Source organism: Candidatus Margulisiibacteriota bacterium (assembly GCA_003242895.1).
Taxonomy (GTDB): Bacteria; Margulisbacteria; Riflemargulisbacteria; order GWF2-39-127; family GWF2-39-127; genus GWF2-39-127.
In genome coordinates this window covers 57672-115342 of sequence record QKMY01000045.1, presented here as the reverse complement: position 1 = coordinate 115342, position 57671 = coordinate 57672, and the positions used below count along the sequence as shown (strand labels likewise).

General features: G+C 40.1%; 52 protein-coding genes (2 of these 52 cut by a window edge). 25 read left to right on the top strand and 27 right to left on the bottom strand.

Annotated features, from left to right (window positions below):
* The 15 genes from DKM50_06750 to DKM50_06680 form a co-directional block, all read left to right on the top strand.
* Positions 1–869, top strand: partial view of a hypothetical protein gene (locus DKM50_06750; GenBank protein PZM79873.1) — the 3' portion only. Its footprint begins 115 nt before the window's first position; only the last 869 of its 984 coding nucleotides appear in the window; its start codon lies off the left edge, out of view; the stop codon is at positions 867–869.
* Between the two features lie 137 nt (positions 870–1006).
* Complete coding sequence (locus DKM50_06745; GenBank protein PZM79872.1) at positions 1007–1432, top strand: hypothetical protein; 426 nt, start codon at positions 1007–1009, stop codon at positions 1430–1432.
* A gap of 5 nt (positions 1433–1437) precedes the next feature.
* Positions 1438–2556 carry an aminotransferase DegT gene (locus DKM50_06740; protein ID PZM80024.1) on the top strand — a complete coding sequence of 373 codons (1119 nt, stop codon included), beginning with the start codon at positions 1438–1440 and terminating at the stop codon, positions 2554–2556.
* Entirely contained in the window at positions 2553–3308 is a 756-nt protein-coding gene (locus tag DKM50_06735; protein ID PZM79871.1) for an SAM-dependent methyltransferase, read from the top strand. Before DKM50_06740 ends, DKM50_06735 begins: the two co-directional genes overlap by 4 nt.
* Positions 3309–3328: 20 nt before the next feature.
* Entirely contained in the window at positions 3329–4024 is a 696-nt protein-coding gene (locus DKM50_06730) for an FkbM family methyltransferase (GenBank protein PZM79870.1), read from the top strand.
* A 3-nt stretch (positions 4025–4027) separates the two neighbouring features.
* Complete coding sequence (locus DKM50_06725) at positions 4028–5155, top strand: hypothetical protein (GenBank protein PZM79869.1); 1128 nt, start codon at positions 4028–4030, stop codon at positions 5153–5155.
* Between the two features lie 9 nt (positions 5156–5164).
* Entirely contained in the window at positions 5165–6388 is a 1224-nt protein-coding gene (locus tag DKM50_06720; protein PZM79868.1) for a hypothetical protein, read from the top strand.
* A gap of 17 nt (positions 6389–6405) precedes the next feature.
* Entirely contained in the window at positions 6406–8055 is a 1650-nt protein-coding gene (locus tag DKM50_06715) for a hypothetical protein (protein PZM79867.1), read from the top strand.
* A gap of 15 nt (positions 8056–8070) precedes the next feature.
* Entirely contained in the window at positions 8071–9096 is a 1026-nt protein-coding gene (locus DKM50_06710; GenBank protein ID PZM79866.1) for a hypothetical protein, read from the top strand.
* A gap of 18 nt (positions 9097–9114) precedes the next feature.
* Positions 9115–10320 (top strand): hypothetical protein, encoded by a 1206-nt coding sequence (locus DKM50_06705; GenBank protein ID PZM79865.1) that lies wholly within the window; start codon positions 9115–9117, stop codon positions 10318–10320.
* A 45-nt stretch (positions 10321–10365) separates the two neighbouring features.
* Positions 10366–11571 (top strand): hypothetical protein, encoded by a 1206-nt coding sequence (locus DKM50_06700; protein PZM79864.1) that lies wholly within the window; start codon positions 10366–10368, stop codon positions 11569–11571.
* A gap of 106 nt (positions 11572–11677) precedes the next feature.
* Positions 11678–12502, top strand: coding sequence for a transketolase (locus tag DKM50_06695; GenBank protein ID PZM80023.1), 825 nt, complete (start codon positions 11678–11680; stop codon positions 12500–12502).
* Positions 12502–13455, top strand: coding sequence for a transketolase family protein (locus DKM50_06690; GenBank protein ID PZM79863.1), 954 nt, complete (start codon positions 12502–12504; stop codon positions 13453–13455). Before DKM50_06695 ends, DKM50_06690 begins: the two co-directional genes overlap by 1 nt.
* 33 nt (positions 13456–13488) lie before the next feature.
* Entirely contained in the window at positions 13489–14217 is a 729-nt protein-coding gene (locus tag DKM50_06685; GenBank protein PZM79862.1) for a short-chain dehydrogenase, read from the top strand.
* A complete protein-coding gene (locus tag DKM50_06680) occupies positions 14217–15428 on the top strand; it encodes a hypothetical protein (protein PZM79861.1) in 1212 nt (403 codons plus the stop codon). Before DKM50_06685 ends, DKM50_06680 begins: the two co-directional genes overlap by 1 nt.
* A 140-nt stretch (positions 15429–15568) precedes the next feature.
* On the opposite strand, the gene DKM50_06675 is transcribed toward DKM50_06680, so the two are convergent.
* Positions 15569–16459 (bottom strand): gfo/Idh/MocA family oxidoreductase, encoded by an 891-nt coding sequence (locus DKM50_06675; protein ID PZM79860.1) that lies wholly within the window; start codon positions 16457–16459, stop codon positions 15569–15571.
* Positions 16456–17580: an aminotransferase DegT gene (locus tag DKM50_06670; protein PZM79859.1), complete on the bottom strand. Its 1125-nt coding sequence runs from the start codon at positions 17578–17580 to the stop codon at positions 16456–16458. Before DKM50_06670 ends, DKM50_06675 begins: the two co-directional genes overlap by 4 nt.
* A gap of 401 nt (positions 17581–17981) precedes the next feature.
* Between DKM50_06670 and DKM50_06665 the strand changes: the two genes are divergently transcribed.
* The 5 genes from DKM50_06665 (at position 17982) to DKM50_06645 (ending at position 27850) form a co-directional block, all read left to right on the top strand.
* Positions 17982–21152: a hypothetical protein gene (locus DKM50_06665; protein ID PZM79858.1), complete on the top strand. Its 3171-nt coding sequence runs from the start codon at positions 17982–17984 to the stop codon at positions 21150–21152.
* 254 nt (positions 21153–21406) lie between these two features.
* Positions 21407–22714 carry a hypothetical protein gene (locus tag DKM50_06660; protein PZM79857.1) on the top strand — a complete coding sequence of 436 codons (1308 nt, stop codon included), beginning with the start codon at positions 21407–21409 and terminating at the stop codon, positions 22712–22714.
* Positions 22714–24825: a type I secretion system permease/ATPase gene (locus DKM50_06655; protein ID PZM79856.1), complete on the top strand. Its 2112-nt coding sequence runs from the start codon at positions 22714–22716 to the stop codon at positions 24823–24825. Before DKM50_06660 ends, DKM50_06655 begins: the two co-directional genes overlap by 1 nt.
* Positions 24818–26200, top strand: a complete 1383-nt coding sequence (locus DKM50_06650) for an HlyD family type I secretion periplasmic adaptor subunit (protein PZM79855.1) — start codon at positions 24818–24820, stop codon at positions 26198–26200. The genes DKM50_06655 and DKM50_06650 overlap by 8 nt, the downstream gene beginning before the upstream one ends.
* 36 nt (positions 26201–26236) lie before the next feature.
* On the top strand, positions 26237–27850 hold the full coding sequence (locus DKM50_06645; GenBank protein PZM79854.1) for a hypothetical protein: 1614 nt from the start codon (positions 26237–26239) through the stop codon (positions 27848–27850).
* Here DKM50_06645 and DKM50_06640 read toward each other — a convergent pair.
* The 6 genes from DKM50_06640 to DKM50_06615 form a co-directional block, all read right to left on the bottom strand.
* Complete coding sequence (locus DKM50_06640) at positions 27824–29458, bottom strand: hypothetical protein (GenBank protein PZM79853.1); 1635 nt, start codon at positions 29456–29458, stop codon at positions 27824–27826. The two genes, DKM50_06645 and DKM50_06640, sit on opposite strands and share 27 nt — an antisense overlap.
* Entirely contained in the window at positions 29406–31046 is a 1641-nt protein-coding gene (locus DKM50_06635; protein ID PZM79852.1) for a hypothetical protein, read from the bottom strand. Before DKM50_06635 ends, DKM50_06640 begins: the two co-directional genes overlap by 53 nt.
* A 171-nt stretch (positions 31047–31217) precedes the next feature.
* Positions 31218–32363 carry a hypothetical protein gene (locus DKM50_06630; GenBank protein PZM80022.1) on the bottom strand — a complete coding sequence of 382 codons (1146 nt, stop codon included), beginning with the start codon at positions 32361–32363 and terminating at the stop codon, positions 31218–31220.
* 578 nt (positions 32364–32941) lie between these two features.
* The gene (locus DKM50_06625; GenBank protein ID PZM79851.1) at positions 32942–33325 is read right to left on the bottom strand and encodes a hypothetical protein; all 384 of its coding nucleotides are present in this window, start codon (positions 33323–33325) and stop codon (positions 32942–32944) included.
* Positions 33306–33620, bottom strand: a complete 315-nt coding sequence (locus tag DKM50_06620) for a hypothetical protein (GenBank protein PZM79850.1) — start codon at positions 33618–33620, stop codon at positions 33306–33308. The genes DKM50_06625 and DKM50_06620 overlap by 20 nt, the downstream gene beginning before the upstream one ends.
* A 141-nt stretch (positions 33621–33761) precedes the next feature.
* Entirely contained in the window at positions 33762–34070 is a 309-nt protein-coding gene (locus DKM50_06615) for a hypothetical protein (GenBank protein PZM79849.1), read from the bottom strand.
* Here DKM50_06615 and DKM50_06610 point away from each other — a divergent pair.
* The 3 genes from DKM50_06610 to DKM50_06600 are packed head-to-tail and all read left to right on the top strand — an operon-like array spanning position 34069 to position 37324.
* The gene (locus DKM50_06610) at positions 34069–35154 is read left to right on the top strand and encodes a hypothetical protein (GenBank protein PZM79848.1); all 1086 of its coding nucleotides are present in this window, start codon (positions 34069–34071) and stop codon (positions 35152–35154) included. The two genes, DKM50_06615 and DKM50_06610, sit on opposite strands and share 2 nt — an antisense overlap.
* A 54-nt stretch (positions 35155–35208) precedes the next feature.
* Positions 35209–36288: a hypothetical protein gene (locus DKM50_06605; GenBank protein PZM79847.1), complete on the top strand. Its 1080-nt coding sequence runs from the start codon at positions 35209–35211 to the stop codon at positions 36286–36288.
* Positions 36289–36313: 25 nt separating this feature from the next.
* Positions 36314–37324, top strand: coding sequence for a polysaccharide biosynthesis protein (locus DKM50_06600; protein PZM79846.1), 1011 nt, complete (start codon positions 36314–36316; stop codon positions 37322–37324).
* 34 nt (positions 37325–37358) lie between these two features.
* Here the strand turns inward: DKM50_06600 and DKM50_06595 are convergent, their stop codons facing one another.
* From DKM50_06595 to DKM50_06570, 6 genes are all read right to left on the bottom strand, one after another.
* Entirely contained in the window at positions 37359–38372 is a 1014-nt protein-coding gene (locus DKM50_06595) for a hypothetical protein (protein PZM79845.1), read from the bottom strand.
* A 113-nt stretch (positions 38373–38485) separates the two neighbouring features.
* Positions 38486–38992, bottom strand: a complete 507-nt coding sequence (locus DKM50_06590) for a hypothetical protein (protein PZM79844.1) — start codon at positions 38990–38992, stop codon at positions 38486–38488.
* 20 nt (positions 38993–39012) lie between these two features.
* Positions 39013–39945 carry a hypothetical protein gene (locus DKM50_06585; protein PZM79843.1) on the bottom strand — a complete coding sequence of 311 codons (933 nt, stop codon included), beginning with the start codon at positions 39943–39945 and terminating at the stop codon, positions 39013–39015.
* Entirely contained in the window at positions 39911–40726 is an 816-nt protein-coding gene (locus DKM50_06580) for a metal ABC transporter permease (GenBank protein PZM79842.1), read from the bottom strand. Before DKM50_06580 ends, DKM50_06585 begins: the two co-directional genes overlap by 35 nt.
* Before the next feature lies 1 nt (position 40727).
* Entirely contained in the window at positions 40728–41498 is a 771-nt protein-coding gene (locus DKM50_06575) for a metal ABC transporter ATP-binding protein (GenBank protein PZM79841.1), read from the bottom strand.
* Positions 41499–41538: 40 nt separating this feature from the next.
* On the bottom strand, positions 41539–42642 hold the full coding sequence (locus DKM50_06570; protein PZM79840.1) for a hypothetical protein: 1104 nt from the start codon (positions 42640–42642) through the stop codon (positions 41539–41541).
* A gap of 170 nt (positions 42643–42812) precedes the next feature.
* Here DKM50_06570 and DKM50_06565 point away from each other — a divergent pair, with 170 nt between their 5' ends.
* A complete protein-coding gene (locus tag DKM50_06565; protein PZM79839.1) occupies positions 42813–43919 on the top strand; it encodes a deoxyhypusine synthase in 1107 nt (368 codons plus the stop codon).
* 146 nt (positions 43920–44065) lie between these two features.
* Here DKM50_06565 and folE read toward each other — a convergent pair whose 3' ends face one another.
* The 8 genes from folE to DKM50_06525 all read right to left on the bottom strand — a co-directional run bounded on the left by folE (position 44066) and on the right by DKM50_06525 (position 52152).
* Positions 44066–44626, bottom strand: a complete 561-nt coding sequence (folE, locus tag DKM50_06560; GenBank protein ID PZM79838.1) for a GTP cyclohydrolase I FolE — start codon at positions 44624–44626, stop codon at positions 44066–44068.
* Between the two features lie 56 nt (positions 44627–44682).
* Positions 44683–45531: a formyltetrahydrofolate deformylase gene (purU, locus tag DKM50_06555; protein PZM79837.1), complete on the bottom strand. Its 849-nt coding sequence runs from the start codon at positions 45529–45531 to the stop codon at positions 44683–44685.
* Between the two features lie 51 nt (positions 45532–45582).
* Entirely contained in the window at positions 45583–46923 is a 1341-nt protein-coding gene (locus tag DKM50_06550) for a cysteine--tRNA ligase (GenBank protein ID PZM80021.1), read from the bottom strand.
* Positions 46895–47554, bottom strand: coding sequence for a serine O-acetyltransferase (cysE, locus tag DKM50_06545; GenBank protein PZM79836.1), 660 nt, complete (start codon positions 47552–47554; stop codon positions 46895–46897). The genes DKM50_06550 and cysE overlap by 29 nt, the downstream gene beginning before the upstream one ends.
* A 69-nt stretch (positions 47555–47623) precedes the next feature.
* Complete coding sequence (panB, locus tag DKM50_06540; GenBank protein PZM79835.1) at positions 47624–48415, bottom strand: 3-methyl-2-oxobutanoate hydroxymethyltransferase; 792 nt, start codon at positions 48413–48415, stop codon at positions 47624–47626.
* 16 nt (positions 48416–48431) lie between these two features.
* Positions 48432–49271, bottom strand: a complete 840-nt coding sequence (locus DKM50_06535; protein PZM79834.1) for a TIGR00159 family protein — start codon at positions 49269–49271, stop codon at positions 48432–48434.
* 3 nt (positions 49272–49274) lie between these two features.
* A complete protein-coding gene (lysA, locus tag DKM50_06530) occupies positions 49275–50582 on the bottom strand; it encodes a diaminopimelate decarboxylase (protein PZM79833.1) in 1308 nt (435 codons plus the stop codon).
* Entirely contained in the window at positions 50557–52152 is a 1596-nt protein-coding gene (locus DKM50_06525) for a citramalate synthase (protein ID PZM79832.1), read from the bottom strand. Before DKM50_06525 ends, lysA begins: the two co-directional genes overlap by 26 nt.
* A 325-nt stretch (positions 52153–52477) precedes the next feature.
* Between DKM50_06525 and DKM50_06520 the strand changes: the two genes are divergently transcribed.
* On the top strand, positions 52478–52870 hold the full coding sequence (locus tag DKM50_06520) for a hypothetical protein (protein ID PZM79831.1): 393 nt from the start codon (positions 52478–52480) through the stop codon (positions 52868–52870).
* Between the two features lie 202 nt (positions 52871–53072).
* Here DKM50_06520 and leuB read toward each other — a convergent pair whose 3' ends face one another.
* From leuB to DKM50_06495, 5 genes are all read right to left on the bottom strand, one after another.
* The gene (gene leuB / locus DKM50_06515) at positions 53073–54146 is read right to left on the bottom strand and encodes a 3-isopropylmalate dehydrogenase (protein ID PZM79830.1); all 1074 of its coding nucleotides are present in this window, start codon (positions 54144–54146) and stop codon (positions 53073–53075) included.
* 27 nt (positions 54147–54173) lie between these two features.
* Entirely contained in the window at positions 54174–54725 is a 552-nt protein-coding gene (locus DKM50_06510) for a 3-isopropylmalate dehydratase (protein ID PZM79829.1), read from the bottom strand.
* Between the two features lie 68 nt (positions 54726–54793).
* Positions 54794–56089, bottom strand: a complete 1296-nt coding sequence (locus DKM50_06505; protein ID PZM79828.1) for a 3-isopropylmalate dehydratase — start codon at positions 56087–56089, stop codon at positions 54794–54796.
* Positions 56090–56308: 219 nt separating this feature from the next.
* Positions 56309–56674, bottom strand: coding sequence for a hypothetical protein (locus tag DKM50_06500; GenBank protein ID PZM79827.1), 366 nt, complete (start codon positions 56672–56674; stop codon positions 56309–56311).
* Between the two features lie 445 nt (positions 56675–57119).
* On the bottom strand, positions 57120–57671 hold the 3' portion of the coding sequence (locus tag DKM50_06495; protein PZM80020.1) for a ketol-acid reductoisomerase. The gene runs 432 nt beyond the window's last position; only the last 552 of its 984 coding nucleotides appear in the window; its start codon lies beyond the right edge, outside the window — the gene reads right to left on this strand; the stop codon is at positions 57120–57122.

Genomic DNA, 57671 nt, shown 5'->3' with positions numbered 1-57671 from the left:
GGAGATTAATAGGTATGTTCAGGTTAGTTAAGTCTATCATTTTTCCGATTCGTCCTGTAAGGCGTTTATTTTCAAGGATGAGTGATCTAAAACTGAGGGTGCTATGGCCCTTTCGTGATTTTTGGCTATATCCACCATCAACGAGGGTTGTTATTAAGCGATATGCGCAATTCTACAAGGATTTGCGGAGCTATTTTAAGATGCCGGGTGCAGAAAGTTTTGACATCCGGTGGATGATTCCGCTTATTAACGATAAATATTCTTCTGCAGGGGATGTAGGCCAGTATTTCTACCAAGATATTTGGGCATTAAAGCGGATTAAGGAAACAATGGTCGGTTCCCATGTAGACGTTGGCTCCAGAATGATTTTTGTGGGAATGCTGAGTACGCTAACCCGGGTTACTTTTGTTGATGTCAGGCCAATACAATGTAATCTAGCAAACTTTGAGACTAAAATTGGTGATATTACTAGCCTGCCTTATCCAGACAATTCTGTCCCTTCGATTTCATGCTTGCATGTCGCTGAGCATACTGGTCTAGGAAGATATGGAGACAAGTTAGATCCAAAAGGAACCGAGAAAGCTGCGGCAGAACTCATTCGAGTGTTAGCACCAGCTGGGAACCTTTTTTTCGCTATACCTGTAGGCAAATTTGAGCGGGTATATTTCAACTCTCACAGAATGTATTCTATATCTTCGATTATAAAAATGTTTTCATCGCTTGAGCTAGTGGAATTATCGGGAATTGATGGAAGCAATAATTATATAGAGAACATAGATCCGGGATTGTTTGATGAAGTGACACACCCCTGGGGCGGAGTATGTCTGTTGTGGCTCAAGAAAGCTGCAACGGTAGATCAATCAGAATAGGCACTACTATGATTTTCGGTAATGAAATCCCTTTGCTAGAAATAATTATAACTTCCGGGCTAATCATTATAAGAAATTAATGATTCTATTATGCTACTATATAAACAAGCATCTTTGCTAATAGTGAGAGAGTATATATGATCGAAAATATTTGTGATAAAGAAGTGCTTTTAGCGATAATTATTCATAATAATTATAACGAACCAGGTGTCAACTTTTTTACGCCCACTGACTTTTCGCAGCAACTAGCTTTTATGAAACATCCTCAAGGGAAGCTCATAGAACCTCATGTGCACAATCCGGTTACCCGGGAAGTTCATTATACAAAGGAAGTCCTTTTTATCAGAAAAGGCAGCCTCAGAGTAGATTTTTTTGATGACGATCAGAATTATATTGAGAGCAGGATTCTAAGTGCTGGAGATATAATACTTTTATCTACTGGTGGACATGGGTTCGAGGTGCTGGAAGATCTGGAGATGTTTGAGGTTAAACAAGGCCCTTTTGCCGGTGATTGCGATAAAACAAGATTCTCTTGCGAAAATCTTAATATCAAACTGAAATGATAAAAATGACTGATTTTATTCCAGTTAACGACCCATTGCTTGACGGTAACGAGAAAAAATATTTAAACGAATGCATCGAAACCGGCTGGATATCTTCCGAAGGTCCGTTTGTCAGCCAGTTCGAGGAAAAATTTGCAGCTCGTATTGGCCGCAAATACGGAGTAGCAGTGTGTAATGGGAGTGCAGCTCTTGATGTGGCTGTTGCCGCACTGGAGATTGGCTCCGGCGATGAAGTGATCCTTCCGACGTTTACTATTATTTCGTGCGCTGCAGCAATTGTTAGGGCAGGCGCGACCCCAGTCCTTGTGGATTCTGACCTAGTTACCTGGAATATGGATGTAACCCAAATCGAAGCTAAAATAACTTCTCGTACGAAAGCAATTATGGTCGTACATATTTATGGCTTACCAGTGGATATAGATCCTGTTTTAGCTATTGCGGATAAATATAACCTTAAGATTATTGAAGATGCAGCTCAGATGCATGGTCAAACCTATAAAGGGAAACCATGTGGAAGTTTTGGCGATATCAGTACTTTTAGTTTTTATCCGAACAAGCACATTACTACCGGAGAAGGCGGGATGGTGCTGGCTGATGATCCCAGATTAGTAGCGCGGTGCCGATCTTTGCGTAATCTTTGCTTCCAGGCAAAAAAACGGTTCGTGCATGAAGAGCTCGGCTGGAATTACCGTATGAGCAATCTTCAGGCAGCTCTGGGCCTCGCACAGCTTGAGCGACTTGAACAATTTATAGAGAATAAGCGCCTAATGGGTAATCGGTATACCTCAATGCTTGGTAGCATTACAGGGTTGCAGCTTCCAGTGACACATACAGATTACGCTGATAATATATATTGGGTTTATGGCGTGGTCATTAGCCCTGATATTGATATGGACGCTGACCAGGCTATAAAAGTGCTGGCAGAAAAAAATATTGGTGCAAGGCCATTCTTTTTTCCTATGCACGAACAGCCGGTTTTTCGTAAAAGGAAGCTATTTGTAAATGAAAAATATCCTGTAGCTGAGAGCCTGGCCAGGAAAGGATTCTATATCCCAAGCGGGGTGGCGCTGTCAGATGAGCAGATAGAAATAGTGGTTAGAGTTGTGAAAGGTATCTTTTCATGAAAGTATTCCATGATTACGCCCGCTATTACAATCTACTTTATAAAGATAAAGATTACTATGCAGAAGTGGATTATGTGGATTCGCTTATTAAGAAATACAAGCCAGATTGTCGGCAGATCCTGGATTTAGGGTGCGGAACAGGAATTCACGCAAAGTTACTGACGAGCAAGGGATATCGTGTTCATGGAATAGATCAGAGTGAGCAAATGATCTCGCTGGCGAAAAAAAATAATGCCGGGACTTGTTCAGATTTTTCTAAGGGAGATATTCGCAGTTTAGAATTGGATAATACCTTTGATGTCATTACTGCTTTGTTTCATGTGATCAGTTATCAGGTTTCTAATAATGATCTAATCAATACATTTGCTGGAATTAGCAATCATTTAGTTCCTGAGGGAGTATTCATTTTTGACGTGTGGTATGGCACGGCAGTATTGACTGAAAGGCCGGAATCAAGGACAAAGATATTTGAAGATGACCTTCTGCACATTACAAGAATTGCTAATCCTGTCATATATCCAAACGATAATATAGTAGATGTTAATTACGAAATAATAGCCTTGGATAAATCGACCCAGGAATCTGAAAGAACGTTTGAAACCCATCGAATGCGATATCTGTTTAAACCGGAATTAGAAATATTATTGAGATTAAATAATCTGAAAATCCTTGCTGTTGAAGAATGGCTTACAGGCAAGGAGCCTGGCTTTGATACCTGGGGTGTCAGTTTTGTAGCACAAAAGCAAAAATAAAAGTTTCTTTGGAGTAAAATATGATAAAAAGAGATACCTTGAATGGTCTGGTATCGCATATAAGCAAGTTAGGGTTCGTGCCGGGTACAGTTATCGATATTGGTGCAGCTAATGGGACGTATTGTTTATATGACACATTTACTTCGTCGCGCCATTTGTTGATTGAGCCATTAATTGAAAGAGAAAATAATTTAGTCAATCTCAAGAAAAAATACAAGAATCTTGATTACATAATAGGTGGAGTGGGTGCAAAAGAGGATGAAAGAAAAATTAATGTACATTTAGATCATCTGGATGGATCTTCGCTTTTTAAAGAACAAATTGCTGATTTTGATGGAATAGAGCGAAAAGTTAATATAACTACGTTGGATAAATTATATATGGATCTAAAGTTAGAAAGCCCGTTTCTGCTGAAGATTGATACACAAGGCAGTGAACTTGAGATTCTCAATGGCGCGAGTAAAGTGCTTGAGCTAACAGAATGTGTAGTGCTGGAAGCATCTTTTTTTGAGTTTTATAAAGGCGCCCCATTAATTGGTGAAATTGTGATATTTATGAAAGAACGAGGGTTTGTTTTATACGATATTGCTGACATCACCTATCGAATGCTGGATGGTGCCTGCGCACAAATTGATCTGGCATTTGTAAAACAAAATGGCTTTTTTAGGGAATCAAATTTATATGCAACCATTGAACAGTGGAATGAAAGGTCATAATCATTGAAAAGTAAGAGAATTCTGCTTATTCATCCTGAGGGAAATATTAGCTTTAATCCCAATTTAAACGATATCGTAAAGGTATTATGTGGGAATGGCTATGAAGTAGATATTATTTCGCTTAAACGAAATCACCATCAGATTGCTCCCTGTCCCGGAGCTAGATTTATCTTTAATGACGTTGACATCAATAAAAAAAATTGTGTATCTGATGTAGCTTGCATTCCTGAACAGTTAGCGTATGATTTGCTTATCGGAGTTGATCGTGCCGGTATCGTTGATGCGTTTGTTTTGTCACAAGTGCTCAATATTCCTTATGGCCTTATTTCCTATGAAATATTTTTTGAGTCCGAAACAAATAAAATATTTAAATCTATAGAGAGAGAAGCTTGTAAGAGGATTGCTTTTGCTGTCTGCCAGGATGAGGTTCGCGCTGCTTTATTGTCAAAAGAAAATCAAATAACCGATGCGAAAATAATAAGAATACCTGTCGCCGGTAAAAGTGTTCGGAGAGGGATGAGGCAACAGTACCTACATCAAAAGCTGGGAATTTCATTAGATAAAAAAATAGCTTTTTTTGCAGGATCTATTGATTCCTGGACGATGATGGATGAGATTATCAAAACAGTTCCATCTTGGCCAGAAAACTGGGTGCTCGTTTTGCATGAACGTTATGGGAAAACAAAAGAAAGAGTTCAAAAACTCTTGAATAATCAGAAACTCGATCATGTATACTTTTCGGAAGATTCGATTGAGCAATATGACGGACTGAAGGATATGTTGTTTTCTATTGATTTAGGTATTGCTTTTTACCAAGCTGACAATGCCACAATATATACTGGTAAAAACATAGAATATATTGGTCTGGCATCAGGAAAAATTTCGACGTATTTGCAGCATGGAGTGCCTGTAATAACTAATGAGATCGGATTATTCAGCGATTACATAAGAGATTATAACCTAGGGCTTGTAGTAAAAGAGGTTAACGATGTTCCCGATAAACTGGCTTCTATGAACCAAGTTAATTATACCGATAGATGTTATAATTTTTTTGAAGATAAATTAGATTTAACAAAAACAATTAGTCCCTTTTTGAAAGTTATTGATTCGTTGTTAACGAAACCTACCTGAGAGTGTTATATGAGATCAGACAAACCTTTATTCTCAATAATATGCTTTGTTAAGAACAGGCAGCAGACTATCAGTCGATGTATTGACAGCTTGCTAGCGCAGGATTATCCAAATATCGAGATCATTGTCCAGGATGGTGCATCAACCGATGGCACAAAGGAAATCCTCGAAGGCTACGGGAATAAGATCAATCTTGTATCTGAGCCGGATAAAGGTTGGGGCGATGCCTGGATCAAGGCATTAAACAGAATAAATGGAGACTTTTTTTGTCATTGTCATTCGGATGAAGAACTGCTTCCTCATGCTGTTTCCTGGGCTATTAATCAGTTTGAAAAGCATCCTGATGCCGGGGCGATTTATGGTGATGTATATTTTACTGATATCGACGGTAATATTACTGGGATATACAACGCTAGTCCCTGGAATTTGGAACAGGTATTGTGTTCCATTACCAATCCACCTTTTGCTTCAACTTTTTATAAAAGAGAATGTTTTAACTCGGATCAGTGGTCGTATTATCTGGATAATTGTGGTAGTTGGGAATACGAATTTAATATCAATTTAGGAGTCCATTATCCATTCTATTACATCAATGAGATCGTTTCAAAAAGTGCTGATCATCCCGCCCAGATTAGTAAACAGGTTATTCCGCATTTAGAAAATATGGAGCATAAAATTCTTACGCTTGATAGATTTTTTGCAAGAGATGATCTCTCAGAGAAATTGCTTGCATGCAAACCGAAAGCTTTTGCTTTCGCTTGTTTGAATGCGGCTGTACAATGTTATTGTAATCATGTCCCGGAACAAAGTAGGCTCGTGACAAAAAAAGCTCTCGACTATTATCCTGACCTAATAAAAATAACAGATGCTTTTTTTTCTGTTTTACAAACAAAATTGACTGGGAAAAATATTTATATATATGGCGCCGGACAGCATACGGAGTGCCTCTTGGCTGCTATAGATTTTACACAGATTAACACAAAGATTATTGGCTTGATTGATAACAATCCGGACAAATGGGGTAGTTCCTTTAGAGGATACCAGGTATTAAACCCGGACGTATTAATGATCGATAACAATCATGAAGTATTGATCTCGTCAGTCCATGCACGCAAGACAATGACGGAAAAGGTAATTAATTACGGGCGCAAGCCAATCGAAATATATGACTCAAGCACTACGAATGATTTTTATAATCTCACATTTTTGGCAATGATTAATATTTTATTATAATATCGAGGTAATGTTGATTGATTAATGGTAAGACAGTAACCGCGCTTATACAGGCTCGCGTTTCCTCGGCTAGGATGCCGAAGAAGCATTTTCGTAAAATAGGTGACAGATCCGTTATCGAATGGATTCTATGGAGGTTGTCACATATCCCGGGAATTGATCAGATAGTTATTTCTACCACTTTGGAACCTGGCTCTGACCTTTATGCTCAATACCAAAGTCGTCATCAATACGAAGTATTTCAGCATAATGGGGATGTAAATGACGTGGTCGGAAGACACATCCAGGCCGTTACCAGATACCCTGGCGATTACTATTTGTATATTTCTGGTGATTGTCCTCTCGTTGATGAGGGGTTTATTCAAGACCTATTCACAGCTTTATTGGAACAATCTCCTTCCCTTGTAATCGGGGAACAAAGTATACATGAAGGAACGTCTTTATTATCCCGTGAATGTATGAAATATATAGACTGCAACAGTATAACCCCTGATCAGAGAGAAAATTTTGGATATATGATCGATTATAAGGGACATGACGTGGTAGTGGTAAAAGTCCCTGCTAAGCTAAGCACAAAATTGTGCAGGATTTCTGTTGATAATATGGCAGATCTAAGGTTTATGAATCACCTAGAGTCTATTTGTCGTCATAAAAATATTGAGTTTAATCTGGAAAACTCAGTAGATATAATAATAGAAAACCAAGCTATTCTGCGCTTGCATGAGCATGTTAAGCAGAAAGATGTAAGCCACGTTACCAAAAGGTTTGTTTTTTTAACTGAAGCTTCTCAAGATGTTGGACTTGGTCATTTATCCAGAATGATAGCATTAGCCCAAGAGCTTAATGAAGCTTATCATCATAATATTAACTTTTTAGTTAATGACGATGCTCTTGCTAAAGAAAAGTTGGTTAATGAAGGTTATATCTTCGATTATCATACCTATCAGCCTGATAATCTAAGCGCCATTCTTACCTCTTTTAATTGTACTGCTGTCATAGTTGATCTAAAGGATCATAATAAATTCAATGATATTCTGCATGCCTTAAATAAAGAAGTCATATATTATGACAGAATTGAAGTCCCTTCTTTTCAGAATGTATTGATATTGCAGGGAATCCACCCATTATTGGTCCCTTCACCGGAGTGTCGCTTATACTCAGGGCTTGGAACGGTCTTTATAAACAAAAAATTAGAATTCGAGATTAAGGCAAAACATAAAAAACATGGAATCTATATAAGCTTCGGCGCTTCTGATCCCGACCAATGGTTAGCAAAGGCTTTGGCGGTATTACCTGATGATCAGCCGATTTTTGTAAAAAAAGGAATTTATTCTAATTATACGATAGAGAATATCAGAAATAATATAATGGTTTCAGAAGAAGATAATTACAAATATGTGTCATCTTGTGCGTATGGCATCTGTGCTTATGGTGTGACATTCTATGAGCTTTTACTGTCGGGCGCAAAAGTGTTTTGTACCGCCCGGACACAGGCTGATAATGATTTGTTAGGATACCTTGAGACGCAGAATTATTGTAGACGGTTCTCATTAATAGAAGAGATCGCTGATTTGTATGACATCGAAAGATTGCCTGCGTTGGACCTGTATGATCTGTATGTACAGGAACGGGAAGCTTTTATTAAATCTTTGTTATCTTTAGTTTGATTGGAAGAAATTATTATGAATATTAATGACTTTTTGACCACTTCAGATTTTATTGGATTTCGTGAGTTCATCCCGAGAAATAGAGATGAATATTTGCAATATGCTCAGATATCATATAATTTAAAGCTTAATACCTCAGTACCCACAACTGTTCATATTGAACCAACAAATATTTGTAATCAGCAATGCTGCATGTGTTCTTATCCCGATATGAAACGCGACAAAAAAAATATTGACGATATACTTGCATATAAAGCAATTGATGAATGTGCAGCTTTAGGAGTTTATGCAGTTCATTTCTTTTTTTTCGGTGAACCGTTTGCGAATAAGAAGACACTGGGTTTTATGAAGTATGCCAAGCAAAAAAATATTCCTATCGTGTCTGTTACAACAAATGGGGCCTTACTTACAGATGAGGATCTTATCAGTTTGATAGATGCCGGAATAGATTCTATTCATTTTTCTTTTGAGGGGATATCAAGGGAAAAGTATCAGCAGATCAGAGGTAAGGATGACTTTGATACAGTTAAAGAGAATATACATAAATTATTACAGTATAAAAAGCAATTTATCAGCTCAAAGCCTTGGGTCGCGCTTACCTATGCCAGAACAAATGAGAGCAATGAGGAGATTGAAGCATTTATAGAAAGCTGGAAAAACCTGGTTAATGATATCCATATTAGTCCACAGTTAGATAATTATGGCAGGACAGCGATAGGCAGGGAAAAAAGCAAGATCAATTCAGGCGGACTTCTGGATAGAAATATACAAAACAGGTTGCCTTGTCGTCAGCTTTGGATGCGTTTGTGTGTATTGTCTAATGGAGAACTTGTACCTTGCGCGCAGAATATCGATGGGGAATTGTCCTTAGGGAATCTAAAGGATATGACTATAGCTGAAGCCTGGAAAAGCCAGAAACTCCGCAGATTAAGGGCCCGGCATATAATGAATACGTTAGATGAAGAGCTTGTTTGTAAGAATTGTATTGATTGGGACTGGAGCGGTAAAGTGGATAATCGCCCATCCTTAAAAAAAGATTAATATTTCGGGAGATTCCGTGTGGTAAAAATAGGTGTTTTTGTACAAGCTCAATATTCAGACGAAAACTGTTTCATTCCAATAAAGAATAAACCATCAATTGAAGTTGTATTGGAAAAAGCCAAAAAGATTACTGAAAATGTTATATTAACCGTTGCAGACGAGCCTGGTAATCAGGTTTTTGATGAGATAGCTTCTAAATGGCAGGTGGAAGTTTTTAAAGGTAACAAAGACAATATTGCTCAAAGGTTTTTAGAAGCGGCGAAAAAGTATCAGATTGATGTCATAATTAGAATCCCTGCGGTAAAACCCTGTTTCAATGAACTGTTACTTCGGGAAATGTTAAATAGATATCTATGTGATTATCCAGGATTAGACCTTATAAGAGCCCCTTATAGCTATTATCAGAATTTTGCCATGGAGATATATTCTACAAAGGCCTTGATCAGAGTGTGTGAACTATTACCTGGAATTGATCCTATTTACAGGTATAAACCCCATTACTTTGTGGATCAGCAAAGAGATCTTTTCAATGTTTCTGAATATACATCGATCCAAACTTACACTGAAGAAGACAAAAATAACATCGAAGACCTGTTTTCAGGTATGAGATCGAATGAAACCGCTGTTGATATGGAGCGTCCTGGGCAAGGCAAGGATGACTTTTTCCCGGCAATTTTTGAAGTCCGGCAACGGTATGGTTTTTTTGAGGACAGAGTGATGTCAGATGATGTAATCCTTGATATAGCCTGTGGTAATGGGTATGGTACGATAACTTATAAAAATGCCGGAGAGATTATCGGCGTTGATTATGATATCAGTGCGATTGAAAATGCTAGAAATAATGCCTCCCGATTTAGCCATATAAGTTATATTCAGGATGATGCCAATACCTTTATTCGACCAGGCTTTTTTACAAAAATATTTATTTTTGAAACTATAGAACATCTTTCTGAAAGAAGCCGGTTTTTGCAAAATATGTTCATTTCTTTAAAAGACTGTGGCTATTTGTTTATTTCTACACCGGTAAGAAAGTATCAAGGGTTGCTGGTGCATCCTCATCATTTGTATGAATATACTCCTGATGAGTTTAAAGATTTTTTAATGGAGAATGGTTTTGTAGTTATTGAAAAATATAGCCAGGATTTCCGTGGAATGATAAATCCGGAATTAAATCAAAATAGCAGGGGAATGTTATTTGTCTGCATGAAACGTCAGGAATCTTAATTTTTAAAAAAAAGGCAGTAACCCCTAAGAGAAGGAACCATAATAATGGAAGAAAACATTATATTAAATAAATGTCCGGTTTGTGATGATCCAACGGATAATTCCGAAAGACTGCTCGATAACTTTATTGAACTCAACAATAAACAGCTCCACTATAGTGTTGATGTCTGTGATAATTGTGGCGCAATGTATACTGTACAGCGTACGAGATACAATGAATTATATACGCCTAAAGCAAATATTGAAAAAAAACACGGACATCAGAACCAGACCCAAGCTTTTGCTTTAGAGAATATCTGGAATTATGCCAACAAAATGCTTCAGGTTGAAGAACTTTTATCAGCTTTAAGTGGCAATGATTGTAATTATTTAGAAATAGGCGCTTCTGATGGCTCATTATTCTACCTCTTTCAATTAAAAGCTAAACAAAAAGGGATCGAAGTAACTGGAACTCTAATCGAGAGTACCGGGGCCGCTCAGATATGTGAAGAACTTGGGAACTGTAAAGTAATAAGCAAATCATTTATGGATCAAAACATTGTTTTTGATAGGAAATACGATGTAGCTGTTTTATCCAATTGTCTTGAACATTTTGATAATCCCAGGCAGATAATTGCGAAGGTAAGGTCGTTATTGAAAGAAGGCGGTCTATTATATATAGAAGTTCCGGATGCTACCCGGTATGATACTAGCATATCTTATCCTCTGGGATATTATCATGTTGTTAACTACAATATTATTAATTTAGATTATATGATTCACAATGCCGGATTTGAGGTTTTTGATATGGATATAAGAGATCAGTACCCGGGAATGAGAATTGCGGCCATCAAAAAGGATATCAATAAGAAAACAATAGATAATTTATCATATCGGTTAACAAAAAGTATTTTTAACCGGTGGAAGATTCGCCGGGAACGAATTTTTACTTCGCTCGAAAAAATAAAAGAAAAAATAGCTGGGAAGATTTTGATATATGGTGCAGGAGTGCATACCAAAGCACTTATTGATAGATTTTCAGGATGGTTAAGCGATGATAATGTTGTTTTCTATGACAGTAACGAAGAAATAAAATTATTTATGGGGAGATCTCTGCTTTCTCATGATCAGCTTAACCTGGATGATTATGAAGCTATTATCATTTCCTCATACGGTTATCAGGAACAGATATTCAGGCACTTAGTCCAACTCGGATACCCCGAAAAGAAGATTATTAGGTTGTATGATAGGGTATTGGCTTATACAATGTAATAAGGCATAAATATCCTGTAAGAGAATACAAGAAACCTTGAAAAGCGCTAATTTTCAGGCTATTCTAGGATATATGAATAATTAATTCCAAGGATAAATTCTATTGATTAATGTATCAGAAATTACCAATTTAACTAAAATCGCCAACCAACTTCGTAAAGACATCCTCCAGATGCTCTATTTCGGGGGTTCAGGCCATGCCGGAGGTGCATTATCCTCGGCTGATCTTGTTGCTGCACTATATTTCCATGAACTGAAATTAGATCCTAGTAATCCGGAATGGCGTGACCGGGATATTTTTGTGCTTTCAAAAGGGCATTCCTGCCCGGTCCTGTATGCAGCTTTGGCAGAAAAAGGATTTTTCCCGAAGGAATGGTTCACGAGACTCCGCCAGATTAACGGCGAGCTGCAAGGCCATCCCGACAGGAAGAAGACTCCAGGAGTCGAGTTCAATAGCGGGTCCCTGGCCCAAGGATTTTCCTTTTCAATTGGCGCTGCTTTAGGGATGAAATATCAGAAGCGTTCGAATAGGGTCTATGCACTTCTTGGTTGCGGTGAGATGGACGAAGGCCAGATTTGGGAAGGTGCGCTTTTTGCCAGCCATAATAAGTTGGATAACCTGCTGGCGATCGTCGATTACAACAAGTTGCAGAGTGATAATTACAATAAAGAAATTTTAGGCTTAGAACCCATCGCAGACAAATGGACGGCTTTCGGCTGGAATGTTCTAGAGATCGACGGCCATAATTTTGGTGAGATAATCAGCGCCTTCAATACTGCTCGAGGTATGAAGAATATCCCCACGATCATCATCGCCCATACAATTAAGGGAAAAGGCGTGTCATTCATGGAGAATAATCCGAAATGGCACGGAAGCCTTGCACCGACGAAGGAAGAACTCGCACTGGCATTAGGAGAACTTGAAAAATAATGACGCAATCAGAATCACTAAGAACCGCTTTCGGTAAATCACTTGTCCGGCTAGCTGACAAATACAGCAATTTTGTTTTATTTGATGCTGACGTTGCGGGTGGGACATTTACTGTTTTTTTTAGGGACAAGTACCCAGAACGATTTTTCCAGTTCGGGATTGCTGAACAGAATATGATGTCGGCAGCCGCTGGATTTTCTATAACGGGAATAGTGCCGATTGTGGCATGTTACGGTGTTTTTGCTTCCATGCGGGCAGTTGAGCAAGCGCGTAACTCCATAGCGTACCCTGATTTTAATGTCAAAGTTGTGGCCTCTCATGTCGGTATCGATGCCGGGCCGGATGGGGTCTCTCACCAGGCCTTAGAAGATCTGGCAATTTATCGTTCAATTCCTAACTTTACCGTGATATCTCCAGCCGACCCCTGTGAAATGCTCAAGGCAACCGAAGCAATTATTAACTTCAAAGGGCCTGTTTATATGAGGACCGGCAGGAGTCCGATTCCAAAGATCAATCCTGATGATTATAAATTCGAAATCGGCAAAGGGACTGTTCTCAGGTCTGGTAGTGCTGTCACGATAATCGCTACGGGCATCATGGTCTCTCGCGCACTAGAAGCGGCTCGCATTTTGCATGCTCAAGGTATTGATGCCGCAGTAATCAATATATCGACCATTAAGCCAATCGACAAAGAATTATTAAAAGAATATGCATACAAAACAGGGGCATTCGTTACCTGTGAGGACCATAATATTCATGGCGGGCTGTTTAGTGCAGTGCTTGAAGCAATCAGTGAACGGCCTTGTCCGACGTTACCTGTCGCGGTCCGTGATACGTTCGCCGAATCAGGTGATCCCGAAGACCTGGCAAAAAAATATCATATCCATACTGTGGATATCATCGAAGCTGCTAATAACGCTATTACTTTGAAATCTGTCACTTCCGGTGGATGAGGCGGGGTAAAAGACCTAAGGAAAGGAGAATCCATGCGTCTAAAAAACAAACTTGCTTTGATCACCGGGGCCAGTCGTGGCATCGGAAAGGCAATTGCACTGGAACTGGCCTCAGAAGGCGCGGCAGTCATTATCACCTATAAAGATAATAAAGATCTCGCGCAGCAACTGGTAACAGAGATTATTGACCGTGGACAAAGCGCTTATAGCTTTCAGTTAGATGTTTGTTCCCGAACGGGCATAAAAGACCTGGCAAAAACTGTAACTGAAAAACATGACGCTATAGATATTCTTGTGAATAACGCTGGTATTAACATTCCCAATGATTTTAGCAAAATTACGGATGAAGATTGGGATAGCGTTCTCAACACGAATCTCTCTTCCGTATTTAAAGTTGGTCAGGAGTTTGAGCGGATCATAAAAGACGGTGGCTCTATCGTCAATATCAGCTCGGTATCAGGTCAGTACGGCGGTCCTCGTTCGAGTCATTATGCAGCTTCAAAGGCGGGACTAATCAGTCTTACCCAGAACATGGCAATCTTTTTTTCTAAAAGAAGTATTCGCGTCAACGCTGTTTCCCCAGGCCTTATTGAATCAGAAATGGCCAGTGCCGCCAACAAATTAGGGCTCGATGAAAAGATCCTGTTAGGTCGGAGAGGTACCGTACAAGAGGTCGCAAAGGCGGTCTGTTTTCTGGTCTCCGAAGAGGCTTCGTATGTGACTGCCCAGGTACTGAATGTTAACGGGGGATTATATTTTTAGTGGACAAATTGTTAGCTATTTTAGGTGCCGGTCCTGACCAACTCCCTGCCTTTATCGAGGCGAAAAAGCTTGGCATAAAAACCTTAGCAATTGACATGAACCCTAATTCTCAGGCTTTTGACATCGCCGATTACCGGATGGTCGAAAGTACCAGGAATATTCCCGGGATTATCAGCAAACTAAAAGAATTTCACAATAATAATCGAAATATCGACGGGGTTATGACCATAGCGGCAGAAGTCTCTCCCAGTGTTGCTGCAATTGCAAATGTGTTCGGGTTGCCTGGGGTGTCTGAAGAGGTTGCCTATTTAACAACGAATAAGTGCGCCAGAGCGGAGCGGTTTAAACAGAATCAGACCAATTTCCCGAACTATTGGATTGGAAATATCCTGGAAGATTTTATCGATGTAAAATTCCCGGTAGTGATTAAGCCCAGCGATAATTCGGCATCAAGAGGTGTTCAACTTGTCGAGAATTATGAACATTTACAATCATGTTTTTCATCTGCATTAGGCTACTCAAGTGACAAACAAGTTATCCTGGAACAGTACCTCAAAGGATTTGAAGTAAGCATCGAAGGCGTCGTTATTGAAGGCAAGCTGCGTGTAACTGGGTTTGCTGATAGAAATTACTCCAGGAATGAAGCTTTTTATCCGTTTTTCGTGGAAGACGGAGGTGATATCCCCACAGTGCTATCGCAAGAACTAGTCCGCAAGGTTGTTGCCGAGTTTGAGAAAGCTGTGTCTGCAATTGGTATAAAACTGGGACCGACTAAAGGTGACGTCATAATAACTCCGGACGGTACGGTGTATGTTATTGAGGTAACCTCTCGATTGAGCGGCGGAGGGTTTTGTTCAAGGACCGTGCCCTTAACCTCAGGGGTCAATATTGTTAAGACTACTATCCAGCTAGCCTTGGGAATAACTCCCGATATTTCTGACTTGGAACAAAAATTCCGGAAAGCCATGTCCCATCGTTTTTATTTCCACAAACCAGGAAAAATAAAAGCTATCATAGGATTAGATCAGATTGCTTCCATGCCTGGTATTGCAGATTGTATATTCCAGCGCCCTTTTAAGGTTGGAGATACCCTCGAACCTGTCACCTACGCTAACCGGCTTTTCTACGTGATCGCTGTAGCCGGCGACCGCGAAACTGCGATTAAATATGCTGAAAATGCAATAAAAAGCGTAGACATTATAGTGGAATAGAAAACCTGGCAATCATGGTCAAAACTAAAGAAGTTCTTCTACTTCGGGTTCAAATCTTAAATAAACTCGGCAGGTAGTTTTAACCGTGGTCCCAGCGCTTCTTTTTCCTGGGCTGCTGATTTTTTCATCCGACTGACTTATTATTCGTTAATTACTTTTAGTGTACAAAGCCCATCATCAACTGTAGCTAAGTCCGATACCTGTCCATATTTGATATAGTTGATAAATGCTTGCAACTCTTTAACGAGCGGTTCGCCTTTAATAACCGGGCAGCTGCGGACTACGTAAGAATTGTTTAACTGGAATGAAGAATATTCTAATAGTTCTTGAGTCATCAGATTAGCTTCGTAGTATGCTTCACTTGTTGCTACTTCCACCATTCTTTTTTTGAAGGGAGTTAGCCAGTTTGTTGTGATAGTTGCAATTATATCATTTTCAAGTTTTAAAGATATTATTGCATTATCTTCACACCTGCTGTGATTTGTGATGGATTTGAATATATTTACCTTTTCAATTCTTTTCTGAGTTAAGTGCCTGATGAGATCAATGTCATGAACAGCAAGGTCTGTGAGAACTCCAACATCAGCGATCCGAGGCGGGAATGGCCCAACCCTCGTTATATTAATACTAAAAATATCTTTTCCCTGAATCTCTTTTTTTAGCTGGACGATAACCGGGTTAAACCTCTCAATATGACCAACAATCACTTTGGCATTATGCGAACTCATAGCTTCTTTTATCGCGGTTCCCTGTGAAGGATTCGAGGCGAGCGGTTTTTCAATGAGGATATGGATGTTTCTTTTTATGAGCTTAACGGCAATTTCTTTGTGAAGGTACGTTGGGACACTGATAATTGCCGCATCGATTGTTTCTTTTGTTAGAAGATCATCGATATCGCAGTAAGTATTCTCTTCCAGATTCTCGGTAATAATCGGATCACATACGGCAATTAAGGTGATTTCGGGCATACTTTTTAGTACCCGGTAGTGATGTTTTCCCATAATTCCGTAACCAATGAGAGCAATGTTCATAGACTGCCTTTCCTGAGAATATTAGTGAGAGTAGCAATAATATAATCTTGCTGATCAAGGGATAAATATGGGCTTATAGGTAAACTCAGAATTTCTTGCGAAACTGTTTCAGAAATTGGGAAATCATAACAATCGATTGCAAGATATGAAAGCGCGGCTTGTCTGTAGAGTGGAATCGGATAATGTATCGCAACCGGTATCTGAGCTTCTTGCAGTTGTTTGACAACTTCATTGCGATTTTTGAGCCGAATAGAGTATTGAGCATAGGTGCTGGACCTGTCCTCTTTTATAAAGGGGATAACGATATCTGTCTTGTTAGAAAAACCGGCAGTATATCGTAATGCGATATCTTTTCTTTTTTTCAGTTCTTGATCATAATATTTTAGCTTTACTCGTAATATCGCTGCCTGGATTGTGTCGAGGCGTCCGTTGATCCCGACATGTTTATGCTCATACCTTTCAGCTTGTCCATGGTTCATGAGGCATCTGAGTTTGCCGGCTAATTCGTCGTTATCCGTGAAGAGAGCCCCGCCGTCGCCATAGCAGCCAAGGGGTTTTGCCGGGAAAAAGCTGGTACAGCCAATTTCGGACAGGCAGCAGCTTTTTTTATTCTTATAACGGGCTCCGAAGCTTTGGGCGCCGTCTTCGATTACTATAAGCTTATGTTTCGTGGCAATCTTGTTTATTTCGTCGATATCGGCAGGTTGACCGAATATATTTACGGGAATGATAGCTTTTGTATTGGAGGTTATTTTAGCCTCAATCTGTGTCGCGTCGATGTTATAGGTTTTCTCATCGATATCAACGAATACCGGAGTAGCTCCAAGAAGTGCGATAGCTTCAGCAGTAGCAAAAAAAGAGAACGCAGTTGTTATCACTTCGTCCCCCGGCTTTATTCCAATTGCAAGGAGTGCGAGCAATAAGGCATCGGTTCCACTGGAGCAAGTAATACAGTGTTTTGTCTGAAGGTAACGAGCAAGGGATTCTTCGAGCTCTCGAACTTCGTGTCCCTGGATAAATGACGCGCTATCAAGTATCGAGTGGATAGCGGTGTCTATCTCCTCTTTGTAGTCGAGATATTGCGCTTTTAAATTAACAAAATCTATTTTTTGGTTATCCATAAATTAGGTGTTTGTAAAGTTATTTAATATAATTATATCATAGAGCTTACAGCTCATATTCCTTGCTGACGGGTCTAATCTATTAAAATGTATTTTATCCGGGTTAAACATATAGATATGAAAATGAATAAGAAAGACAAGAAAGATTTGTCAGACCTGAGACAATGTTTCAATACATCAAAAAATGGGAATAATACAATATAGGTGTGTGTATTTATTTGTATGAATAATTAGTTGTAGGTATAAAAAAAAATAAATACAAAACATGAAATTTAGATACAAGTTTTGACAGATAGAGTTCGATATCTGTAAAAAACTTATGTAACTATAGTTACAAGTCAATGAATGTCTTGCGCATCAGTAAAAAGCGCATTCACAATAATTAAAAAAAGGAGTTATTTATGGCTTCAAATGTAAAACAAACAATCAAAGGTACTTCCACTAATGACCTGATGAACGGGAGTGATAAAAACGATCGAATATATGGCAGGGATGGAAATGATGTAATCAATGGCGGCGCCGGTGACGATCTGTTGTATGGAGAAGCCGGCGATGACACATTGTTCGGGGGCGAAGGGAATGATCGACTTTACGGAGGTATAGGCAATGATGTTCTTTCGGGGGGCGCTGGAAATGATATTCTCGATGGCGGTGCCGGAAACGATATTCTTGATGGCGGCGAAGGCAATGACAAACTTTACGGAGGAGATGGGGATGATGTTTTAAATGGTGAAGATGGCGATGATATCCTCTATGGCCAAGGTGGAAATGATACCCTCAATGGTGGAGCCGGAGACGACAAACTATATGGTAGTGATGGCGACGATGTCTTAAATGGTGGGGAGGGCAATGATATTCTCTATGGCCAAGGCGGAAATGATGTAATCAATGGAGAAGCCGGAGATGATAAGTTGTACGGTAGCGATGGGGCTGAAGTCCTGAGCGGCGGAATAGGGACTGACTATTTAAGCGGTGGAGCTGGAAACGATATTCTTGATGGCGGCGAAGGCAATGACCGGCTATCCGGTGGTTTGGATAACGATGTCTTGAATGCCGGAGCTGGGGATGACACGCTCTATGGCGGTGCTGGGGATGATATCTTAAATGGTGGAGAAGGTAACGATATCCTATACGGCGAAACTGGAAACGACACGCTTAATGGAGAAGCCGGAGACGACAAATTATATGGTAGTGCTGGGGATGAGATTCTTAATGGAGGAGAAGGTAATGACAGATTATCAGGCGGCGCTGGAAATGATGTTCTAAATGCAGGTACCGGTGATGACCTGCTTTATGGTAGTTCTGGAGATGATATATTAAATGGCGGCGCTGGAAATGATGTTCTCTACGGAGAAGCGGGCAATGACACCCTCAATGGAGAAGCCGGAGATGATAAGCTATACGGCAGCTCAGGTAATGAGACGATTAATGGGGGGACCGGTAATGACATATTAAGTGGTCACGCTGGGGATGATGTCTATCTATTTAATAAAGGAGATGGCCAAGATGTTGTTGTTGATATTGCGGGAAAAGATTCAATAAAATTCGGAGAAGGAATAACTAAAGATGATGTTCAGTTTGAAAAATCAGGAAATGATCTCAAGCTACAATTGAAAGATTCAACGGATTCGATAATGATAACAAACTTCTTTAAAAATAATAGTGGTTCCGTTGAATCCCTGATTTTTGAAAATAACGAAGTGGTGACCAAAGATGCGATTCTGAGCGGCACAAGGAAGAATGATGTTTTAACTGGGAATGACAGTACGAAACTTTTCCTTGCGGGGGATGGGAACGATACTATTTCTGCCGGAACAGGCAATAACACGATAGAGGGAGGAAAAGGGAATGACACGACGCTAGATATTGGTGGAGACGATACCTATATCTTTAATAAAGGCGATGGAAATGATGTCCTTTCAGATCAAGCTGGTAACGATACCATCAAGTTCGGTGAGGGAATAGCTTCAGGAGATGCTGTCTACACAAAAACCAATAATGATTTGGTTATTACGATTAAGGATACGACTGATTCTATAACTATCAGTGATTTTTTTACGAAAAATGATTCGCGTATTGAAAAAGTAGTATTCGGGGACAAAGAAGTGTCTATGGCGGAGATGTTTCCTAGCGACAGTATAACAGGGACGAATGATATGGATTCTCTTGTTGGCCAGAATAGAAACGAAACGATTGAGGCTCTTGCTGGTAATGATAAGATTCTTGATTACGGTGGCGATGATAAGATATATGGCGGAGCTGGCGATGACAATATCCGTGATTTAGCCGGGAATGATAAACTATACGGCGGAACTGGAAATGACACGATTATTGATGATAGCGGTATAGATGAGATCTATGGCGGGGACGGGAATGACTATCTCGAAGATAAAGGCGGGAATAGCAAGATCGATGCAGGTGCCGGGGATGACAGGATAACGGTTGTGGGCACCAGGGATCCGGGTGATGCATTAACTGCGAATGAGATAATTGCCGGACAGGGGAATGATACTATTTATAACACCCGAGGTGCAGATGACGGATATCTTTTTAACAAAGGCGATGGGCAGGATACCCTCTATGATAACGGCGGGGTGGATGCTATCACCTTCGGTGCCGGGATATCTTCATCGGATGTAACGTATTCATTAACTGCAAATGATTTGACGATAAGCGTCAAGGATAGCAGTGACTCGATTACCATCAGCAATTTCTTTTCAGAGCAGGAGTCGAGGATAGAAACCGTAGTGTTTGGAGACAAAGAAGTTTCGCTGACCGAGATGTTTCCAAAAGACAGGATAAGTGGAACTGACGGAGCTGATAAGCTTACCGGAAAAACCACTGACGAAGTTATCGATGGCCGCGGAGGAATTGATGCTATTTCTGATTATGGCGGAAACGATGTGATATATGGCGGAGCTGGCGATGACAATATCCGTGATATAGCTGGGAACGATAAACTATATGGCGATGCCGGGAATGACAAAATTATTGATGATGGCGGCAATGACGAGATTTCCGGTGGAGCCGGTAACGATTACATCGAAGATAAAGGCGGCAATGGGAAGATCGATGGCGGTGCCGGAGATGATATGCTTCGAGTGGTAGGAACGAATAATCTGACTGATTCGGTGAATTCGAACGTGGTAATCGGGGGGCAGGGCAATGATACAATCTATAATGCACGTGGATCAGATGATACCTATCTCTTCAATAAAGGGGATGGACAGGATACCTTGTTAGATAAATACGGAACTGATGTAATTAAGTTTGGCGAGAACGTTAATCAGGAAGATATAGCGATTTTTAAAAATACCAAGAGCGAAATCGTTATTAAGTTTGGTGATACTGATACCATAGCCATTCAGTCCCAGTGGGATAAAAATAATACCATAGAAAGAGTCGAATTGCAGGATGGGTCCTTCCTGGAGAGTTCTGATATCAATAAAATAATCCAGGATATGAGTGCTTTTGCTTCAGAAAAGGGTATACAATTATCAGCTGTTGATGATGTAAAGAATAATCAGGAATTAATGAATATCATCTCGAATTCTTGGCATTCACAGACTTAGAGGCCTGCATTTGCAATTATTTCCCGAAGGCGCCTGTTAACGTAGGCGCCTTTTTTGTTCGTTTTTTCAGATTAATCGATATCAACTCAGCATAATTTTATGTTACAATAATGAAATGGATACACGCGGTTATGAGTTTATTTTGCATCTGGTGAGTTGCCGGATAAGCTAATGATTGCGTTTATATTCTGTTAACTTTCCGAGTGTTCGTTTGTTGACATCGTAACTATTACTAATCGTTTTGAAAAACAATTATGAACTATACAAAATTCTTAGCGGCTTGTCTTCTAGTTTTATTATTTTCTCCGGCTCATTCAATGACAATCAGCTTGGACGAAGTCTTAAGCCAAGCTATTAGTTATTCATATGATCTACAGCAGTCAGCTATTGATATTGATATTAGCCGGGCTAATGAACGAAGCCGGAACTCTTTGTATTTGCCTGCCTTGAAACTGCGGTTTAATAGTGAATATACCAAAGACCTTCTTTCAAATAAATCAAATGTCGTATCGATTGGCGATTCATTGCTTGGAAATAGCACAAAATACCAGGATTCCATTTCCATTATTCTGACAAGTCCTCTGTTCTATTATGATATTCTACAGAAACGCTCTTATATTGACCGGCAGGATGTTTCGATGAAAAGCCTAATTCACCGGAAGAATCAGGTAGACCTTAAGGTCCACATACTGGAAATGTATAAGAAAATATTGTTGTTATCGAAGGAATTATTCGTGAAAAAGGAGCTCTTCCTTTGTTATAAAGAGCTTTTTAATCTGAAAGACCGTCTTAACAATGCCGGGTCAGTCTCAAAGGTTGAAGTTGCAGACCAGGCACTTGAGATAGCTTATATAGTGAACGGTATCGACAGCTTGAAACTCAAGCTGCGGGACGCCTTGCTCGATCTCTCGTTCTATACCGGAATAAGCTATGATGAGGAAGCCCTTATTATAAAAAATATCGATTCGGATTGGATAGCGGGTAAGGAAATTACAGTATCCGCAAATAATTCGTTGGAATATCGGATATGCCAATTAGAACTTGAGAAAAAAAAGGCGGAGCTGGACATCGCGCTCAAGGAAAATTGGCCGAAGATTGACCTGTACGTTCAATATGCTCTCTATGGTTCCGATAAAGAAAGCCTTAAAACTGCCTTAAGAGATATGAAGGGAACCAGTCTCACTGCCGGGATCTCGTCATCTCTGGGACTGTTTGATGGCTTTAGGAATGCCGCTAATATTGAGCGCTTGACCCTGGAACTGAAGCGTCTGGAAATTGAAAGTAATAAGATAATTGTTCAAACAAAGCAAAATCAGTTAAAATTAGTAATGTTGCTTAATCAGCATAGTACGGGCCTTCAGAATAATAAAGAAATAGTAACGAAAATCAATAGCAAGTCAGCCATGATCGGTAAATTAGTTCAGCAGCAAATTACCGATAGGGAAAGTGTTCTGGTTAACAGGATCAATGAAACTAATCAAAAATTCGAGCTGGAAAGAAATAACATTACAATGGTATCAGAAATAAAAAAGATGGTCTTATTGTCTGAGGTTGATAACTGATGCATACCGGTCTTATATCATTCGAAGTCGTAGCCAGGATAAATCAGCTGGATATCGATCTTAGATCTATTGTCAGGCAATATGGAATTACGAACAATGATATTACCAGAGAAGAACTGTTGCTTATTGCAAAGAATCTGGAATTCAGGGCAAGAATAAAACAGTTTGTGGTGTATAAATTAGCCCGGTCATATCCTCTTCCGGCAATTGCCATCCTTAATGATAATAGTTATTGCGTAATTCTTAAAGTAAATCAGCAAGAAAAAAAGATACTTGTTTTTCTCCCGAAAGATAAAGAAACGAGAGAAATATCGATCAGCGAATTTGAAAGCATCGCAACGAATGAGTTCGTAGTTTTGCGGCATAGGGCCTTTAGCTCAAGTATTAAGTTCGGGCTTCTCTGGTTTTATCAGGAAATTCTGAAATTCAAGCAGGTTATCTTTGAGGTAATGCTGGGGTCTTTTGTTGTTCAGTTATTTGGACTGGTAACACCGCTTTTTACTCAGGTTATCCTGGACAAAGTGATTGTCCACCGTAGTGTAACCACATTAGATGTGCTGGCATTTGCTTTTATTGCAATTATTGTATTTGAGTTCTTGCTTAATATTACCAGAAACTATATTTTTCTTCATACTGCGAATAAGATCGATTCTAAGCTAAGCGCAAAGTTATTCCGGCATCTTTTTTCTCTGCCGTTTGTCTATTTCGAAGTGAGGAAAGTTGGGAATATTATCTCAAGAATTCGAGAACTGGATAGCATCCGTGAATTCCTGACGAACAAATCGGTTTCCGTTATCATCGATCTATTTTTCTCAATAGTTTTTCTGGCCGTAATGTTTGCCTATAGTTCGACCCTTACCTTTATGGTCCTTGTATTCATAACTTCGATTGCTTTGCTGTACCTTGTTATTACGCCGGAGGTCCGTAAACGGCTTGAAGCGAAGTTCCAGATGGCAGCTCAATCGAATTCATATCTCATCGAGGCGGTTACCGGTATACAAACAGTGAAATCGCTGGCAATTGAAGGGTCTATGCAGAAGAAGTGGGAAGAGCATTTGGGCGGTTATATTCATTCGAGTTTCAAACTGTCGAACATAATGAATATTACCGGGTCACTGTCAAAAGTATTACAGAAACTTATGACGATTGCGATACTCTATTTGGGTGTCAAATTAGTAATTAACAACAAGCTTACTATCGGACAATTGATTGCCTTTAACATGTTTGCCGGGCAGCTTACTGCTCCTATTATACGGCTGGTTAATTTATGGAATGAGTTCCAGCAGGCGCTCATGGGGATCAAGCGGCTCGGCGATATCCTCAACCAACCTGCCGAACAACAGTCCAGCAAAGCAATTACCTTGCCCAGCGTGAATGGTGCAGTAAAGCTTGATAATGTATCGTTCAAATATACTCCGAATGGCCCCAAGATACTTGACGATATAAGCCTCTCGATTAGTCCCGGGTTATGTATTGGAATCATCGGAAGAAGCGGAAGCGGGAAAAGCACCGTAACCAAACTTATTCAGAGGCTCTATCTTACCAATGAAGGAGCTATTTATCTCGATGATATTGATATTCGCCATATGAATCCCTATTGGCTGAGAAATAATATCGGGGTAGTGCTGCAAGAAAGTTTTCTTTTCAGCGGGTCGATTCGCGAGAATATCGCTTTGCCCAGGCCGGATGCTCCGATAGAGATGATTATTGAAGCTGCTAAGGTCGCCGGGGCTCATGAATTCATCGCGCAGCTTTCGGAAGGCTACGATACTTTTGTCGGAGAGCGCGGATCGAGTCTTTCCGGAGGGCAAAAGCAACGGATTGCAATTGCCAGGGCAATCATTACTAATCCACGAATTTTGATTTTTGATGAGGCGACCTCTGCTCTTGATTATGAGTCCGAAAAAATTATTTCTACGAACCTCAATAAAATTAAAAAGGGAAGAACAACGTTTATTATAGCGCATAGGTTATCCACAGTAAGAAGGTGTGACATGATCATTGCCTTGGATAAAGGAAAGATCATCGAGAAGGGGACCCACGATCAGCTTATTGCGAATAAAGGCTACTATCATCATCTTTTCACTCAACAGGAGAGTAGCAGTGATTAAACGTTTATTGTCGTATTCTAAAAAAGGAAACTCTCTCATGGTAGGGTTCCGCGCCTGGGTAAAAGAACTATTTGTGCGTGATGACAGCCATGAGTTCAAACCAATTTTGGTTGAGATAGAAGATAGCCCGCTTAATCCACTGGGCAGGGTTATTTTCTGGCTTATTATTCTGTTATTGCTCAGCTGCACAGTCTGGATGTTTTTTGGTAAGGTCGATGTGGTGATTACTGCCCGGGGTAAAGTTATTCCCGATGGCGAGGTTAAAGTGCTCCAGGCACTCACGCCTGGGGTAGTGAAAAAGATATCGGTGAGAGAATGTGAATATGTAACTACGGGGCAAGTGTTAATGGAGATAGATCCAGCTTCAATTGAACCGGAAATTGATTCTATAAAAATGAGAGTTAGCGAATTGAATTTGGAGCTGGAGAGATTAGATGCTCTATTACATAAGTCCTCCTTTGTCCCTGCTACCCAAGGCTCTTCTCAAGAGTCGGTAAATGTGCAACAGGATGTTTATCAAGCTATTCATGAAGCTCAGGCCAAGAAGATACAAGCAAAAGGGTCGGAGCTCGATCGGATTGATGAGCAGATTGCTGCTTTGAAACTGGAACAAGAGTATGTAAATTCTTTGAGAGAAGCCAGTAAAGCGAAAGAGCAGCGATTACAGGCTGTTATAGATATCATTTCCAGAAACGATTATGAAAAAGCTAAGAACGAATTACTGTCATATCAGAATACCTTAGCAGAGAATATTCACAAACTCCAGGAATTGCAGCAGACAAAGAATCAGATATTGCAAGAAATAGTGAATATTAAAGAGAACTTTCGGGCTGAGCTTTTGTATGAATATACTGAAAAACAGAAGCAATTATCGGACCTTAATGCTCAGATACAGGTAAAAACATTTCTTAATAGTAAAAATACAATGGTATCTCCTGTTGAAGGCTATGTTCATAAGATATTTTCTGCAACCGTAGGTGGTGTTGTGAGTCCAGCCCAGCCGCTCATAACGATCGTGCCATCCCAGGTCCCATTGGTGATCAAGGCTGTATTGCTGAATAAGGACCGCGGGCTCATTCGGAAAGGTATGCCGGTCTCTCTGAAAATGGATGCTTATAATTTTCAGAAGTATGGGTTGCTCAATGGAATGATCTCGAATATTTCCAGAGATAGTAACGAGAGTGAGACACTTGGCTCTGTGTACGACATTTATATTGTCCCGTTCAATAAGATCTTGATCGTTGAAGGTACCAGAGAACAGATCATGGCAGGGATGACCTTAACTGCGGAGATAAATATCGGCAAGCGAAGGATTATCGAATTTTTTATTTATCCGCTGATCAAATATCTCGATGAAGGGATTAGTGTTCAATAATCAGCATATTCCGGTGACTGGACCAAAGGCAACACAATGAGCGAAAAACAAGACTTTCTTTATAGTATCTTATCAAATATCAGCTGTAACATTGAGGGCTCTTTAAACGCTATTCTTGGGTTTGCTGATATTCTTTTTGAAGAGGAATTTGACCCGGAGAAGAAAGAGAAGATGAGCATTATTCATAAGGAAAGCAAGAAGCTCCTTGATATCATTAAAGATGACCATGAATATTCCAATATAAAGGTTGGTAAGATTTATCCTCAGCACTTCTATTTTTCTATTAAAGGACTATTAAAGTACATCCATACTAAATATTCCCGTCTTAGTATAAAGCTTGATAATTCGATGCCAGACCTCGTCGCCGGCGATGGATATGCGGTTCAGAAGATCATAGAAAATACATTAAGCAATCTTTTTCATTTTGTAACTGACAAAGAAGTTATTATGGAAGCAACGTACAATAACGGGGTAATGAGGGTCTCTATATTAGCGCACGAATTGTCTCAGGTGCTCTCTATAAGTAACATACTTGAAAGCAGCGAAAGCGAAGCAGTTGCCGGGTATGATCAGAACTTTTTGAAATTTGTAATCGCTAAAGATCTTGTGGAATATCACGGAGGGAGGGAATATCTCGACACGCTGCAAGGACTTTTTATTATTGAATTGCCGATTGCAGCTACCTTCTGTGCTAACCGGGCAGCAATTCCGGAGTTCTGGAAACGGGAACAGCTGATTTCGAATAAGGAGACGTTATTCACCAAAAAAATAGCGATTATTGATGATGATAAATATAGCCGTAGGATCGAGACCTGGATTCTGGTAAATAATAATTATTTCCCGATAGTTATGAAGAATGAAAGCGATATTGTGGAGAGAATAATTGATAATGAAATCGATCTCATTATTCTTGAACTTAATATGGAAGGGTTTGATGGCTATTCTATTAATGAAATGCTTAAGCAGGATATCCGTACATCTCATATCCCTGTTATTCTTTGCTCAATGGATGACGATATCGAATCAATGATCGATTATGGTATCTTCGATTATATTAAAAAGCCTATAGAGTCCAGGAAGTTTCTTAATTGCGTTACTTCCGCGCTTAATATGTCGGATATTATTAAAAATATTTACATTGTTGATCCGAATGAAAACGATCGTTCAATATACAGAAATCATTTACACTGGGAACAGTACAATGTGTATACGTTTTCTAGTGCAGGGACCGTGCTTGATTCTATCAAAAATAATATTGTGGCTGATCTGATAATCATCGATAATGATGTCGATGATATTACGGTAACGGAATTCTTATCGATTGTAGCAGAGAAGTCCACCAAAATTCCTGTTGTGCTTGTTAGTTCAGAAAGGTTGCCGTTGCAACAGTATAATGATTATTGTTCACGGTTTGCAGCTGTTTTTCATAAGACGCCCGATGACTGTATCGGTCTCGTTAATTATGTAAATAGTATGTTCAAACAGCACATAACCAAAGAAGTTTTGCCACCGAGCTTAAAAATGAATGTGGACAATGAAGAGGATGGGCAGATGTTGAGTATTATCAACAATGTGAACGAATCAATGTGGATTATCGATGATGCATTGGGGAGCAGTAACCGGTCAGATTTTCAAAATACCTTTTTTTAAGAGCCATTGAACATTAAAAACAATAATCGCTTTTTGGTAGGTCTTTTCAATTTCTTCCAACAATAGTTTCGGACGCTGATTTTCATTTAGACCTAGCACTATTTTGTTGATGATATCCGGCTTCAAGTAGTTACGTAACGGAGGCGAGATAATCAGGTCATGGCTTTTGGTCAGAGCTTCCAGCGCGTAAGGCGTTAATGAAATTTCCTCGTAATCGCTGTAATCAAGATTTCGGGTAGAATAATGAGAAAAAACTTCAGTTACCGGATACCCGATAAAAAAATGGTCTTTATCGTCATTGTGGTATTGTATCGCTTCTTCTTTGAGTGATGACCAGAGTTCTTCATGCTGTTGTATAATATTCTGCCAGTTGTACTTTTGCGCTGCGGTTGTTTTCCCTTTATTTCCCATGCGCCTGACCTCGTCAGGATTATTGAGCAGATACAGCAATTTTTGTTCAAAAATGTCCAGATCAATAACCAACTGTTGGTTGAGCTGATAAGAAAAAGCATCGGTCAGAGGCATTGCTTTGCAGAACTCATAATCTTCCTGTGTCCAATAGGTAGGAATACGAAATCCGGTTTCTCCCTCGACTATGAGATCTTTATAGCCATTCCAGTCAGTAGCGACGACCGGGAGTCCCGCTGCCATCGCTTCAATAATGGTGACCCCGAAGGTTTCCTGGGTGTGATCACTGGGGCTTACGTAGATGTCGGACGCACTGTAGAGTAATTGTTTTTCATCATCGGATACATTTGTTTTTACTATGATGTTGTTCTCGATACCATATTGGAGTGACAGTATTTTAAGGTAATCAAGACAACCCTCATCGCCTTTGGCAATTCCTCCGGCTATAATCAAGAGGGTCTCAGGAAGAAGCCTGGCAATTTTTGAGAACACCAGCAGTAACGGCTGGAGGTCCATTTTCGTGAGGAAAGATATTCTCCCCAGACAAAGGATTACTTTAGTCTGTTCCGGTAGCCCCAATTGCATCTTTGCATCAGGTATTCTTGGTAGGGAAGTAGCAACTCCGATTGGGATAATTCGTGTTTTGCCTTCATACGGGATAGCCTGTCCAAAACTTTTTCCAAACTGGTTCGAAAGATGATTGAAGGCTTTTTGTATGACTTGTTCTCCCGCAGTACTGCTGCATATAATACAATCAAAGGGTTTGGGCCGGTAGATGAGATTATGGAATAGATTGATCGATTGTTGGTAGTTGATCAGCGTGTGCGTGAATCCGGTGATTGGGAATAAGGGTTTCGGGTGCAGGTTATTGCGAAGAGCAAAAATACTGTCCATTTGGAGATGGTTGCAATGAAATACTGTATAATTGCAGGTCTTAATGCAGGTAACGAGATCATAAATATCAAAGAACTTGAGCTTGTTCTCAAGCCCGAATTCTTTGACTATTGTGCGTGTATGGTCTATGAAATATTGTTTGCGGGAAGGCTCAAGCAAGAAAATATGGAATTCATCGAAGCTACTGTAGCTGAGAAGTGAATATAGGAAATTTTTGTCGGCTTCTTTTCTCCCGAGAATAACGCCGTCAAATTCATATGTCGAAATTGTTCCGAAAATCTTTTTCATAATAAGCGACTGCTCCATATTTAATAAGCCACAAAATATGGCTTTCTACCAAGTCTTGCGTATAGTTCCTATGCCTTGCCTTAAGATCGGCATTTGTAAGCGGTTTTTCCTTTAAGTTTGATAATAATGATCCGAGAAGATGGAAATCAAGGAAGTTTTTGATGATCAGGTTAATCGAGAGTTCTTGCCGGTTAGCGAGTATATTTTCTCCCGCGTCAGTTATTGAAAGAACGGTGGTATCTTCCAGATGATAGGTCGGATAATGTGAAAAAAGTTTGTAAAAAGAAAAATGTAAAGAGAATGATGACGGTGTGTACTGTAGGAGTGCCTCGGTTTTTAGTGAGGACCAGAGCGATTCATACTGGGGGATTAATTGCGACCAATCGTAGCAAACTATTGATCTCTTTGCATTTTCTGCCATTTCTGTAAGTAGCCTGTCATTGCTCATCAATGAGAGTAATCTTTCTGTCATGATGTCCTGGTTAACGGCGGTATACTGTGCAATGATAAACGAAGGATTGAGTGAGAAAAGTGAGAGATTATCGATGGCGTCATAACTTTTTTGCATGATCGTCGGGACTCTATATCCGGTCACTCCGTCAGTCACCAGTTCTTTGTAACCGTCCCAATCAGAGCAGACGACCGGGAGCCCGGAAGCAAGTGCTTCAATGATCGTAATGCCAAACGTCTCCTGCATATTATCACTCGGGCTGATAAAAATATCTGCGGCGCTATAGAGCAGGTGCTTATAACTATCTTCGAAGTTAGGACAGAATATAATCTCGTCAGTGATACCTTTTTGCTGTGCATACACTTGCAGTTCTTTGAGGTAATTTTCTTTTTCCTCCGACAGTCCTCCGGCGAGTACCAGTCGCGCTGTTGGATACTCGTGAAGTATACGCGAAAAAACATCCAATATTGGATAATAGTCCATTTTTGATGAAGGAGTGAGCCGCGCAATCGAGAGAATAATTTGGTTTTCAGCAGGGAATCCCAGCTTTTTTCTCGCCTCGTCTTTGCTGACTTTGTTGTAACTTTCAGTTGTTATCCCCAAAGGTATATGCGGAAGTTGCCCTTTGTAATCAATATCCTGGTGGAATGCTTGAGAGAATGAATTGTTTATTGTATCGAAGATATTTTCCATAACTTTCTGTCCGCATTTGCTTGAACAGATAATTGCGTCGCAGGATTGCGGTTGCTGAAGAAGTGTAAGCAAGAAGCCGGGAGAGAGGTTCCTTGAGCTGAGTGTATGTGTATAGCCCGTGATTGCAAACGGTTCCTTTATCGTGAAGTTGCTTCTTAAATAGATGAGTTTTTCAATGAGAGGGTCGGAACTGTGAAAGACTGTATATGTTGTAGTCGCCAGCTGTTCCTCGAGCTTGTAGAGCGGGAATGTTTTGACTTTGTTTGGCGCGTAGAATGCTATCGTGTCTGCGAAGTGACGTTGAAAATCTTTTAGGATCGTCTCGCTTTCAAAAAAGAAATGATATTCATCAAACGACCCGAAACGAATCAGAGCCGTTATAAACTCCCTGTCTGCAACACTTCTTCCCAAAAAAGGACTGGAAAAATCAAATAAGTAGATATGACCAAATATTTTCTTCATAAATTATGTTTTATTATAACATTATTTTTAAGTAGAGGTGAATGATCAAAACGCGTTAGATCGTAACGGGTGAGATACAGTCAAAATCAACTAATCCGTGCATATTAGAATTGTATATTCTAAATTGCACGGTTCCAATGGAAAATTGGCAAACATTCTGGTTCCAGAATTTTATATAAGTTGAGATAGCATCGTCCGTAAAGGGACAATTACCGGGCCTTTGACAGAAAATACATCTTTGTCTATGTATTCCATATCAAAGGATGCCTGAAAAGCATAGGGTGCATTCAATTGGTTGTAAAAGTATACCAAATTTTTACTTATAGATTTATTACTCGCAGATTTAACTTCTACTAAAAACCAGGGATTGTTGTTTTTTGTAACCATAAAATCCACTTCCCTTTTTTCTTTATCCCGAAGAAAGTAGAGGTCATAATCTCCAAAACCAATATCCGTCCAAAAATGAACGGCCTTAAGCAGATGAGAGGCTACGAAATTTTCTATCCTGCTTCCTCTGTTATCAATCCATGACCAGTCCCATAAATATAACTTTGGTTCTTTAATAAGCGATCTGGAAATATTTTTTGACCAGGGTTTTATCGAAAAACAATAATATAGAGATTCAAGTATTTTTATCCAACGGGTCACTGTATCAACCGAAACATTTATTTTGTTTGCTAAATTGCTATAGTTAGTTAGCTGCCCGGATTGTAATCTTATCAGATCTGCTAATATTTCAATCTGTCCCAATTCTCGCACTTTAGTAAGGTCTCTAATATCTTCTTTAAAAAATTGTTGTTTCCTTAAACTTTTCCACCTGGTGGTGAATCTTAAGTTGTTTTTGATAAATGGTTCAGGGAATCCGCCATTGGTAAAGAGGTTTTCAAAATCTTCCGGGCCAATGTACCCGGGTGTACGGATTTCTTGTTCAGGGATAGTGTGAGTTGAAAGCTCTGCGATGGAAAGAGGGTGCATCCTATAAAGGAAGTATCTGCCCATCAGACTATCTCCACCTTTTTTGAATACGTCTAGCCGGGAGCTGCCGGTTATCACAATCCTGACCCTATCCTTATATGTATCATACAGCCCTTTAACAAAAGTTTTCCATTTTGAATATTTATGAATTTCATCCAATATAATACATTTTTTATTGTCGCTTAATATGTTAAGTGCTAATTCTTCAGCAATTGCATCAGGGCCACGCAGGATTATTTTCCTATGGTTTTGATTATCCCAATTATAATAGAAACAGTTGTCTACCAGGCTTTTGCATGTAGTAGTCTTTCCTACCTGCCGGGGTCCAACAACAAAAGCCATCTGATCATCGTTATTAAACTGATCTCTAATCATTGATTCATATATTCTTCTCATAAGAATATTATACTAAAATAATGGAAAAAAACCAGACTAATTTACGACATGTCGTAATATGGTCATGACTAATTTACGATATTCAAGATTTTGGTCGTAATAGAATGTGCTGCGAGGATATACACGTAGGGAAAATCACGACACCCCTATGTGGTATGCCTTTGTTCTAATCCACGTCCGTAGTTGTAGATAGTCCCCGACGGATTAAGTATCATGTGGTAACCAACCCACGAATATCAGGATGATCCATCGTCGATTTTACTTGTTATTAACCGGGGAGTCTTGCTCTGGTGCTCGTCATTCCGAGTATTCCCGAGGAATCTATGGAGATACATCTAATTAAGGAAAATCCTAGCCGAACAGCATCGAAAATGTTTTACTCTCGGGATGACGTTCAAAACCTAGACCCATCGGGGACTCGTGGTCGGCCTCATCCGCTGGAAAAAGATTGAGCCTTCTCATAAAAACAAACCGGCCAGCACCTTCTCCATCGAGGGCGGAGAAGGTTTTCCTATAATTATCAATTATTTATTGTTTATTTTGGTGATAATTGAGCTGCATATCTGCTCAGCGATTTTGTAGCAAATAAGGGCATCGTCGTAGCTAATTTGATCTCCATAGGGATACCTAACTTTTGGGTAGTAGCTGTCAAGCTCGATGATATCGGTTTTCATGTTTTCGTCAAAACCATACTTTAGGATCATGGAAAAAAGTTTAAGCAAACTGTGTATTTTAGGGAGTTCTTCAACTCCTTTGCTTATCAGAAAAGCCTTCATCGCTTTTTCGACAGCTTGATGCGCATGATAGATGCTGATGTGATAAATATTTTCTCTGCTTTCAAGAATAATCAATGCGGATTTCAGGTCTGAATCAACGTAGAATAGCCATTCAGCTAATTGCTTGTCCATCGATTAATATACCCTTCTTGAGGATTTGCTTTATCATAAGGTTCCAGCCCATTTTTTCTTTAATATGTTCGGCGTTGTAGACAACTAACTCGACAGGAACTTCAAAATCCCAAAGATCATGCATAATATTTTTATATGTTTCTTTTTCATCCTTATCAGTAATGACGAGCAAATCGATATCACTATCTTTTGTAGGGGTTCCATAAGCATAGCTGCCATATAAATATATCGATAAAGGATGATATCTCTGGTATATTTCTTTGATTCTTTTAAGATATTTTGATTTTAGTTTCATATGAGAAGATTATATGCTTTCCCTCCGTATTTTTCAACTTGATTGGTCATCAGGGAGTGTAACCAGCGAGTCTTCCTCTAGTGCTCGTCATTCCGAGTATTCCCGAGGAATCTATGGAGATACATCTAATTAAGGAAAATCCTAGCCGAACAGCATCGAAAATGTTTTACTCTCGGGATGACGTTCAAAACCTAGACCCATCGGGGACTCGTGGTCGGCCTCATCCGCTGGAAAAAGATGAAGCCTTCTCATATAAACAAATCGACCAGCACCTTCTCCACCGAGGGCGGAGAAGGTTTTCAGGAAAACATCTAAGCCTTCTCCGTCTTCGATGGAGAAGGCAGCTGCGGAATTCCCCTGGTGAAAAGCAGATGATCCCTTACGCTGGATGAGGCGAAGCATCGGACCACTATAGAACTCCATAACGTTGTGTGCTATATTCCAGCCCATGAAAGTGAACTGCTTTGGATATTTATATGAAATAAGAGGGTATACGATTTTCAGTCGGAGCTTTTTTCTTGCGCTCAGTAAAAAAGCCGATGTTCGGGTTGTCTCGCTTTATCATAATGTCCACCACGAGAAAACGCCTGCCGCCCTTGAAGACCTTGAAAAAAAGGGACGCTTCGATATTGATTTCAAGGATCCGGCTATTTGCATCGCCTATGGAAACGAAATGCAAAAATTCTGCGGCTCAGTGAGAATCGGCTACGTGGTTTTTGAGGTCACCAGACTTCCTCGTGACTGGGTCTGGCAGCTTCGTCAGCTCGATCAGGTTTGGACTCCATCGCAGTGGGGCGCCACTGTTTTGAAGGAGAACGGTATCGATGAATCGAAGGTCCATGTTGTTCCTGAAGGAGTAGATACGTCCATCTTTAATCCGAACGTCCCTTCGTATTATGAACTGAAAAGCGACAAATTCAAGTTTCTGGTAGTCGGGCGGTTCATGGAACGCAAAAGCCAGATAGAAGTCTTGAAAGCTTTTTCTCAGGAGTTCAAGCCTGAAGAGCCGGTTCAATTGCTATTGTTAAGCTTGAACGTCGAAGAAAGCCATCTGAATATCAAGGAAAGAATAGCGAAGTCAGTGACCCTTCGCCATCCGGAAATAACGATAATAACACCCTTTGATGACCATCGCGCAGTTGCTAATCTCTACCGCTCATGTAATGTCCTGGTGGCGACCTCCAAGGCAGAAGGCTGGGGACTTCATATTATAGAATCCATGGCGTGCGGTACCCCGGTAATTACTACCAATTATAGTGGGCAGACAGATTATGTGAGAAAAGAGAATCCGTTGCAGCTACAGGTTACTGAGTTTGAAGATATTTATGACCCGTGGGTTTACCCGGAAAAGGGCAGGTATGGGAAATGGGCCAAGATTAATATTAAAGATCTTCGCGAGAAAATGCGCTGGGCCTACGAACACAAAGATGACCTTGTCCGGTTAGGATTACAGGATGCGATTTCAGTCCAATCACACTGGACATGGGACAAAGCTGCGGACAAGGCCATGGAGATACTGACTGCCCTGGGCTAACTCTCTGGTCTTACTCTTGAATACTTACACCTGTCTATATGATATAATTTTTTTATGCGATTAAATTGTTATGGCTATTTATACAGCATTAGAGGATTTGCCGAACAGTCCAGGAACTTTTTTTATTCGTTAAGTAAATATATTGATGTTCGGATGGTAAGCCTTATTTACAATGATCAGGAGGTGATGCCTCCGCATATATTTGAGCTGGAAAAGAAAGGTTCATTCGAGATCGATTTTAACGATCCGGCCCTCTGCATTGCCTATGGAAATGATATGCAAAAATTCTGCGGATCGCATCGAATAGGGTTTGTCGTTTTCGAAAACACGCGCCTGCCGCAAGATTGGATTTGGCAGCTTAAGCAGCTTCATCAGGTATGGGCCCCGTCACGCTGGGCCGCAAATGTTTTACTGGAGAATGGCATACCAGAGGCGAAAGTCCGCATTGTCCCTTTAGGTGTTGATCCTCATTTTTTTAATTCGCAGGGCCCTCATTATTCTGATTTTGATAATGGCCGCTTTAAGTTCCTGATGGTAGGCAAATTCGAAAAACGCAAAAGCCAAATGGAAGTGCTTGAAGCCTATTGTACCGAGTTTAGGCCTGATGACCCGGTGCAGTTGGTCCTTCTGTGTCATAACATAAAAAGATTATCTTTGAATGACCGCGCAACTTTAAATAAATACCTGGAAAAGCCTCATCCGGATATCGTGATAATGAACCCTTTTAATGATCATGAAGCTGTTGCCCCTCTGTATCGATCGAGTAATGTTCTTATTGCGCCCTCCAAAGCTGAAGGCTGGGGGCTACCCATTATCGAGGCCATGGCCTGCGGGGTTCCGGTAATTACCACGAATTATAGTGGACAATCAGAATATTTAAGGCACGATAACCCGCTTATTATAGACGTTAACGAATACGAAGATATTTATGACGAAACCTTTTACCCGGAAAAAGGGAAGTTTGGGGTCTGGGCTAAATTAGAGGTAGGCGAATTAAGAAAAAAAATGCGCTGGTCGTTTGAGCACCAGGAAGAATTAAAAAAAATAGGATCGGAAGATTCTTTGTGGATACAGCAGAACTGGACGTGGGATAGTGCCGCTGTTAAAGCCGTTGAGCTATTAAAAAAAATCTAGGACATTACATTGTAAGGAGAAGCAAATGGAGATTGCAATAGGAAACAAAATAATCGGGGAGGGTCATCCCACTTTTTTTATTGCTGAAATCGGATCAAACCATGATTGTAAGATTGACCAAGCCAAGGAACTGATTGATAACTGTGCCGAGATCGGGGTTGATGCAGTTAAGTTCCAGTCATTCTCAGCGGAGACGTTAGTTGTCCGGGAGCATCCGGCATATACTGCGCTTGACCGGCTTGCCTTGCCCCGGCAATGGCATCGTGAATTAGCCGACTATTGTAAAGTAAAGGACATTCTGTTTTTATCTACCCCCTTTGACGAAGAAAAAGTTGATTGGCTGGAAGAGGTATCCGTTCCTGCATACAAAATAGCTTCCGGAGACCTGACCTATTATAAGCTGCTGGAGAAAGTTGCGTCGACTGGAAAACCGGTCTTCCTTTCAACCGGGATTGCAACGTTAGAGGAAGCTACTGCTGCATTCTCAACCCTAAAAAAGGCTGGAAGTAAGCACATTGCCCTTTTGCATTGCATCGCGAATTATCCTCCGCGTACTCAAGATATTAATTTGGAAATAATCAAAACGTTAGGAATCAATTTCCCTGAGGCAGTGATCGGCTTTTCGGATCATTCGCCGGGATATATGGCTCCGTTGGGAGCAGTTGCCCTAGGCGCCAAAATAATTGAGAAACATGTCACTTTGTCTAGAAAGCTGCAAGGGCCTGATCATCCATTTGCCCTTGAAGTTAATGAATTCGCTGAAATGATAATCAAAATTAGAGAACTTGAAACGATGCTCGGTTCAGGAGAGAAACGACCTGTAGAGAATGAGCTTCAGGAGATTTCAGGGGCGAGACGTGGTATTTATTTAAATGCCGCTGCTGCCAAAGGAACTCTGATTAAAGAATCCATGCTCGGGTTCCTGCGACCGGCCACCGGGATACGTGCCAGTGAATACAAAAACGTTATCGGAAAAAAGTTGAAGGTAGACAGTTCCCGTGGCGATAAGCTCTCCTGGGAAATGCTGGATATCTAAAAGAGCATTATGTTTAAATGCATAAAAATGGGCGCTATTTAAGCAGCCCTTTTACTCTGTTGAGTTCGTTTTCCGCTTCATCAAGCAGATCTCTAATAATTGCTTTCATCGGCTTGATGTCTTCCATCAGACCGACGCTTTGCCCCGCCATCAGTGATCCGTAATCAATGTCACCATCAACAACAGCTTTTTTGAGTGACCCCATCCAGTAGCTTTCAACTTCGAATTGCGCTTTTTCCCGACTGATTTTTCCGGCATTTAATTGTTCCAGAAGGTCGAGCTGCAATTTGCCGAAATTTTCCATCCCTTTGTTCTTTATAGCCCGGACTGCAACCACAGGAAGTCTGGAATCATATTGCGGCGTCGATATGGCTTGTCGTGCGCGGGCCTTAATGAAAGCTTTTTTAAAGTTCGGATGTGCCGTACACTCTTCGCTCATGACAAAGCGGGTTCCGAGCTGACAGCCATACGCGCCCATCATCAAAAGATGTGCAATCATTTTTCCGGAGGCGATACCTCCGGCAACAAATATCGGGAAATCTTTTACTGCGAACAATACTTGTTGTAAAAGGATTGTTAGTGAAACGTGGCCGATATGTCCCCCGGCTTCACTGCCTTCCAAAAGCAATGCATCAATCCCAAAATTTATTTGCTGTTCAGCAATCGATTTTTCTGAAGCAAACGCTATTGTTTTCTTGCCAGTTTGTTTCATCGCTTGAATGTCATGCTTTTTGGGGAAATTACCTGCAAAAATAACAAACGGAACATTTTTTGAGAGCAGTATTTCGTATTGTTGTTTGTAATTCGGTGCGATGGTAACGAGGTTGACTGCAAATGGGTGCATTAGCTTGCTTATGCACTTATCAATTTCTTGTTCGAAGAGGTCGGCTGGCATATTCCCTCCGGCAAGTACAGGGAACGCCCCATTATCACTTACTGCTTTGATAAGTTCATAATTACTTATCCAGGTCATCCCTCCGGCTATGATAGGATAATCAACTCCTAAGAAGTCTTTTCCTTTTTGCCATAATGTTTCTATTAACGCCATGTGACTCTCCTTTGTAAGAAATAAATATATTATAAGATATTGCTAAGCTTTTTCTTATGTTAAGCAACGCTCAGGATGCAAAACAACTCGTTAGTACCTCATCAATTCGAAAACTATTTTAGTTTCTGCTGATAATACATATACATTTTTCCGGTATCATACCAGTTCGGTAACTCAATAAGGCCTATTCTTCCAGGCAAACCTTGTATCTCATGTGCCGTTACATAGGCGTACCCTTTCTTAGTTGCTTCGTTTTTGAATAATCTTCTTAATTCTTTACCATAACCTCTGTTCCTGTATGGTTCATCAACGATAACAGACTCAATGTACACCGTGTTCTTCAGTCCAAAATTAGGATCATCCTTAACTCCCTTAAGGGAATCATAGTATTCAAGGGGACCTCCTGTAATGTAGCCTAGAAGTTCGGTCTCGACAAAAACACCGACTGAGATCGATTCCGGGTTTGTAAACGTACTGCTGTACTCGGCTTCATCTTGCTGAAGGTGGGGATGAAACTGCGCTTCCAGCTTCATGACAGAATTTTTTACCAGATTCCAAAGGTCAGGACCTATCATTTTGAATTCAACAATATTGTGGAATTGAAATCCCTTTTCAATCATTGCCACTCTATTATATATTCTTAGAATATACTAGGCAATTTCTTTATTTTGGAAATGTGTAACCCCGGGTTAATGATTATAATGCTTGCTATTATCAGTAAAGATCCGATTATTAATGACATACTAACGTATTCATTAAATAAGAGGACTCCAAGAAACGCGACAAAAAATATGCGTGCAGATGCAATAACAGCACCTTCTACCGCGGTTACGTATGCATAAGCATACGTTAAGAAATATTGGCCTAGAAGGGAAAGAATTGCGTTTATTATGAGGAGAAAAGCAATCCGAGTGCTGGGGATTACGAAGCTGTGCAACGTTAAAAGGCAAGAAAGCACGAATCCTATACCCATATGGTAGAACAAAATTGTAAAAGGGGCATCGGATAGGCTGGCTTTTTTCAATGATACAACTGCATATCCGGCAGTAATTCCGGACAGAAGTCCTATTACGTCACCGACATGTAGGTTCTGAAACTCATTGGGCTTAATGACAAAAAGCACGCCTATGAACCCGATAATCACCGAGAGAAGGCTAGTCTTAGTCAACTTCTCATTAATTGAAAAATGGGCGATGAGTGCAACAAATATTGGGTAGGTCATGTTATAAAGGTTCGCCTTCGTTGCCGATATCATCGATATAGCCACAAATAAGAAGAGGACCGCCAGGAAGTTCGACACTCCTCTCTCGATAAGGTATCGCAGGTTATTCGTTTTGGTTGGTTTCTTGAAAATAAATTTTACAAAAACTATGACTGTAAAGCTGATAAAAAATCGAAAAAAAGTTATTTCTTCAGGAGAGACGGTTGAAATCAGGTTAAGGTATTTTGTAAGAATTACCATAAAAGAAAATGAACAAACCGATAGCAGCATATAAAGATAACCGATAAGTTTCAATCGAATAGTAGGTGAGCCCATATTAATGACTCTGGATTTTTTCGGTAATGCTGGCATAGAAGAAAGCCAGGAAGAATATAGCTGTGGCGGTTAAGACGATGGTCGCCCCCGAAGCAACATTTAAATAGTATGAGATCATGAGCCCGCAAATGGTAGATATTATGCTGGAAGTAATTGCAATGGTCACCATTTTAAAAAATTTCGCTGACAAGAAAATCGCCGTTGCTCCAGGGATTATAAGGAGGGCTGATATGAGCGTCAGCCCAATGATTTTAGTTCCTATGACAACTGTTATCGCTAGAATAACGAGAAAGAGATAATTTAAAAAGTTAACTGGGATTCCGTCGACTTTGGCAACTTCTTCATCAAAGCTTATAAATAAGAGTTCTTTCGATAATGTTATAAGAATTGCCGTAACAATAATTCCTAATATGGCAATGATATAGATATCAGAACGGGATATAGCCAGTATATTACCGAAAAGATAGCCGAAGACATCAACGTTATATTGACGTGATATTCCGATAAGTATGACCCCTAAGGCCATAGCCGAGGTAAAGAAAATCCCTATTGAAGTATCTTCTTTGATTCGACCTCTTTTGCTGACATACCCGATTGCCAAGGCAACAAAGATTGAGAAGACAATTCCGGATAGCGTAGGATTGATTCCAAGATAAATGCCGAGAGCTACTCCGCCAAAAGCGGCATGTGATATGCCGACTCCGATAAAAGCGAGTTTACGCAGGATAATAAAAATAGAAATAATTCCGGTAAGAAAGCTCAAAATAATGCCGGCGATCAAGGCATTTTGCATGAAGTCCATCTGGAGAAAGTCCACGTTATTTTCCTTTTCTAAAGTTATTGCAATCCATGCAGAATTCGTTATGCTCGATCATATTTATATTTTCACCATATACTTTTGCCAGGATATCGCGGGTAAGTGATTTCTCCGGTTTGTCGTGGACATAAATTGTTTTGTTCATACAAGCGACTTCATCGACATAAGACGTTATTGTTCCAATATCATGTGTTACCATTATTACCGTAAGGCTGAGCTCATGCTTTAGGTGTTTAATGAAATGATAGAGATATTCTTGGGCAACAACATCTATTCCGGTGGAAGGCTCGTCAAGGATGACGAGTTTTGGTTCTGATACCAGGCTTCGGGCAATGAGCACCCGTTGCTGCTGTCCTCCTGACAGTTTAACAAATTGAGTATCTTTGAAGTCGAACATTCCGACAATATTTAGATAGCGAATGACCATATCCCGGTCAATTTGGCGAGGCTTATTAAAGAGCCCAATAAGTTTATATCGGCCCATCATGACAACATCAAATGCAGTTGCCGGGAAATTGATATCAAACTGTTTGCGTTGAGGAAGATACCCTATGTTGGTTTTTGTCCCATGTGCAGGTGCTTCAAAGATTTTGACTGATCCGCGTGAAGGTTTAAGAAGTCCCAGTATAATTTTAAGAAAGGTGGTTTTCCCCGCGCCATTTGGACCGACAACTCCCAGGAAGACCCCTTCATTCAGTTTTAAATTTACATCTTTTAGGATCTCAACGTTATTTATAGTATAATTAACGTTTTCTAACTCTAAAGCATACATAGGTAGTTTCTTTCGTCGTGTACATCGCGGATGCCATTTACTATCTAAATGCTTCTTTCATCTTCTGCAAATTATAGTTCATTAATTTGATGTAACTATTTCTATCTTTATACTTCTCGCTCCCAAATGGGTCAATAAGTATTACTCTGGCGTGAGTCTCTTCTGCAATCGCTTTTGCTACTTTAGGGTTAAGCTGCGGTTCGGCAAAAATAACTCTGATGTTGTATATTTTTACTGCTTCGATTGCTTTTCTTATCCGGGTTGGGGTTGGCTCTTTTCCCGTAGCTTCTTCAATTACTGCAACACGTTTTGTCCCATATCTGCGGTCAAAATAGTCCCAAGCTGGATGAAAAGTTACATATTTTAATTGTTTATAGCGTGAAAGTGTCGTTCTGATATCTAGATCGAGCTTTCTGAGTTCTGCCTGATAATTGAGGAAATTAGCTTCGTAGTAATCTCTATGTTCAGGGTCATATTCGCTTAAAGTATTGGTAATAAGCTCACACATATGGATAGCGTTAATCGGATCGAGCCACGTATGAGGGTTGGCATTGACCACTGGAGTATTGTTCGGTGTTTCTGTAATTTCGTTCAACGAGCGTGATGAAAACTCTTCTTCATTCAGATAATAATCGTTTTGGGTCGGGGTAACTGACTGCGTGGTCATTTCCGATAAATTTATGTCTTCGGAAGTCGAAGCGTTTTCATTTGAGGTCGATGGGGTTGCGTTTATAGATGGGCTTGATTCTTCTTCATGCTCAGCTGCCTCTGCAATAGGCCTAATTCCTTGAGATAATGTGATAATCACCGGCTCAGGTTTGATGTTCCTAATAAACTTATCAATCCAGAACTCCAGGCCAAACCCGACTTTGAAAATAATATCTGCTTTATGGAGATTTCCTACATCCCTGGGGGTCGGTTCGAATGTGTGCGGACTGGCTCCCGGCGGAAGTATCGTGTACACTTTTACCCGGTTGCCGCCGATGTTTTTTACCATGTCGGCTATCGGGAAAACTGTGCTGTACACTATAATTTTCCCTGATTTTGTTTGCTTGGCTTGCGGAGTCAAAAAATGCTGAATAGAAAATAAAGCCGCGGCAATCAATAATATAAGAGAAATAACGTAAATGATAATTCTTTTCATAATATCACCTCTAAGGTAAAGCTTTTAGTTAAAGGCTTTTGAGGGAATTATAACAGTATTGCTTCTTTTTTACTACTCTCTCGACGATATTCGGTTTGGTCCCGTAGTGTTCACTATTTTAAATAAAAATGTTATAGTTTTACCTATATTTTTAGAGGAGGATCGTATTCATGTATATGTCAGAAAATCAGGGTGAAACTTATAAATTAGAAATAACTGATCAAGAATATATAGATAAGAAAAAAGAGATTCTTTCTCAACAGGTAGAATTTATTGATTTAGAAAAACCGACCACAATTGCTCAGCTTGTTGAAAGTTATGGCAAGATGTCTATACAAGCTCGTAATATCGGGAAATGCACAGAGGTTTTTCAATCTATGCTTCAAGACGAAGAGCGACCGACAATAATGCTAGGCATCGCCGGACCGCTTATTGCCGCAGGCCTGCGAAAAGTTATTCGCGATATGATTATGTTCGGTCTCGTCGATGTTGTTGTTTCGACCGGTGCGATTCTTTACCAGGATTTTTATCAGGCAACCGGGGGAAGACATTTTATTGGTAGCCCTGAAGCTGATGACACGGTATTAAGAGATTTGCTTATTGATAGGATCTACGATACCTACGTTGATGAAGAGAAGTTCTGGAAAACTGATATATGGCTAGGTCATTTTGCCGATACCCTTGAGCCAAGACCATATTCAACAAGAGAGTTTTTACATAAATTAGGAAGTATTGTTGAAGATAATGGTTCGATCTTGCGAGCTGCCTACGAGAAAGGTATTCCGGTTTTTGCGCCGGCAATCAATGACTCCAGTATAGGTATCGGGCTTACCGACCACTATTATCGAATGAGAAAAGAAAATAGACCTCATATGTCGATCGATTCTATTCGAGATAATTACGAACTTACCCAGATAGTTGTTAATTCTAAACGCACATCAGCTTTTTATGTCGCCGGCGGTGTTCCGAAGAATTATATTAATGACTCTGTTGTAATGGCATATATCTTCGGCATGGAAACCGGCGGACATAAATATGCGCTTCAGGTAACGACAGACGTTCCTCATTGGGGTGGCTTGTCAGGAAGCACGCTTGATGAAGCGACCAGCTGGGGAAAAATCAATACCAAGGCGTACCGGGCTATGGCTTTTGTAGAGCCATCGGTTTCATTACCGCTGATTGTAGGTTCTGCGCTTGAAAGAAAATGGGCAGAGAAACGATCAAAAATTCAGTATTCATGGGATGATGATAAACTGACGAGTATTTCTTATAAATAGGGAATAATTTTATCAAAAAAAGTGGTTGCTTCTGTTACAGTCGCAACCACTTTTTGTTATATTATACAATAACCGTAGGGGCACAGCACGCAGTGCCCTATTAAGCCGGAATATCATTACGGGCGTGATTAATTACGCCCTGACAATTACTTAATCAATGTTAACGCTTCTGCTCGTGCAGAGGCATCTTCGTAGAATAATCCGCGGATTGCTGAGGTTGTTGTTTTTGTTCCTGGTTTTTTAACTCCGCGCATACTCATGCAGAGATGTTCTGCTTCAATGACGACCATGACACCTTGTGGTTCAAGCACATTCATTAATACATCGGCGATTTGTGTTGTCATTCTTTCTTGAAGCTGTGGACGTTTTGCTGCGGATTCTACCAGAGTGCACAGTTTCGAGAAACCGGTAATTCTATTCTCTTTCGGGATATAAACGATGTGGGCTTTGCCAAAAAACGGTACAAGATGATGTTCGCACATTGAATAAAAGGTAATATCTTTAACAACGATCATTTGTTCTCCGTGTGGTTCAAGGATCACGGATACCGTATCATGGAGGTCCTTTCGTGTGCAAGAGAACACCTCTTCATACATACAGGCCACACGTGCTGGGGTATCGAGCAGTTCGGGGCGATTAACGTCTTCTCCGATCGCAGCAAGTATTTCTTTGACTGCGTTTTCAATCCGATGTCTGTCAATGTTCATCTCGATCTCCTTTTTGTTTGCACTGATTGTTATTTTGTATCTGAAACAGGTTAGAGCTAATCGAAGACAATTGTTTTATTATCATGTTCGATTATTTTGTTGTCGATATGCGCTCTCAATGCTTGGGCCATTACCAGTTTTTCGATATCCCGGCCTTTTTGTGTAAGCCTTATGACATTGTCCTTATGGCTTACGGTAATAACTTCCTGAGCGATAATAGAACCTTCATCAAGCTGTGATGATACATAATGGGCGGTTGCTCCGATGACTTTGACACCTTTTACCCAAGCTTGTTTATACGGCTCAGCTCCCTTAAAAGAAGGCAAAAAACTATGGTGGATATTAATGATCTTTTTTCCATAGTTCGCAAGGAATGTATCTGTTAGTATCTGCATATACCTTGCTAGAACAAGGACATCGGTAGATGTTTTCACCAGGTTAAGTATTTCTTTTTCCTGGTTTTCTTTGTACTGGTTTACTGGGATAAAGTAATAGGGTATGCCGTAAGCTTCGACTATCGGTCGTACCTCGTCGTGATTGCTGATTACGAGAGGGATATCAATAAATAACTCTCCGGTCCTCCATCGATACAAGATATCGAGCAAACAGTGATCATGTTTTGAAACTAATATACCGACTTTTTTCTTTTCATCATCGAAGAAAAGTTCCCAGTGAGCTTTGAGCTCAGTCGCTATTATACCCGCTCTTTCAGAAATAAGGGTTTTGTCCAGGTGCACGTCATTATAAGCGAACTGGACTCGCATAAAGAAATGCCCGCCTTCATGCCCGGTTGAGTACTGGTCTGATTCGACTATGTTGCAGTTATTGATAAACAGAAAATTAGAGATCTTTGCGACAATTCCTGTTTTATCCGGGCAGTTGATTAGTAGTGTAGCTGTTTTCATTTTTTATTACTTTCCATGTCGCACTGCCTTATGAGAAAACTATTGCAGTACTTATTTCTTTTTCCAGCGAACACCCTGCGGGGTATCTTCTAGTATGATGCCTTGCTTTTCTAACGCAATCCTGATTTCGTCAGCTCGCGCAAAATTTTTGTTTTTCCTGGCAGCGTTTCTTTCTTCAATGAGTATGTGGATGTCTTTTTCCAAAATTCCGTTTTCTTCTTTCGCTTGATAAAGTATTCCCAGAATATTCCCGAGTTTTTTCAGCAGTAACTGGGCATCAGTATCAAGCGCTTTGTTTATATATTTGGCAAGTTCAAAGAGAACTCCGAGCGCTTGTGCTGTATTAAAGTCATCAGACATAGCTTCGTCAAAGCTTTTCTCGATTGTTGTTAGTTCATTATTCCCTTTCGGGGAAGTGCCTTTTAAATATAGGGCGTTATAAAGTCTTTCGAGTGCCTTTTTCGCGTCATCAAGATACTCAATGCTATAGTTAATCGGTTTCCGGTAATGGGTCATGAGATAAAAGAGGCGTAGTTCTTCCGGTTTATAATCATTAAGCACTTCCCGGATAGTAAAGAAATTACCTAGAGACTTGGACATTTTTTCTTTGTTTATATTAACGAAACCGTTATGGACCCAATATCGTGCGAAGGGCTTTCCCGAGCAGGCTTCTGTCTGGGCAATTTCATTTTCATGGTGAGGGAAAATAAGATCAGCTCCACCCCCGTGAATATCGAAGGTTGGTCCAAGATATTTAATCGACATAGCTGAGCACTCAATATGCCACCCCGGCCTTCCTTTTCCCCAGGGGCTAGCCCATCCTGGTTCATCATCCGCCGCTTTTTTCCATAACGCAAAGTCCATCGGATGTTGTTTCCTTGTATCGACTTCGACTCGAGCGCCGGCTTGCATATCCTCCAGATTTCTTCCTGAGAGTTTTCCGTATTCAGGAAAGCTTCTGACCGAAAAGTAAACACTTCCCTCGATTTCGTAAGCGTAGTGCTTATTAACCAGCGTTGTAATCATTGCGATCATGTCTTCGATATGTTCTGTGGCTTTGGGATAAGAAGTTGCACGCTGAATATTAAGGCTGTCCATATCAACAAAGTACTCATCGATAAACTTTGTTGATATTTCTTGCCACTGCGACTGAAGTTCTTTTGCCCGTTTAATTATTTTGTCGTCAATATCAGTAAAGTTCTGAATGTAGATAACGTTATAGCCTGTGTATTCTAAGAATCGTCTTATTGTATCAAATACGGTATAGGCTCTGCCATGGCCAATGTGGCAATAGTCATAGACGGTAACTCCGCACACGTACATTGAAACCCGGGGAGGGGTAGCCGGGACAAATTCTTCTTTTTTACCTTTGAGTGTGTTGTATATCAGGATTTTTTTCATACTTTTCCTCCAGTTCGCGTATCTTGTGCTCAAGCTTAGTTATTCGCTGGATCAGTCTCGTGAATGTTTTTGCTATCGGGTCAGGAAGATTTGCCTGGTCAAAGTCGAGTAGTTGATTTTTATCTTTTTTACTTACAATTCTACCTATATCACCTACAATGGTTGAATTGTTCGGGACATCCTTAATCACCACGGCATCAGCGCCGATTTTACAGTTGTTTCCTATTTTTATTGCTCCAAGGACTTTCGCTCCGGCGCCAATTATTACGTTATTTCCGACGGTAGGATGTCGTTTGCCTTTTTCTTTACCTGTGCCCCCTAAGGTTACTTGATGGTAAATGATAACATTGTCGCCTATTTCGGCAGTCTCTCCGATAACAACGCCCATACCATGGTCAATAAAAAAATACTTTCCGATCTTCGCGCCGGGATGTATTTCGATACCGGTAAGGAATCTGCTGATTTGTGATATTAACCGGGGGAAAAAAGGTAGTCCTAAATTCCAGAGAAAATGAGCTATCCGGTGAAGCCAGATTGCATGAATACCTTGGTAAAGTAATACTTCAAAAATGTTTTTTGCCGCAGGATCGCCTCGAAAAGCGGCTATTATATTGTCTATCATTTAATTCTCCAGCTGGGTTTTTTACAATTAGCCCATATCACGTTAATGGCACTTTTATTCTCTGGATTTTCAATATGAATGTTTGTTATTTGGAAATTGATTTTCCTGAACTTCGCTATTGAATGTAGTAATTGCCTCCTCAATTGTTTTGCTGATATTGGTGTATTGTTTAACGAATTTCGGTTTGAATTTATCGAACAGCCCAATAAGATCATCTGTTACCAGCACTTGTCCGTCGACATGGATTCCTGCTCCGATGCCAAGGGTAACAATGTCAATAGCGGTCGTGAGCTCGCGCGCTGCTTGCGCTGGGACCATTTCTAATACTAGTGCGAACACTCCGGCCTCTTTCAAAATCTGTGCATGTTGTACCAGTATTTTGACTGCCTCGGCAGTTGTCCCCTGGACTTTGAAACCGCCAAGTTTATTAACCGATTGAGGCGTGAATCCTAAATGACCCATAACAGGAATTCCGGCATTTATAATTGCCTGGATCGCGGGAATATGTTCTGCCCCTTCGATCTTTACCGCGTGAGCGCCAGCTCTCATGATTCTCCCTGCATTTTCGACAGCCGTTTCGATACTTGTCTGGTAAGATAAGAAGGGCATATCAGCAACGATTAACTTGCTGGCCGAGCCGCGGGCAACAGCACTCGTAGCGCTACACATATCTTCCATCGTAACAGGAATTGTTGAATCGTAGCCCAGAGAAGTCATCCCCAGCGAATCTCCAACAAGAATAATATGTGTTGGCGTCTTGTCTATAATTTTTGCAAATGGATAATTGTAAGCAGTAAGCATTACTATTTTTTGTTTTTTTTCTTTTAAATTGTTGAGATCAGAAATAGTTATTCGAACCATCGTAGCCTCCCAGTCGTTAGGTAACAGAATATCTTTTAAAGAATCGAGAAAACTGCTTTTGGTTTTCTTGATCAGCTGTTTTGTAGCTGGAAAATAGTCTTTCTTCTAAGGTTTCTTTTGATAGGTACCTCGTAAGCGTACCATTTTCCGCAATAGAAATAATTCCGGTTTCTTCAGAAACAACGATAACCAGCGCATCTGATTGTTCGGTAAGTCCTAGTGCTGCTCGATGTCTGGTTCCCAGTCGTTTGTCGAGAACTCTGCTTTCTGTTAGCGGTAATAAACAACCGGCAGCACTTAGCCTGTTGTTACGTATGATAACCGCACCATCATGGATCGGGTTTTTATATATAAAGATTGATGTGAGCAGTTCCGAAGAAACGATGGCATCGATGAGCACTCCTGATTCCACATACTCATTAAGACCGGTTAGTCTCTCAAGTACGATGAGTGCACCTTTTTTGTTTTCAGATAAATAATGGACACTCTTAATTATCTGCTGGAGAAACCCGGTTTTTGGCTTTTCGGCGTCCTTGAAAAGTGAGGAAAAGAAACTCTGCCTTCCAATTTTCTCTAAGGCGCTTCGGAGTTCCGGCTGAAAGACAACTATTAGCACAATGAAGAAAAAGGTGATCAACTTCTGCATTAACCAGTCAATGGTATAAAGCCCGATGAAATTAGTAAGTACGTAGACGACAAACAACACGCCTAGTCCTTTTAACAGTTGGAACGCTCTTGTTCTTTGAAGCCATAAAAGCGTATAGTAAATAAGCAGATATGTGAAGAATATGTCGATAACATCAATAAGACTTATATAGTGCTGTTTAAATAATAATTGAATGATGTGACTAGGCATTAATTATTCCTTACTTAAATAGATATCATTCCTTATTATGTCCTCATATGTTTCGCGTTTAAGGATTTCTGTGCAGTTCCCGTTATCCAAAAGTACCATCGCCGGTTTGCGGAACCGATTATAATTCGAAGACATAGAATAGTTATAAGCACCTGTAGTAAAGATACATATAATATCCCCTATTTCCACTTTTGGTAAGAGTATATTTTTTATTATTATATCACCGGATTCGCAAAATTTTCCTGCAATAGTATAGGTATTTGTTCCGGACAAAGATGCTTTGTTCGCTATTACGGCTTCGTATTTCGCATCATACATTAATGGTCTGGGATTATCTGCCATACCGCCATCAATAGCAATGTAAGTTCTAATTCCGGGTATGTCTTTTACGGAGCCGATTGTGTACAGTGTAATTCCAGCATTTGCTATAGTAGACCTTCCGGGTTCGATAATCAATTTAGGAAGCGGGTAGGCATATTCTATACAGAATTGCTGAAGGGTTTTACATATGGTTTCGGCAAAAAGTTCGATATCAGAAGGATCGTCTTCCTTCAGGTATTTGATGCCAAGTCCGCCACCAACGTTAATTTCCTGAAGTGAAAGTCCACAATTATTCCTGATATCAAGTGCTAATTCGCAAAGCTTTTTTGTTGCCACTTCAAATGGCTCGACATCGAAAATTTGTGATCCGATATGGGCATGTATCCCGACAATCGATATATGCTTACAGGTCAAAGCTTGTCGTATTACACTTACAACCTGGGGTTTATTGACACCGAATTTCGAATCAAGCTGTCCGGTTTGGATAAATTCATGGGTATGCGCGTCAACTTCCGGTGTTATTCGAAACAGGATCGAGACTGTTTTATTTTTAGCTGCGGCAATCTGTTCTATTCGTTCGAGTTCATATGTATTATCAACAACTATTCGTCCGACATTTGATTCAATTGCCAATTCCAGTTCATCTACAGCTTTATTGTTACCATGAAAATAGATTTTCTCCGGATTAACTCCGGCACGCAAAACTGTATAGAGTTCACCTCCGGAAACAACATCAAATCCAAAGCCTTCCTTATCAATTATCTGCGTTGTCGCTATAGTGCACAATGCTTTACTGGCAAAGAGCGGCAAGAAATTATCGTAATATTTACTGAAAGAAGTTTTGTACCTGTTGCAAAAATTCAAGATGGTTTCTTTATCAAGGACCCAGAGCGGAGATTGATACTTTTTAACGAGTTCCGAAAGATCGCAACCGCCAATTTCAAGGTGGCCTTTTTCATCGATTTTAGTTGTTACCGGTCTGTTTCCCATTTTTCTCATCCTTCAGCAGTTTATATTCTATACTATCAATTAATGCATTCCAACTGGCTTCTATGAGGTTTGTTCCTACTCCGACGGTGCCCCAGGAATCGCTTCCGTCTGTCGATTCTATCAACACTCTTACCAGTGCGCCTGTGCCTTCAGCGCTATCGAGCACACGGACCTTGTAGTCTGTAAGATGGAGAGTTTTTAATGAAGGGTAGATCGATTCAAGTGCTTTACGCAGTGCGTTATCTAAAGCGCTTACCGGTCCGTTACCTTCGGCGGCAGTATGATAGATTTTGTCATTAAAGCTAATCTTTATAGTCGCTTCAACTATTACTGCATCATCATGGTTCCGTTTTTCATCGATTACCCGAAACCCTTCTAATGTAAAAAACCTCTTATATAGTCCAAATGATCTTCGAAGTAAAAGCTCAAATGAGGCTTCTCCTTCTTCAAAGGTATACCCTTTATTTTCCATTTCTTTGATCTGCTTTATGAGTTCTTTGATCTGCGGATTGTTTTTGTCGATCTCAATGCCCAATGCTTGAGCTTTATAGACTAAGTTGCTGATGCCAGCCAGTTCAGAGATCGTGACATCCTGCTTGTTGCCTACCAGACGTGGGTCCATATGTTCATAAGATTCAGGGTTTTTCAGGACTGCATCGACGTGTATCCCGGCTTTATGTGCAAACGAATTTTTTCCGACAAAGGGAAGGCTGTCATTTGGTACCAGGTTTGCAATTTCAGAGATATGATGTGAAAGCCTAGTTAGCTGAGTAAGGTTGTTGCCATTTATACAGTCAATACCCATTTTTATTTTTAAAATAGGTATGATCGAACATATGTTGGCATTGCCGCAACGCTCTCCATATCCATTGAAAGTTCCTTGAACTTGGATTGCGCCATGCTGTATTGCCGTAATTGAGTTTGCAACGGCTAACTCTGAATCATTATGCGCATGTATCCCAATCGGAGTTTTAATCTGGGGTTTAATTTCTTCAATAATTTTCGCAATTTCAAACGGTAAGGTTCCTCCGTTTGTATCGCAAAGCACTAATACGTCCGCGCCTGCTTGCTGTGCTGCTCCTATCGCTTGGAGGGCATATGCAGGATTTTTTTTATAACCATCAAAAAAATGTTCGGCATCAAAAAAGACTTCCATTCTGGCATCTTTCAGAAACTTGATCGAGTCATAAATCAATTCGAGGTTTTCGTCTAGCGATATCTTAAGGATTTCTGTTGCGTGAAGGTCCCATGTTTTGCCGAAGATAGCCGCCGCCGGAACCTTCGCGTTAACAATTGCTTTAAGGTTTGGGTCACTTGCAGCCGGGTTTTTCGCCCTTCGTGTGCTGCCGAAAGCTACGAGTTTCGAATGATGCAGTTTTATATGCTGCATCGCTTGAAAGAATTGTGCTGCTTTGGGATTTGACGCAGGCCAGCCACCTTCGATATAATCAATCTCTATGCTGTCCAGCAGCTTGGCAATTTTAATTTTATCGTCGATAGTAAAAGAAATTCCTTTCCCTTGTTCTCCGTCGCGTAAGGTTGTATCAAATAGATAAACTTTATTGCCCATTATTATTCCCCAATCAGTTAGCATAAATCCTCAGATAGTTCATTTCACTATGATAGATGATTAGTATAAAATAGCCAATAGAATAAATAAGTTTACAGCAAAGAACTATGACACTTTATAACAATCAGAACCATCTTTTAAATTGTGTAAATTATAACAAACTTGTGTATAAAATAAAAGAAAGTTCTGAAAAATAAGTAAGCAGTGAACAGATAGAAATATTGGCTATATTGATTGTATAAATTTGGGTTATTTTGCTTGCCTAAAAATAAATATAAACATTTCTAAAAGTTTATCGATAATATTAAAAAGGAGATGAACCTCGATGGATATATCAGGACCCGCAAATGAATATTTTTTAAACCCGACATTAGGAAATACTAATGCCGGATTTACCGGCTTATCTAACGATCAGGTATTTTTTAACTCATCTCTTAAGAATAAACCTCTTGATCCTGCTAAGATGAACGAAGCCGTTGAAAAAAACGCAGTAAATTATTGGGACATGAAGGCAAACAACGTAACATATAATCAATCAGGGCTGTTGCTTTCACAGAATCCCGTAAGTTCGTTACAGCCATCTTTTAACCTTTCAGATCAGAATGACCTTTTAGGTCAGCAAGTAAACTACAATGCTATGTCAACTAGGTTTTTAGAGAAATATTATGATATTGGTAAGTCTTCTGAACAAGATAAAAATATCGATAAATCTGCTTAAAGCTTCATTGGCCCAGGCTAATTTATTGGAAATATTGCTATAAAATTAAAAACCCCTGTCAGCTTGCTGCAGGGGTTTTTTGTTGCGCCCAGCATGGGCGCTTTTTTGTTGGTGAAAGTCCCATACGGAGGTTGAGATGTCGGCAGGTGAACTAATCACCTGCCTCCTGCTCGATTACTAGCCTAAGAAGGAATAGACTTCCTTAAATGTTTTCGGCTACAAGATTTCCCATTTCTTCACATCCGACAAGCTTTTTGCCTGTTTCCATGATATCCCCTGTCCGGTAGCCTTGTGCCAGTACATTGGTAATTGCCTTTTCGATATGTTTTGCCTCTGTTTCCAGCGTAAAGGAATATCTGAGCATCATTGCCACAGAAAGAATGGTCGCTAACGGATTGGCTTTGTCTTGCCCGGCTATATCGGGTGCTGATCCGTGAATCGGTTCATAGAGAGCAGGTTTGCTATTGCCAAGTGAGGCCGATGGAAGCATTCCGATAGAACCGGTGATCATCGAAGCCTCGTCGGAGAGAATGTCTCCAAACAGGTTCGAAGTAACAATAACATCGAACTGTCCTGGATTTCTGACAAGTTGCATTGCTGCATTATCGACATACATGTGCGATAACTCAACTGCAGGATAGTTTTTTGAGACTTCTATCACGACGTCTCTCCATAATTGAGAAACATCGAGCACATTTGCTTTATCAACAGAGCATAGTTTTTTCCCTCGTTGCATGGCTATTTCGAAAGATAGCTTAGTTACTCGGCGTATTTCGCTTTCTGAGTACATCATTGTATTATAGGCAACTCTTTCGCCATTCCGGATTTCTTCACCCTTAGGGACCCCGAAATAAACACCGCTTGTGAGCTCTCGTACTACCATAATATCGATGCCTTTTCCGATGACTTCAGGTTTTAAGTAGGATGCTGTTTTAAGTTCTTCAAAAAGAAAGGCCGGACGCAAGTTTGCAAATACATCTAATTCTTTTCTTATTCCAAGAAGTCCTCGTTCAGGACGAATTGATTTTTCAATAGAGTCCCATTTCGGACCACCTACAGCACCAAGGAGGACTGCATCTGATTTTTTGCATTTCTCGATAGTTTCTTGAGGGAGTGGAGTATTGAAAGCATCAATTGCCGCACCACCAATCAGGGCATTTGTCGTTGTGAAGGTATGCTTGTATTGAATCTCAATTTTCTTAAGCACTTTTAATGCTTGTTTTATAATTTCAGGTCCGATTCCATCGCCTGGTAATACACATAGCTTTATATTCATCCACGGGCTCCTTCGAGAAAGTTTGTTTTATATGTTTTCTTTTTTAGCGTATTCAAAAATATCTCCGGCCTCGATTATCCCGATAACATCGCCAAGAGAATTAAGTTGGAAAATTTTATTGTCTGATTGTCTTGTTATCGTGTTTTTTTCTAAGTCGATTTCAGCCAAATCTCCGGTTTTGAACTCGGATTTTAAGTCGTGATCGGTTTCAATCGGAACAAGGTAGCCGCCATTAATAGAATTTCTGTAGAATATACGAGCATAAAAGTTGGCTATTACTACTTCAACGCCGGCTTCTCTTATGGCAAGCGGGGCATGTTCTCGGCTTGATCCGCAGCCGAAGTTCTTACCCCCAATAATTATTTTGTATTCAGAGGAAAAACCTTCTTTAATAAATGGTACATTTCCTTCTGGTAATCCTGACTGGTCACTTGGCACACCACTCAGTGCGAACTTTCCAAAATATTTACGCTCTTCAGGAATCGATGGATTATAGCTTAAATAATTAGCAGGAATGATTTGGTCGGTATCGATATCATCACCTAGAATAAAAACCTTACCTTTAATTGTTGATTTCATTTGGTTCCTCCGTATCAGGGATTCTTCATAAAAGTAATCCAGAGAATCGTTCAATTATCTTTAATAATCTACAAATATTTAATCGGATCGGTAATGTATCCGTTTAGTGCTGTTGCCGCCACCGTATATGGAGAAGCCAGATAAACTGAGGAATCTTTTGACCCCATTCTTCCAGGGAAATTCCTATTCGTCGTCGAGATGACAACTTCATCTGACTGCGTTCTTCCAAATGTATCAACCGGTCCGCCTAAACATGCAGCACAAGATGCCGGACCAATCAGGCAGCCGGCTTCTTTAAATATTTCCATAAGGTTTCTGCCGGCAATTTTAACGCTGTTCATTTGTTGTTCAACTTTTATTGTCGAGGGTATTACATAGGTCTCTATTGCTACTTTTTTGTTATTTAAAATAGATGCGGCGGCAATGAAATCTGTGATCTTACCGCCGGTGCAAGAACCTATGTATGCTCTGGTTATTTTAACATCTTTACAGTTATTAACTAATATCTTTTTATCAGGAGAGTGCGGTGCTGCAACGCAGGGCTCAAGTTTTGAGACATCATATACTTTTACCATGCTGTACTGTGCATCAGGATCACTTTTATATGCCGTAAACGGAGCATTTGTTTTTGTTTTAATGTATTCTATGGTTTTGATGTCCGGAGCGATAATTCCATTTTTTCCGCCAGCTTCAATTGCCATGTTGCATATCGTCATTCGTTCGTCGATAGAGAGGTTTTCGATGGTTTCTCCTTCGAATTCCATTGCTTTGTAGGTAGCCCCATCAACACCGATATCACCGATAATATGGAGGATTAAGTCTTTTGCCATGAGATTTTTTGGCATTTTGCCGTTGAGGATAAACTTGATCGATTGTGGGACTTTGAGCCAGGTTTTTCCCGTACCCAAAGTAAACGCTGCGTCAGTATTTCCCACTCCAGTAGCAAAAGCTCCAAGAGCACCATGCGTACAGGTGTGAGAATCAGTTCCCAGTATAACTTCGCCGGGTCTTACGTGACCTTCTTCAGGGAGGGTAACGTGACACACTCCACTGTAGCTGTTTGTTCCAGGGTCGTAAAAATGTTTTATTTTTTGTCTTTTAACAAAATCACGAAGTATGTCAATATTTCTCAGAGATTTTTCATCTTTGGTGAAAATATAATGGTCAGGGATGATAATCACGTTTTCTTTGTCAAAAACGGGAGTGGTTTTCCCGAATTTTTCTTCAAATATGCCAATTGTTCCTGGACCACAAACATCATGGGTCATGAGTACGTGTACATTGACCCATACATTTTCACCAGGAATCACAGATGGCTTTCCCGCAGCTTTCGCTAGTATTTTTTCTGTGATGGTCATTCCCATGGTAAAAGCTCCATTCTGTCAAATAATCAGTAGTAATATATTAAACAAGAAATTCTTTTAAATCAAGTTACCTAAATTTGAGAGGGTCGATATGCATATTCAGAATTCTCTGAAAGCAATTATCTTATTATAAGCACAAATACTATACACTATTTGCCTGAAAATTACAAACGCAAACAGCAGCTTTTGCTTAGGAGCATGGCGGGTGACGTCATTGATTTATCTCATAAGTGCGACAATTTTTTCTGTTAAGGAATGAGGTGTGAATGGTTTTCGGATATAGTCGTTTATTCCCCATAGATGTATATCTTTTATGACTAACTCGTTTATATGAGCAGATGCGAGAATAATCGGAATATGACACGTTTCTGGTGCCGTTCTTATTGATATGCAGGCGTCAATACCATTCCCGTTTGGCATTTTAAGATCCATTATTATCAAGTCAGGATTTGCTTTAATGGCTCTTTCAATACCGTCATAAGCATTTTCTGCGGTAATGACTTCGTATCCGTCATTTTGTAGACTGCTCCCTATAAACCTTAGAATATATGGGGAATCGTCGACCAAAAGAATTTTCTTTGCCATAGTTTATTTCCCTTTTCATCGTATTGGTGATCAATATGTTACATAACAGTTTAGATGCCAACCGGGAGTGCTTGATCGTTTGAGTGCTTGATACTAATTAACAAATGGCTTAGAACGGCCAGGACAAGTTAGTAACTTGTTGTTAAGTGCATGATATTTAGTGCATATGCACATATTTATGTGCAACTTTAGATGGGTTATCCCATTGAGTCTTGTCATGTCTAATGAACTTGGGCTTAGCGGTTTATATTCTGGTTCAGGGCCATTACTCTCAGTTGTTCCCTGATAGAGGGCAGTAATCTTGTTCCATTGTACTTTATGAACTTAAAGTTGTGAATGAATAATTTATGGAAATATCACCATCATAGCAATATTCATATTATTTATAGATAATACAGCTCTTCAATTTGAAGAGCTGTATTATCGAAATTACTATTAATGAAATCTATTTTTTTAACCAGCTCATCATTGAACGAAGTTTTTCTCCAACCTCTTCAATAAGATGTGCTTTGCCTATTCTTCTCTTAGCATTTAGGACTGGTTGTCCTGCAAGATTTTCAAGGATGAATTCTTTTGCGAATTCGCCATTCTGAATTCGGGTTAAGGCTTCTTTCATGTGAGCTTTTACGTCAGCAGTAATAATTTTAGGACCAACTGTAAAATCGCCGTATTCAGCTGTATTACTTATAGAATGTCTCATTTTTGCCATGCCGCCTTCGTACATAAGATCGACAATAAGCTTGAGTTCGTGTAAGCATTCAAAGTAAGCAATTTCAGGTTGATATCCAGCTTCAACTAATGTTTCAAACCCTGCTTGGACTAACGCTGTTGTTCCTCCGCATAGGACTGTCTGCTCTCCAAAAAGATCGGTTTCTGTTTCTTCTTTAAACGAAGTCTCTAATACTCCGCCTCGAGTACCGCCAATTCCTTTTGCATAGGCGAGAGCGATATCCTTAGCTTTGCCTGAAGCATCCTGGTAAACAGCTATCAGGCAAGG

What these genes read in the sequence shown, in the direction of transcription:
- DKM50_06745 (PZM79872.1), top strand. Translation starts at nt 1,007, where the DNA reads ATGATCGAAAATATTTGTGATAAAGAAGTGCTTTTAGCGATAATTATT.
- DKM50_06740 (PZM80024.1), top strand. Translation starts at nt 1,438, where the DNA reads ATGACTGATTTTATTCCAGTTAACGACCCATTGCTTGACGGTAACGAG.
- DKM50_06735 (PZM79871.1), top strand. Translation starts at nt 2,553, where the DNA reads ATGAAAGTATTCCATGATTACGCCCGCTATTACAATCTACTTTATAAA.
- DKM50_06730 (PZM79870.1), top strand. Translation starts at nt 3,329, where the DNA reads ATGATAAAAAGAGATACCTTGAATGGTCTGGTATCGCATATAAGCAAG.
- DKM50_06720 (PZM79868.1), top strand. Translation starts at nt 5,165, where the DNA reads ATGAGATCAGACAAACCTTTATTCTCAATAATATGCTTTGTTAAGAAC.
- DKM50_06710 (PZM79866.1), top strand. Translation starts at nt 8,071, where the DNA reads ATGAATATTAATGACTTTTTGACCACTTCAGATTTTATTGGATTTCGT.
- DKM50_06700 (PZM79864.1), top strand. Translation starts at nt 10,366, where the DNA reads ATGGAAGAAAACATTATATTAAATAAATGTCCGGTTTGTGATGATCCA.
- DKM50_06690 (PZM79863.1), top strand. Translation starts at nt 12,502, where the DNA reads ATGACGCAATCAGAATCACTAAGAACCGCTTTCGGTAAATCACTTGTC.
- DKM50_06685 (PZM79862.1), top strand. Translation starts at nt 13,489, where the DNA reads ATGCGTCTAAAAAACAAACTTGCTTTGATCACCGGGGCCAGTCGTGGC.
- DKM50_06675 (PZM79860.1), bottom strand. Translation starts at nt 16,459, where the DNA reads ATGAACATTGCTCTCATTGGTTACGGAATTATGGGAAAACATCACTAC.
- DKM50_06670 (PZM79859.1), bottom strand. Translation starts at nt 17,580, where the DNA reads ATGGATAACCAAAAAATAGATTTTGTTAATTTAAAAGCGCAATATCTC.
- DKM50_06665 (PZM79858.1), top strand. Translation starts at nt 17,982, where the DNA reads ATGGCTTCAAATGTAAAACAAACAATCAAAGGTACTTCCACTAATGAC.
- DKM50_06660 (PZM79857.1), top strand. Translation starts at nt 21,407, where the DNA reads ATGAACTATACAAAATTCTTAGCGGCTTGTCTTCTAGTTTTATTATTT.
- DKM50_06655 (PZM79856.1), top strand. Translation starts at nt 22,714, where the DNA reads ATGCATACCGGTCTTATATCATTCGAAGTCGTAGCCAGGATAAATCAG.
- DKM50_06645 (PZM79854.1), top strand. Translation starts at nt 26,237, where the DNA reads ATGAGCGAAAAACAAGACTTTCTTTATAGTATCTTATCAAATATCAGC.
- DKM50_06640 (PZM79853.1), bottom strand. Translation starts at nt 29,458, where the DNA reads ATGGAGCAGTCGCTTATTATGAAAAAGATTTTCGGAACAATTTCGACA.
- DKM50_06635 (PZM79852.1), bottom strand. Translation starts at nt 31,046, where the DNA reads ATGAAGAAAATATTTGGTCATATCTACTTATTTGATTTTTCCAGTCCT.
- DKM50_06630 (PZM80022.1), bottom strand. Translation starts at nt 32,363, where the DNA reads ATGGCTTTTGTTGTTGGACCCCGGCAGGTAGGAAAGACTACTACATGC.
- DKM50_06625 (PZM79851.1), bottom strand. Translation starts at nt 33,325, where the DNA reads ATGGACAAGCAATTAGCTGAATGGCTATTCTACGTTGATTCAGACCTG.
- DKM50_06620 (PZM79850.1), bottom strand. Translation starts at nt 33,620, where the DNA reads ATGAAACTAAAATCAAAATATCTTAAAAGAATCAAAGAAATATACCAG.
- DKM50_06610 (PZM79848.1), top strand. Translation starts at nt 34,069, where the DNA reads ATGAAAGTGAACTGCTTTGGATATTTATATGAAATAAGAGGGTATACG.
- DKM50_06615 (PZM79849.1), bottom strand. Translation starts at nt 34,070, where the DNA reads ATGGGCTGGAATATAGCACACAACGTTATGGAGTTCTATAGTGGTCCG.
- DKM50_06605 (PZM79847.1), top strand. Translation starts at nt 35,209, where the DNA reads ATGCGATTAAATTGTTATGGCTATTTATACAGCATTAGAGGATTTGCC.
- DKM50_06600 (PZM79846.1), top strand. Translation starts at nt 36,314, where the DNA reads ATGGAGATTGCAATAGGAAACAAAATAATCGGGGAGGGTCATCCCACT.
- DKM50_06595 (PZM79845.1), bottom strand. Translation starts at nt 38,372, where the DNA reads ATGGCGTTAATAGAAACATTATGGCAAAAAGGAAAAGACTTCTTAGGA.
- DKM50_06590 (PZM79844.1), bottom strand. Translation starts at nt 38,992, where the DNA reads ATGATTGAAAAGGGATTTCAATTCCACAATATTGTTGAATTCAAAATG.
- DKM50_06585 (PZM79843.1), bottom strand. Translation starts at nt 39,945, where the DNA reads ATGCCAGCATTACCGAAAAAATCCAGAGTCATTAATATGGGCTCACCT.
- DKM50_06575 (PZM79841.1), bottom strand. Translation starts at nt 41,498, where the DNA reads ATGTATGCTTTAGAGTTAGAAAACGTTAATTATACTATAAATAACGTT.
- DKM50_06570 (PZM79840.1), bottom strand. Translation starts at nt 42,642, where the DNA reads ATGAAAAGAATTATCATTTACGTTATTTCTCTTATATTATTGATTGCC.
- DKM50_06565 (PZM79839.1), top strand. Translation starts at nt 42,813, where the DNA reads ATGTATATGTCAGAAAATCAGGGTGAAACTTATAAATTAGAAATAACT.
- folE (PZM79838.1), bottom strand. Translation starts at nt 44,626, where the DNA reads ATGAACATTGACAGACATCGGATTGAAAACGCAGTCAAAGAAATACTT.
- purU (PZM79837.1), bottom strand. Translation starts at nt 45,531, where the DNA reads ATGAAAACAGCTACACTACTAATCAACTGCCCGGATAAAACAGGAATT.
- cysE (PZM79836.1), bottom strand. Translation starts at nt 47,554, where the DNA reads ATGATAGACAATATAATAGCCGCTTTTCGAGGCGATCCTGCGGCAAAA.
- panB (PZM79835.1), bottom strand. Translation starts at nt 48,415, where the DNA reads ATGGTTCGAATAACTATTTCTGATCTCAACAATTTAAAAGAAAAAAAA.
- DKM50_06535 (PZM79834.1), bottom strand. Translation starts at nt 49,271, where the DNA reads ATGCCTAGTCACATCATTCAATTATTATTTAAACAGCACTATATAAGT.
- lysA (PZM79833.1), bottom strand. Translation starts at nt 50,582, where the DNA reads ATGGGAAACAGACCGGTAACAACTAAAATCGATGAAAAAGGCCACCTT.
- DKM50_06525 (PZM79832.1), bottom strand. Translation starts at nt 52,152, where the DNA reads ATGGGCAATAAAGTTTATCTATTTGATACAACCTTACGCGACGGAGAA.
- DKM50_06520 (PZM79831.1), top strand. Translation starts at nt 52,478, where the DNA reads ATGGATATATCAGGACCCGCAAATGAATATTTTTTAAACCCGACATTA.
- leuB (PZM79830.1), bottom strand. Translation starts at nt 54,146, where the DNA reads ATGAATATAAAGCTATGTGTATTACCAGGCGATGGAATCGGACCTGAA.
- DKM50_06510 (PZM79829.1), bottom strand. Translation starts at nt 54,725, where the DNA reads ATGAAATCAACAATTAAAGGTAAGGTTTTTATTCTAGGTGATGATATC.
- DKM50_06505 (PZM79828.1), bottom strand. Translation starts at nt 56,089, where the DNA reads ATGGGAATGACCATCACAGAAAAAATACTAGCGAAAGCTGCGGGAAAG.
- DKM50_06500 (PZM79827.1), bottom strand. Translation starts at nt 56,674, where the DNA reads ATGGCAAAGAAAATTCTTTTGGTCGACGATTCCCCATATATTCTAAGG.